Origin of the sequence: Homoserinibacter sp. GY 40078, from assembly GCF_008017545.1 — a bacterium.
In the GTDB taxonomy this organism is placed as follows: domain Bacteria; phylum Actinomycetota; class Actinomycetes; order Actinomycetales; family Microbacteriaceae; genus Homoserinibacter.
Genome location: NZ_VRTZ01000001.1, coordinates 751,299 through 807,814, shown reverse-complemented (window position 1 = coordinate 807,814; position 56,516 = coordinate 751,299). Strand labels below are relative to the sequence as shown.

The 56,516-nt window shown below is 70.1% G+C and carries 56 protein-coding genes and 3 tRNA genes (2 of these 59 cut by a window edge); 14 read left to right on the top strand and 45 right to left on the bottom strand.

Annotation, left to right across the window (positions count from 1 at the left end; all coding sequences use genetic code 11):
- On the bottom strand, positions 1-1,333 hold the 5' portion of the coding sequence (locus tag FVQ89_RS03925; RefSeq protein ID WP_147900587.1) for a DUF4041 domain-containing protein. Its footprint begins 164 nt before the window's first position; the window shows 1,333 of its 1,497 coding nt (coding positions 1-1,333); the start codon lies at positions 1,331-1,333; its stop codon lies off the left edge, out of view.
- Positions 1,334-1,512: 179 nt separating this feature from the next.
- A complete protein-coding gene (locus tag FVQ89_RS03920; RefSeq protein ID WP_255513411.1) occupies positions 1,513-2,424 on the bottom strand; it encodes a cytochrome b/b6 domain-containing protein in 912 nt (303 codons plus the stop codon).
- An 80-nt stretch (positions 2,425-2,504) separates the two neighbouring features.
- Between FVQ89_RS03920 and rlmC the strand changes: the two genes are divergently transcribed.
- Complete coding sequence (rlmC, locus tag FVQ89_RS03915) at positions 2,505-3,620, top strand: 23S rRNA (uracil(747)-C(5))-methyltransferase RlmC (RefSeq protein WP_147901480.1); 1,116 nt, start codon at positions 2,505-2,507, stop codon at positions 3,618-3,620.
- A 12-nt stretch (positions 3,621-3,632) separates the two neighbouring features.
- Here the strand turns inward: rlmC and FVQ89_RS03910 are convergent, their stop codons facing one another.
- From FVQ89_RS03910 to FVQ89_RS03890, 5 genes are all read right to left on the bottom strand, one after another.
- Positions 3,633-3,926 (bottom strand): DUF4287 domain-containing protein, encoded by a 294-nt coding sequence (locus FVQ89_RS03910; protein ID WP_147900585.1) that lies wholly within the window; start codon positions 3,924-3,926, stop codon positions 3,633-3,635.
- 67 nt (positions 3,927-3,993) lie between these two features.
- The gene (locus tag FVQ89_RS03905; RefSeq protein WP_187264884.1) at positions 3,994-5,829 is read right to left on the bottom strand and encodes an efflux RND transporter periplasmic adaptor subunit; all 1,836 of its coding nucleotides are present in this window, start codon (positions 5,827-5,829) and stop codon (positions 3,994-3,996) included.
- An 8-nt stretch (positions 5,830-5,837) separates the two neighbouring features.
- A complete protein-coding gene (locus FVQ89_RS03900) occupies positions 5,838-7,070 on the bottom strand; it encodes an ABC transporter permease (RefSeq protein WP_147900583.1) in 1,233 nt (410 codons plus the stop codon).
- Complete coding sequence (locus FVQ89_RS03895; protein ID WP_147900582.1) at positions 7,067-7,777, bottom strand: ABC transporter ATP-binding protein; 711 nt, start codon at positions 7,775-7,777, stop codon at positions 7,067-7,069. Before FVQ89_RS03895 ends, FVQ89_RS03900 begins: the two co-directional genes overlap by 4 nt.
- Positions 7,774-9,066: an efflux RND transporter periplasmic adaptor subunit gene (locus FVQ89_RS03890; protein WP_255513410.1), complete on the bottom strand. Its 1,293-nt coding sequence runs from the start codon at positions 9,064-9,066 to the stop codon at positions 7,774-7,776. The genes FVQ89_RS03895 and FVQ89_RS03890 overlap by 4 nt, the downstream gene beginning before the upstream one ends.
- Before the next feature lie 194 nt (positions 9,067-9,260).
- On the opposite strand from FVQ89_RS03890, the gene FVQ89_RS03885 reads away from it, so the two are divergent.
- Complete coding sequence (locus FVQ89_RS03885) at positions 9,261-9,614, top strand: hypothetical protein (RefSeq protein WP_147900581.1); 354 nt, start codon at positions 9,261-9,263, stop codon at positions 9,612-9,614.
- Positions 9,615-9,712: 98 nt separating this feature from the next.
- Here FVQ89_RS03885 and FVQ89_RS03880 read toward each other — a convergent pair whose 3' ends face one another.
- Complete coding sequence (locus tag FVQ89_RS03880) at positions 9,713-11,068, bottom strand: FAD-binding oxidoreductase (RefSeq protein ID WP_147900580.1); 1,356 nt, start codon at positions 11,066-11,068, stop codon at positions 9,713-9,715.
- Positions 11,069-11,203: 135 nt separating this feature from the next.
- On the opposite strand from FVQ89_RS03880, the gene FVQ89_RS03875 reads away from it, so the two are divergent.
- Both FVQ89_RS03875 and radA read left to right on the top strand, forming a co-directional pair.
- Positions 11,204-12,343 (top strand): LuxR C-terminal-related transcriptional regulator, encoded by a 1,140-nt coding sequence (locus FVQ89_RS03875; protein ID WP_222706032.1) that lies wholly within the window; start codon positions 11,204-11,206, stop codon positions 12,341-12,343.
- Positions 12,344-12,371: 28 nt separating this feature from the next.
- The gene (gene radA / locus FVQ89_RS03870; protein WP_147900579.1) at positions 12,372-13,721 is read left to right on the top strand and encodes a DNA repair protein RadA; all 1,350 of its coding nucleotides are present in this window, start codon (positions 12,372-12,374) and stop codon (positions 13,719-13,721) included.
- Between the two features lie 34 nt (positions 13,722-13,755).
- Here the strand turns inward: radA and FVQ89_RS03865 are convergent, their stop codons facing one another.
- Positions 13,756-14,361, bottom strand: a complete 606-nt coding sequence (locus FVQ89_RS03865; RefSeq protein ID WP_147900578.1) for a hypothetical protein — start codon at positions 14,359-14,361, stop codon at positions 13,756-13,758.
- Between the two features lie 132 nt (positions 14,362-14,493).
- On the opposite strand from FVQ89_RS03865, the gene FVQ89_RS03860 reads away from it, so the two are divergent.
- Positions 14,494-14,913: a hypothetical protein gene (locus FVQ89_RS03860; RefSeq protein ID WP_147900577.1), complete on the top strand. Its 420-nt coding sequence runs from the start codon at positions 14,494-14,496 to the stop codon at positions 14,911-14,913.
- 75 nt (positions 14,914-14,988) lie between these two features.
- Here FVQ89_RS03860 and FVQ89_RS03855 read toward each other — a convergent pair whose 3' ends face one another.
- Entirely contained in the window at positions 14,989-15,495 is a 507-nt protein-coding gene (locus FVQ89_RS03855) for an amino-acid N-acetyltransferase (protein WP_255513409.1), read from the bottom strand.
- Positions 15,496-15,632: 137 nt separating this feature from the next.
- Positions 15,633-18,149 (bottom strand): ATP-dependent Clp protease ATP-binding subunit, encoded by a 2,517-nt coding sequence (locus tag FVQ89_RS03845; RefSeq protein ID WP_147900576.1) that lies wholly within the window; start codon positions 18,147-18,149, stop codon positions 15,633-15,635.
- Positions 18,150-18,367: 218 nt separating this feature from the next.
- Here FVQ89_RS03845 and FVQ89_RS03840 point away from each other — a divergent pair, with 218 nt between their 5' ends.
- Positions 18,368-19,342: a pirin family protein gene (locus FVQ89_RS03840; RefSeq protein WP_147900575.1), complete on the top strand. Its 975-nt coding sequence runs from the start codon at positions 18,368-18,370 to the stop codon at positions 19,340-19,342.
- 46 nt (positions 19,343-19,388) lie between these two features.
- On the opposite strand, the gene FVQ89_RS03835 is transcribed toward FVQ89_RS03840, so the two are convergent.
- The 15 genes from FVQ89_RS03835 to tilS all read right to left on the bottom strand — a co-directional run bounded on the left by FVQ89_RS03835 (position 19,389) and on the right by tilS (position 31,455).
- Complete coding sequence (locus FVQ89_RS03835; RefSeq protein WP_147900574.1) at positions 19,389-19,571, bottom strand: hypothetical protein; 183 nt, start codon at positions 19,569-19,571, stop codon at positions 19,389-19,391.
- 115 nt (positions 19,572-19,686) lie between these two features.
- Complete coding sequence (locus FVQ89_RS14560; protein WP_255513408.1) at positions 19,687-19,821, bottom strand: hypothetical protein; 135 nt, start codon at positions 19,819-19,821, stop codon at positions 19,687-19,689.
- Positions 19,822-19,830: 9 nt separating this feature from the next.
- The gene (gene lysS, locus FVQ89_RS03830) at positions 19,831-21,336 is read right to left on the bottom strand and encodes a lysine--tRNA ligase (protein ID WP_147900573.1); all 1,506 of its coding nucleotides are present in this window, start codon (positions 21,334-21,336) and stop codon (positions 19,831-19,833) included.
- Between the two features lie 49 nt (positions 21,337-21,385).
- The gene (panC, locus tag FVQ89_RS03825) at positions 21,386-22,234 is read right to left on the bottom strand and encodes a pantoate--beta-alanine ligase (RefSeq protein WP_147900572.1); all 849 of its coding nucleotides are present in this window, start codon (positions 22,232-22,234) and stop codon (positions 21,386-21,388) included.
- A gap of 13 nt (positions 22,235-22,247) precedes the next feature.
- Positions 22,248-22,943 carry a DUF2520 domain-containing protein gene (locus FVQ89_RS03820; protein ID WP_147900571.1) on the bottom strand — a complete coding sequence of 232 codons (696 nt, stop codon included), beginning with the start codon at positions 22,941-22,943 and terminating at the stop codon, positions 22,248-22,250.
- The gene (locus tag FVQ89_RS03815; RefSeq protein WP_147900570.1) at positions 22,940-24,529 is read right to left on the bottom strand and encodes a PH domain-containing protein; all 1,590 of its coding nucleotides are present in this window, start codon (positions 24,527-24,529) and stop codon (positions 22,940-22,942) included. The genes FVQ89_RS03820 and FVQ89_RS03815 overlap by 4 nt, the downstream gene beginning before the upstream one ends.
- Positions 24,526-25,041 carry a PH domain-containing protein gene (locus tag FVQ89_RS03810; protein WP_255513407.1) on the bottom strand — a complete coding sequence of 172 codons (516 nt, stop codon included), beginning with the start codon at positions 25,039-25,041 and terminating at the stop codon, positions 24,526-24,528. Before FVQ89_RS03810 ends, FVQ89_RS03815 begins: the two co-directional genes overlap by 4 nt.
- A 30-nt stretch (positions 25,042-25,071) precedes the next feature.
- Positions 25,072-25,545, bottom strand: coding sequence for a DUF3180 family protein (locus tag FVQ89_RS03805; RefSeq protein ID WP_147900569.1), 474 nt, complete (start codon positions 25,543-25,545; stop codon positions 25,072-25,074).
- Positions 25,542-26,030 (bottom strand): 2-amino-4-hydroxy-6-hydroxymethyldihydropteridine diphosphokinase, encoded by a 489-nt coding sequence (gene folK / locus FVQ89_RS03800; protein ID WP_147900568.1) that lies wholly within the window; start codon positions 26,028-26,030, stop codon positions 25,542-25,544. Before folK ends, FVQ89_RS03805 begins: the two co-directional genes overlap by 4 nt.
- Complete coding sequence (folB, locus tag FVQ89_RS03795) at positions 26,027-26,395, bottom strand: dihydroneopterin aldolase (protein ID WP_255513406.1); 369 nt, start codon at positions 26,393-26,395, stop codon at positions 26,027-26,029. Before folB ends, folK begins: the two co-directional genes overlap by 4 nt.
- Positions 26,382-27,182 (bottom strand): dihydropteroate synthase, encoded by an 801-nt coding sequence (folP, locus tag FVQ89_RS14555; protein WP_255513405.1) that lies wholly within the window; start codon positions 27,180-27,182, stop codon positions 26,382-26,384. Before folP ends, folB begins: the two co-directional genes overlap by 14 nt.
- Positions 27,179-27,763 (bottom strand): GTP cyclohydrolase I FolE, encoded by a 585-nt coding sequence (folE, locus tag FVQ89_RS03785; RefSeq protein ID WP_147900565.1) that lies wholly within the window; start codon positions 27,761-27,763, stop codon positions 27,179-27,181. Before folE ends, folP begins: the two co-directional genes overlap by 4 nt.
- A gap of 6 nt (positions 27,764-27,769) precedes the next feature.
- Positions 27,770-29,788 carry an ATP-dependent zinc metalloprotease FtsH gene (gene ftsH / locus FVQ89_RS03780; protein ID WP_147900564.1) on the bottom strand — a complete coding sequence of 673 codons (2,019 nt, stop codon included), beginning with the start codon at positions 29,786-29,788 and terminating at the stop codon, positions 27,770-27,772.
- Positions 29,789-29,955: 167 nt separating this feature from the next.
- Positions 29,956-30,507 (bottom strand): hypoxanthine phosphoribosyltransferase, encoded by a 552-nt coding sequence (gene hpt / locus FVQ89_RS03775; protein ID WP_147900563.1) that lies wholly within the window; start codon positions 30,505-30,507, stop codon positions 29,956-29,958.
- A 9-nt stretch (positions 30,508-30,516) separates the two neighbouring features.
- Positions 30,517-31,455 (bottom strand): tRNA lysidine(34) synthetase TilS, encoded by a 939-nt coding sequence (gene tilS, locus FVQ89_RS03770; RefSeq protein ID WP_255513403.1) that lies wholly within the window; start codon positions 31,453-31,455, stop codon positions 30,517-30,519.
- Positions 31,456-31,817: 362 nt separating this feature from the next.
- Here tilS and ppa point away from each other — a divergent pair, with 362 nt between their 5' ends.
- Positions 31,818-32,360: an inorganic diphosphatase gene (gene ppa / locus FVQ89_RS03765; protein WP_147900562.1), complete on the top strand. Its 543-nt coding sequence runs from the start codon at positions 31,818-31,820 to the stop codon at positions 32,358-32,360.
- Between the two features lie 48 nt (positions 32,361-32,408).
- Here the strand turns inward: ppa and FVQ89_RS03760 are convergent, their stop codons facing one another.
- Both FVQ89_RS03760 and FVQ89_RS03755 read right to left on the bottom strand, forming a co-directional pair.
- Positions 32,409-33,779, bottom strand: a complete 1,371-nt coding sequence (locus tag FVQ89_RS03760) for a C40 family peptidase (protein ID WP_147900561.1) — start codon at positions 33,777-33,779, stop codon at positions 32,409-32,411.
- Positions 33,772-34,977 (bottom strand): peptidoglycan DD-metalloendopeptidase family protein, encoded by a 1,206-nt coding sequence (locus FVQ89_RS03755; RefSeq protein WP_147900560.1) that lies wholly within the window; start codon positions 34,975-34,977, stop codon positions 33,772-33,774. Before FVQ89_RS03755 ends, FVQ89_RS03760 begins: the two co-directional genes overlap by 8 nt.
- A 344-nt stretch (positions 34,978-35,321) precedes the next feature.
- On the opposite strand from FVQ89_RS03755, the gene FVQ89_RS03750 reads away from it, so the two are divergent.
- The 3 genes from FVQ89_RS03750 to FVQ89_RS03740 all read left to right on the top strand — a co-directional run bounded on the left by FVQ89_RS03750 (position 35,322) and on the right by FVQ89_RS03740 (position 35,625).
- A tRNA-Glu gene (locus tag FVQ89_RS03750) sits at positions 35,322-35,397 on the top strand.
- Between the two features lie 21 nt (positions 35,398-35,418).
- A tRNA-Asp gene (locus FVQ89_RS03745) sits at positions 35,419-35,492 on the top strand.
- A 60-nt stretch (positions 35,493-35,552) separates the two neighbouring features.
- Positions 35,553-35,625, top strand: a tRNA-Phe gene (locus tag FVQ89_RS03740).
- Positions 35,626-35,721: 96 nt separating this feature from the next.
- Here the strand turns inward: FVQ89_RS03740 and FVQ89_RS03735 are convergent.
- From FVQ89_RS03735 to FVQ89_RS03710, 6 genes are all read right to left on the bottom strand, one after another.
- On the bottom strand, positions 35,722-35,976 hold the full coding sequence (locus tag FVQ89_RS03735; RefSeq protein WP_147900559.1) for a hypothetical protein: 255 nt from the start codon (positions 35,974-35,976) through the stop codon (positions 35,722-35,724).
- A gap of 241 nt (positions 35,977-36,217) precedes the next feature.
- Positions 36,218-36,493, bottom strand: coding sequence for a hypothetical protein (locus tag FVQ89_RS03730; protein ID WP_147900558.1), 276 nt, complete (start codon positions 36,491-36,493; stop codon positions 36,218-36,220).
- 36 nt (positions 36,494-36,529) lie between these two features.
- Positions 36,530-39,064: a polynucleotide kinase-phosphatase gene (locus FVQ89_RS03725; RefSeq protein WP_147900557.1), complete on the bottom strand. Its 2,535-nt coding sequence runs from the start codon at positions 39,062-39,064 to the stop codon at positions 36,530-36,532.
- Positions 39,061-40,470, bottom strand: a complete 1,410-nt coding sequence (locus FVQ89_RS03720) for a 3' terminal RNA ribose 2'-O-methyltransferase Hen1 (protein WP_370454444.1) — start codon at positions 40,468-40,470, stop codon at positions 39,061-39,063. The genes FVQ89_RS03725 and FVQ89_RS03720 overlap by 4 nt, the downstream gene beginning before the upstream one ends.
- Before the next feature lie 38 nt (positions 40,471-40,508).
- Positions 40,509-41,204 (bottom strand): MIP/aquaporin family protein, encoded by a 696-nt coding sequence (locus FVQ89_RS03715; protein ID WP_147900556.1) that lies wholly within the window; start codon positions 41,202-41,204, stop codon positions 40,509-40,511.
- On the bottom strand, positions 41,201-41,551 hold the full coding sequence (locus tag FVQ89_RS03710) for a metalloregulator ArsR/SmtB family transcription factor (protein ID WP_147900555.1): 351 nt from the start codon (positions 41,549-41,551) through the stop codon (positions 41,201-41,203). The genes FVQ89_RS03715 and FVQ89_RS03710 overlap by 4 nt, the downstream gene beginning before the upstream one ends.
- An 82-nt stretch (positions 41,552-41,633) precedes the next feature.
- Between FVQ89_RS03710 and FVQ89_RS03705 the strand changes: the two genes are divergently transcribed.
- The 3 genes from FVQ89_RS03705 (at position 41,634) to FVQ89_RS03695 (ending at position 44,339) form a co-directional block, all read left to right on the top strand.
- On the top strand, positions 41,634-42,950 hold the full coding sequence (locus FVQ89_RS03705; RefSeq protein WP_147900554.1) for an NAD(P)-binding domain-containing protein: 1,317 nt from the start codon (positions 41,634-41,636) through the stop codon (positions 42,948-42,950).
- Between the two features lie 35 nt (positions 42,951-42,985).
- Positions 42,986-43,858: a metalloregulator ArsR/SmtB family transcription factor gene (locus FVQ89_RS03700; protein WP_147900553.1), complete on the top strand. Its 873-nt coding sequence runs from the start codon at positions 42,986-42,988 to the stop codon at positions 43,856-43,858.
- 130 nt (positions 43,859-43,988) lie between these two features.
- Entirely contained in the window at positions 43,989-44,339 is a 351-nt protein-coding gene (locus FVQ89_RS03695) for a heat-shock protein HtpX (RefSeq protein ID WP_370454456.1), read from the top strand.
- A gap of 17 nt (positions 44,340-44,356) precedes the next feature.
- On the opposite strand, the gene FVQ89_RS03690 is transcribed toward FVQ89_RS03695, so the two are convergent.
- Positions 44,357-45,736: a TrkH family potassium uptake protein gene (locus FVQ89_RS03690; RefSeq protein ID WP_147900551.1), complete on the bottom strand. Its 1,380-nt coding sequence runs from the start codon at positions 45,734-45,736 to the stop codon at positions 44,357-44,359.
- 3 nt (positions 45,737-45,739) lie between these two features.
- Positions 45,740-46,915 carry a Na+/H+ antiporter NhaA gene (gene nhaA, locus FVQ89_RS03685; RefSeq protein ID WP_147900550.1) on the bottom strand — a complete coding sequence of 392 codons (1,176 nt, stop codon included), beginning with the start codon at positions 46,913-46,915 and terminating at the stop codon, positions 45,740-45,742.
- A 199-nt stretch (positions 46,916-47,114) separates the two neighbouring features.
- Here nhaA and FVQ89_RS03680 point away from each other — a divergent pair, with 199 nt between their 5' ends.
- On the top strand, positions 47,115-47,612 hold the full coding sequence (locus FVQ89_RS03680; protein WP_147900549.1) for a hypothetical protein: 498 nt from the start codon (positions 47,115-47,117) through the stop codon (positions 47,610-47,612).
- 3 nt (positions 47,613-47,615) lie between these two features.
- Here the strand turns inward: FVQ89_RS03680 and FVQ89_RS03675 are convergent, their stop codons facing one another.
- The 9 genes from FVQ89_RS03675 to kdpA form a co-directional block, all read right to left on the bottom strand.
- Positions 47,616-48,068 (bottom strand): twin-arginine translocase TatA/TatE family subunit, encoded by a 453-nt coding sequence (locus FVQ89_RS03675; RefSeq protein ID WP_147900548.1) that lies wholly within the window; start codon positions 48,066-48,068, stop codon positions 47,616-47,618.
- 12 nt (positions 48,069-48,080) lie between these two features.
- Positions 48,081-48,887, bottom strand: a complete 807-nt coding sequence (tatC, locus tag FVQ89_RS03670; protein ID WP_255513401.1) for a twin-arginine translocase subunit TatC — start codon at positions 48,885-48,887, stop codon at positions 48,081-48,083.
- Positions 48,884-49,144 (bottom strand): twin-arginine translocase TatA/TatE family subunit, encoded by a 261-nt coding sequence (locus tag FVQ89_RS03665; RefSeq protein ID WP_147900547.1) that lies wholly within the window; start codon positions 49,142-49,144, stop codon positions 48,884-48,886. The genes tatC and FVQ89_RS03665 overlap by 4 nt, the downstream gene beginning before the upstream one ends.
- Before the next feature lie 21 nt (positions 49,145-49,165).
- A complete protein-coding gene (locus FVQ89_RS03660; RefSeq protein WP_147900546.1) occupies positions 49,166-50,161 on the bottom strand; it encodes an intradiol ring-cleavage dioxygenase in 996 nt (331 codons plus the stop codon).
- A 91-nt stretch (positions 50,162-50,252) separates the two neighbouring features.
- Positions 50,253-50,942 (bottom strand): response regulator, encoded by a 690-nt coding sequence (locus FVQ89_RS03655; RefSeq protein WP_147900545.1) that lies wholly within the window; start codon positions 50,940-50,942, stop codon positions 50,253-50,255.
- A complete protein-coding gene (locus FVQ89_RS03650; protein ID WP_147900544.1) occupies positions 50,939-53,440 on the bottom strand; it encodes a DUF4118 domain-containing protein in 2,502 nt (833 codons plus the stop codon). The genes FVQ89_RS03655 and FVQ89_RS03650 overlap by 4 nt, the downstream gene beginning before the upstream one ends.
- 5 nt (positions 53,441-53,445) lie before the next feature.
- The gene (gene kdpC, locus FVQ89_RS03645) at positions 53,446-54,060 is read right to left on the bottom strand and encodes a potassium-transporting ATPase subunit KdpC (protein ID WP_147900543.1); all 615 of its coding nucleotides are present in this window, start codon (positions 54,058-54,060) and stop codon (positions 53,446-53,448) included.
- 16 nt (positions 54,061-54,076) lie between these two features.
- Positions 54,077-56,227 (bottom strand): potassium-transporting ATPase subunit KdpB, encoded by a 2,151-nt coding sequence (gene kdpB, locus FVQ89_RS03640; protein ID WP_147900542.1) that lies wholly within the window; start codon positions 56,225-56,227, stop codon positions 54,077-54,079.
- 5 nt (positions 56,228-56,232) lie between these two features.
- On the bottom strand, positions 56,233-56,516 hold the 3' portion of the coding sequence (gene kdpA, locus FVQ89_RS03635) for a potassium-transporting ATPase subunit KdpA (RefSeq protein WP_147900541.1). The gene runs 1,387 nt beyond the window's last position; 284 of the gene's 1,671 nt are visible here — the last part of the coding sequence; the start codon falls outside the window, past its right edge; it ends in the stop codon at positions 56,233-56,235.

Genomic DNA, 56,516 nt, shown 5'->3' with positions numbered 1-56,516 from the left:
TGAGCCTTCGTGCCGCAAAGTGCTGGTGCAGGCGCGACTCGATCGCCACGGCGTCGTCCGCGAAGAACATGGCGTGTACATCGAACCGGAACGGAACGGAAGCGTCCCCGAGCTCGTTGACCCGGTCCATCGGCTCTAAGCGGCGCGTCATCCCGATCTTCACGACCTCAGGTCCGAACGACCCTACGTTGCTGATCACGTACACATACCCCGCTCGGATGTTCGCCGCCCTATAGTCAACGTCCGAGATCGCCTTCTCCACGTCTTCGAGCTGAGCGCGGATCCGCTCGGCGCCCTCGATGTCGCCCTTCTCGACCAACGCCGCCAGGACATTTGCGTAGTGCTTTCTCTCCTTCTCGAGTCGCTCCTTCTCTCGCGCAAGTTCCTGCTCAGCGAGCCTCTGCTGTCGCAACTCCTCGCGCCGCTCACGTTCCAGTTCCTTCTCCGCCTGAACTGCCTGGAGATGGCGTGCCGCCAACTCCAACTCGCGCAATCGGAGCCCATGGAAATATGGTGTGATTCTCAGGTCGATCATCGTTCCAAGCCGGGCGACTTGATCGACCGCAGTGCTGAGGCGCTTTTGTGCAGCCGGGAGGTTTCCCGCACGGACGGCCTTCACACAATTCTCGGCTTCGGCGTTGTAAGAGCGGAGCATCAGCTTCGACATATCTCGGACGAATTTGTCACCCTTCGATTTGCTGTTATTGAAGGTGAAGTTCGAGGTCGCAAAGGTCGCCCGACCTCCGCGAACGGCGTCCTTGATTTCTGACCTCAGTTTCTCCAGCTCGGTCGCAAGCGAAACGGAGGACTCTGCCGGATGTTCGAAGTCGTAGACTCCGAACTCCTGGATACCAACCGCCGCCCGCAGATCAACGACCTCGGCGCGGACCACGTCCAGGTCAGTTCTCGCCTGAGCTACCGACGCCTCGACCGAACTCAGCTCGACGCGAGCCAGTTCGACTTGGCCGAGAATGCTCTGCTTCAACGCGTCGAGTTCTGCTACCTCTCGGAGGCCATACTGATCGATCAGCCCCTGAAGGCGCTGGTTTTCCGCATGCGCGGCGGTGGCCGCCTTCCGCGCCCCAAAGAGGGGTACACGCGGAGCTGTCGGCTCGACCGCTCCCACATAGTTGGCAGGCTGCACGGCCGTGCCCGCGGGTGTGGCGGCGACCAACGGGTCGATGGACTGCACTCCCTGGGAGAAGACGTGATCGGTCCACGAACTCCCATTCCAGTAGCGCCGTTCATTCCGGCCAGTGGGGTCGGCGTACCAGTCGGCAGGGGTCTGCGGTCCAGAGTTCATCTTCGGGCTCTCCTCGGGTTTGGGCGTCATGGTAGACGCTCTTCCACGCGAATCGCATCCCGCGTTCGCCCCGCCTCAACTCCGTGAGAGTACGCACTTTTGCGTGCTCTCGACCGTGAGAGCACGCAAAAGTGCGTACTCTCACGGGGCTGAGACGGGGGCGCGGCACAGCTACGGGCTCGGAGGAGGAGCGGATGGAGCGGGGGCGCTCAGCGCTCGCGGACCTCGCCGAAGCGGCGGGCCACCACCGCCGCGAGCGTCGGACGCACGAGCGCCCACCCGGCGGCGATCACGAGCAGCGACACCACGAAGATCGCGAAGCCCACGGGATTGACCTCGTCGCTCGCGGTGTAGATGTGGTTGAGGTTTCTCAGCGCACCGGTCGTGAGCACGAGGCCCACGTGCACGATCACGAAGAGCACGAAGACGAGCATCACCGGGAAGTGGATCGCGCGCGCCAGATCGAACGGCACGATCCGGCTGAGGCGTTGGGCGTCGCGCGGCCAGAGGGCCGACATCCGGTATCCCGTCGCGATCGCGAGCGGCGACGCGATGAACACGATCGCGAAGTAGCTGAGCTGCTGGAGGCTGTTGTAGTTCACCCAGCCGTCGGTGGTGGGCCAGTCGAACGACACGTACTGCAGCAGCGCCGAGATGGCGTTCGGGATCACATCCCAGCTGGTCGGCACGATCCGCATCCACTGCCCGGTCGCGAACAGCAGCACGACGTAGACGACGCCGTTCACGATCCACAGCAGGTCGAGGGCGAGGTGCGTCCACACCGTGAGGCTCATCCGCCGCCGCCGGTTGCGGCGCGAGGTCCACAGCGCCCGGGGGTTCCGCTCCCGCCGCGACTGCCACCCCGTGCGCACCACGAGCACGAGCAGGAACGCGTTGAAGAAGTGCTGCCACCCGAGCCACGCGGGCAACCCGACGGGCGCGCCCTTCGGAAGCGGATACTCGCCCGGGTAGCGCTGCAGGAACTCCTGCACGGGCTCGAGCGTGCGCAGTCCGCGCGCCACCGCGACGGCGACAACCGCGAGCACCACGATCCCGATACCCACCGCGATCCAGAGCCGGATGCGACGACCGGCGGTCGGCGTTTCGGGCGGGGGTGTCACAGCTCTCGAGACTATCGGAGGCCTACCATGACGAGGGATCGACCGGGCAGGAGACCATGACGACCGCGACGAGCGCCGCCATGCACTGCGGCTACTTCGACGCCGGGGTGTGCCGCTCGTGCACCCTCATGGGCATCCCCTACGACCGCCAGTTGGCGGGCAAGGTCGCCGAGGCGGAGCAGCTGCTGGCGCCGTGGGCGGATGCGGTGTGGCTGCCGCCGGTCGCGAGCACCCCGGAGGCGTTCCGCAACAAGGCGAAGATGGTGGTCGGCGGCACCGTCGATGCGCCGACCCTCGGCATCCTCGACGCGGACCGGCGGGGCGTCGACCTGCAGGGGTGCGGTGTGCTCGCGGATGGGCTGCGCGACGCGTTCCCCGCGATCACAGCGTTCATCTCCCGTGCGCGGCTGGAGCCGTACGACGTGCCCGCGCGACGCGGCGAGCTCAAGAACGTCCTGCTCACGGAGTCGCCGGACGGGCGCCTCATGCTGCGGCTCGTGCTGCGCTCGACCGAGTCGCTCGCGCGCATCCGCAAGCACCTGCCGTCACTGCTTGAGGAGCTGCCGCGACTCGCCGTCGCGACCGTCAACCTGCTGCCCGAGCACAAGGCGGTGCTCGAAGGCGACGTGGAGCTGCCTCTCACCGCCGACGAAACGCTCGCGATGCGGCTCGACGACGTGGTGCTGCACCTGCGCCCGGGCGGCTTCTTCCAGACGAACACCGCGATCGCGGCGGGGCTGTACCGGCAGGCGCGCGAGTGGATCGACGAGGTCTCGCCCGCATCCGTGTGGGACCTCTACTGCGGGGTCGGCGGATTCGCGCTGAACGTCGCGGCACCGGGGCGGCAGGTGAGGGGCATCGAGGTGAGCGAGGCCGCGGTCGAGGGCGCGCGGATCTCGGCAGCGGATGCGGGACTCGACGTGATCTTCGAGGTGGGCGACGCGACAGCGCTCACCGCCGACGCCGCCCCGGATGCGGTGATCGTGAACCCGCCGCGCCGCGGTCTCGGGGCGGAGCTGTGCGCGACGCTCGACGGGTCGGGTGCACACACCATCGTCTACTCGAGCTGCAACGCGGAGTCGCTCGCACGCGACCTCGCCGCGATGCCGTCACTGCGGCCGGAGCGGGTGCGGGTGTTCGACATGTTCCCGCAGACCGGGCACTACGAGGTCATGGTGCTGCTGCGCCGACGGTGACGCGGTGCCGACTCAGCGGTTCGGGTTCGTCGCCTTGCCGTCGAGCCACAGCAGGTTCGACGGGTCGTCGTGCGCGGTGCCGGTGCCGACGTGCTTGTCGGAGATCTGCGGCCCCTTCGTGATCACGTGCACGAGCGCCATCGCGTGCCCGCGTCCCAGGTCGTAGTCCTCCTTCAGCCACTCGACGATCGCACCGGCCTTCACCCCCGGCTGATCGAGACCCCGCTCGTGGGCGAGCTCGACGAACTGCCGCGGGGTGAGACCCGTCTTCTCCTCGATGTTGTCGAGGTACGCCTGAAACGACATGTGCTCATTGTGCACGCACCGTCCGACGGCGTGGGGCCCCGACAGCTCGGGGCCCCGACGGCTCGGCTTACTGCCCCGGCGGGGTACCGCCGCTGAAGCCGCCTCCGCTGAATCCACCGCCGGAGAAGTCACCACCCGAGAAATCGCCCGAGAAGTCACCCCGCCCCGAGAAGCCGGTGGTCGTCGACGTGTCATCGCTCGTGATGTCGGCACCGAGGTCGGCGATCACCACTTCGTCACCCTCCGAGAGCCCCGACACGATCTCGGCGACATCCGTGCCGATCGCACCGACTTCCACCTCGACGCTCGAGACCTCGCCTCCGTCGAGCACCTGCACGGTCGTCGTGGTGCCGTCCACGTGAAGTGCGGACAGCGGCACCGTGAGCACATCGCTCGCAGCGGCGAGATCGACCGCAACCTCGACGGCCGCCCCGTTCAGGAGCGTGTCACCCGCGGGGTCCACGGCGATCTCCACCGTGAATGACGGGGTCGAGGTCTCGGACACGTTGATCACGCCGACCGACGAGACGGTCGCGGAGTAGCTTGCGCCGCTCGAGGTCACCACCGCGGTGCCGGTCTGGCCGGCCTCAACCTTCGCGATCTGGGCGAGCGTCACCGTGGATTCCACGGTGTACCCGTCGTCGCCGATGATCGTGATCACCTGCGTGGTCGAGCCCGCCGAGACGTCGTCTCCGACGGCGACACCCACGTACGCCACCGTGCCGGAGATGGGCGTGGTCAGCTCGGCCGCGGTCAGCTCGTGCTCGGCAATCGCCAGCTCGGCTTCGGCCAGCGAGATGGCGGCCTGGTCGGCGACGATATCCGCGGCGGATGCCGTGGAGGACTCACTGGAACCGCCTCCGCCGGAGGTGGAGCCGGCCGACGAACTCCCGCTCGAGGATCCGCTGGTCGACGATCCGGAGCTCCCCCCCGAGCTCGACGAGCTCGCCGCGATCGCCTCGCGGAGCTCGGTGAGCACGGAGTCGAGATCGGTGACGGCGGCCTGCACCGCATCCTGCGCGGATGCCACCACGGTCTGGGCGTCCCCAGTGCCGGCGATCGCCTCTTGGCAGGAGACAAGCAGCTCCTGCACGGCCTCGAGCGTCAGGGGCTCGTCCGCATCCGCTTCCGCCTCGGTATCGGTGTCCGCGTCCGTCTCGGTGTCGGTCTCCGCGTCCGCATCGGTTTCCGCGTCAGCGTCAGCATCCGCATCCGTCTCGGTGTCGTCCACGAGGGTCGCGTCGAGGAACGGCTGGCACACGGTCTGCGCGTTCGCGGACTCGTCGGTGGATGCCGCGAGCGCATCCGCCGCCGCCTGGGCGAGCGTGAGCAGGTTCTGCTGAGCCGCGACCACCTTCTGCACGGCCGCCTCCACGGCCGGGTCGGTGCCGCTCGACGAACCGCCCCCTGCGGAGGACGACGAGCCGCTCGACCCGGACGCAGCCGTCTCGGCCTGCGTGTCATCCCCCGCATCGGAGGAGGTCGAGGTCGAGCTCGAGCTCGTCGACGTCTGCGAGTCGAGGTCGTCGGCGAGCTGCTGCTCGGCATCCGCCACCGCCGACTCGGCCGCGTCGACCGCGTCCTCGAGGTCCGAGGGGTCGATGGTCGCGAGCACATCCCCCGCCTCGACCTCGTCGCCCACGGCGACGTTCACCGCATCCACCGTTCCGGATGCGGCGAAAGCGCGATCGCGCCGCGTGGCGGATGCGAGCGTGCCGCTGAGCGACAGCGTCTCGTCGACCGACCCGATCTCGGCGGTCGCGGTGCGGTACGCGGCAGCCGCGCTCCCGACGTTCGCCCACGCGATCCCGCCACCGGTGACGACGATCGCCCCGGCGACCACCCCCGCGCCGATCAAACGGCCCTTCGTGAACCAGGCGCGCAGGCCCTTCTTCCTCGTCATGTCCTGTGTCATTCCGTTCGCAGTGCGTCGATGGGGGCAAGTCGTGCGGCCCGGGTCGCCGGGTACACACCGAAGACGATGCCGATGGCGATCGAGACCCCGAGGGCTCCCGCCACCGCCGCGCCCGAGAGCACGACCGAGCTCCCGATGAGCGCCGGCAGCACCAGGGTGCCGAGCGCCCCGAGGAGCGCCCCGAGGATCCCGCCGCCGAGCCCGAGGATCGCGGCTTCGGTGAGGAACTGCCGTCGGATCGCCCACGGCGGCGCGCCGAGCGCCTTGCGCAGACCGATCTCGCGGGTGCGCTCAGTCACCGAGACCAGCATGATGTTCATCACGCCGATCCCGCCGACGAGCAGCGAGAGCGCGGCGATGCCCGTGAGCAGGATCGTCAGGGTCTGGTAGATCGACGTCGCCGTCTCGACGAGGGCCTCCTGGCTCGAGATCGAGAAGTCGGCCGAATCGGCGTCGGTGATGCCGTGCAGGTTCAGCAGCACCGCTTGCGCCTCCTGATAGGCGGCGGCGAGCTGGTCGGCCGAGGCCGCCTGCAGGTAGATGGTCGACACCGACGACGCCGAGGTGCCGCCGACGAGCACATTCGCGACCGTCGAGATGGGCGCGACGGCGATGTCGTCGAGGTTCGACGACGAGTCGGAGCCCGCAGAGGCGAGCACGCCGACCACCTCGAACGGCGTGCCGTCGATCTCGACGGTCTGCCCGACGACGTTCGTGCGCCCGAACAGCTCGGTGGCCGTCTCCGACCCGAGCACCACCACGCGGGCCGCGGAGGCGACGTCCTCCTCGTCGAAGAACGACCCCACCTCCAGTTCGCGGGCGCGCACGTCCACCCACGAGGCGGTGGTGCCGGTCACCGAGGTCGTCCAGTTGGTGTCGTTCGCCTCAAGGGCCAGCGACGTGGTCTTCTCGGGGGCGACGGCTGCGATGTCCGGCGCCGAGGTCTCGGAACCGAGAGCCTCTGCATCCGCGAGCGTCAGGGTCGTCGCGGTGCCGAAGCCGCCGCGCATCCCCGAGGAGTCGGTCGAGCTACCGGGCGAGACGATCAGCAGGTTGCTGCCGAGCGAGTCGATCTGCGAGGCGACGTCCTTCTGCGTGCCGAGGCCGAGGCCGACGGTGAGGATCACCGCGGCGATGCCGATCAGGATGCCGAGCACCGTCAGCAGCGAGCGCAAGGCGTGCGAACGCACCGCCGACCATGCCGTATGCAGGGTCTCCGTCCAGTTCACGCGGCCACCGCCTCGGAGGTCTGGATGAGTCCGTCACGCACCCGTACGACGCGCTCCGCGTGTTCGGCCACCTCCGACTCGTGGGTGATGAGCACGATCGTGCGGCCCGCGGCGTGGAGCTCCTCGAAGAGGTTCAGCACGTCGACGGTCGACACCGAGTCGAGGTTGCCGGTCGGTTCGTCGGCGAGGATCATCGTCGGCTCTCCGACGAGCGCCCGCGCCACCGCCACGCGCTGCTGCTGGCCACCCGAGAGCTCTCCCGGGCGATTGTCGAGCTTGTCGCCGAGACCCACCCGTTCGAGCGCGACGGCGGCGCGCTCCCGGCGCTCGTCCTTCGGAACGCCCGCGTAGATGAGGGGCAGCTCGACGTTGCGCCAGGCCGACAGCCCGGGCAGCAGATTGAAGCCCTGGAACACGAACCCGATCTCGCGATTGCGGATGCGCGCGAGCTCTGCCTCGTCGAGGTCGCCCACGTCCGAGCCCGCGAGCCGGTAGGTGCCGCTCGTCACGACATCCAGGCATCCGAGCACGTTCATGAGGGTCGACTTTCCAGAGCCCGACGGGCCCATGATCGCGACGTACTCGCCGCGGCGGATGTCGAGGTCCACACCCCGCAGCGCTTCGAACTCGATGGAGCCGGTGCGGTACACCTTGCGCACACCGGACAGCTCGATGACGACCTCGGCCGCCTCACGCGAGGGGCTCATCCGTTGCTCCCGGGCATCTGGCCGCCCTGGTCCCCGCTGGGGAAGTCGCCACCGCTCGGGAAGTCACCACCGCCGGGGAACTCCCCGTCCGAGGGGAACTCCCCGCCGCCCGGGAACTGACCGGTGTCACCGGTGTTGCCCTCGCCCGGCGTGAATGAGGCGACGAGCACCTCATCACCTTCCGAGAGGCCCGAGACGATCTCGGTGACCGTTCCGACGGTCTCGCCCACCTCGACCGTTGCGGTCGTGCGGGTCCCGTCGGATGCGACGAGCGTCACGGTGCTCGTGCCGTCGTCGGCCGTCGTGACGGCCGCACTCGGAACCGTGAGCACGCCGTCGCGCGATTCGTAGACGATCTCGAGGTCGACCGCGACGCCGTCGAAGAGGCCGTCGGCGGTGCCGTCGACAGAGACGGTCACCGGATACTCGGCGGCTCCGGAGGTCGTGGAGGGCAGCATGCCCACCTCGGTCACCTCGCCTTCGAGCTCGGTGCCGTCGTCGGTCGTGAGGTGCACGGCGTCGCCCACCGCGATGAGCGCGAGATCGGACTCTCCGACCGTGGCGTCGACGCTCCAGGAGTCCGTGCCGACGATCGTGAACGCGGCGGAAGAGGAGGAGCTGCTGCTGGTTGAGCTGGTCGAGCCGGTCGAGCCGCTCGAACCTCCCGTGCTCGACGAACCGACGCTGTCGCCCACCTCGATGCCCACCGAGGTGATCGTGCCGGCGACGGGAGCCTTCAGCGTCGCATCGTCGACGGCATCCTCCGCATCCTCGACGGCCGCCTCGGCGACCTCCACCTGGGCGGCAAGGGCGCTGATCTGCGCGAGATCCGCACTGCTGCCGCTCGACGACGACCGCGCGTCCGAGAGCTGAGCCGAGACTGAGGCGAGAGTCGACTTGGCCTGCAGCACCGCCGCATCCAGCGACAGCGTGTCGACAGTCGCGAGGGTGGCGCCCTTCTTCACTACGTCGCCCTCCGACACCTTCACAGAGGTGACGGTGCCGGAGACTGCGAAGTCGACATCCTCGTTCACGAGGGGCGTGAGCGTGCCGCTCGTCGCGACCGTCTGCTCGAGGGTCTGGACTTCCGCAGCCTGCGTGACCTCGAACGATCGCGCCTCGGCGCCCTGCTGGGCTCCCGGTATCGCGAATCCGAACACGTAGACGGCGACGCCGCCCAACACGAGGGCGACCGCGCCGCCCGTGATGATCCAGGTGCGCTTCCGTACGCGCGACAGGAACGATGCCACCGATTGCCTCCCCGTGCCCGCGACGGTTCGCGGGATCACAAGCGCGACGGTAGGGAGCCCGTTCGGGGGAATCGCTACGGAACGCTAAGGAGAAGCTGGGAAATAGCAGGTCGCCGCACAGCGCGCAAGCCCCCCAGCTCCGTTTCGACGGCGCGCACCCGGATCGGCAAGATGGATGCATCGGGTACAGACCCCTCGAATCCCGCTCCCTTCACGAGAGGAACGGCACCACCATGAGCACCACGATCGCACCCACCACTCGCGCCGCAGCCTCCGCCACGGAGCCGCTCGTCGCGGTCCGTTGGAACCGGGTCGCCGAGCGACTCTGGGCAGGAACCCACGACGGCGAGTTCTTCGGCACGATCGAGTTCACGGGTGGAGCGTTCGAGGTCTCCGACGACCGAGGCCTCTACCTCGGCCGCGCTCACAGCCTCGCCGCGGCCAAGCGCATCATCGACCAGCCGGACCAGCAGGAGCCCGCCGTGCTCGAGTGGCGCGATGGGCGTCGCGTGATGATGTTCGGCTGGATCGGATTCGTCAGCGCCGCGGTCGCGGCCGTGACGATCGCGACGCAGCTGTTCATCTAGACGAGCATCAGGCGGGAGTCGTTCGTCGACTCGACCGTCATGCGCCGGGCCCGACGACTTCTCGTCACCGGACCCGGCGATGGTTCACACGGTGTGATTCAGACAGTGTGGTTCCCGACGAACAGACCCGCCGGGTCAATCGCCGCCCGGATGCGCGCGAGTTCGTCGCTGTCCTCCGCACTGAAGAAGGTGCGACCGCGGCGCTCCGTGAACGTCGGCGCGTACCTGCCCGTCGCCCACGAGGCGAGTCGCGCGTCGAGCGCTTCTCCTGCCGCGAGTCCGGCTTCAGCCGCCTCAGGCGTGGGAGCGACCGCGACGGTGTGCAGCGCGTAGTCGCCCTCCACCCGCGAGAGGATCCCGCCGTCATCGGTAGACCGGGCGAACGCTCCACCCAGGTGCCGGACCTCGGCGACCATGAGGGGCGTCCTCGTTCCCGGCCCGACGAGCTCCAGGAATCCGGCCGCCGCCTCCTCGTCGAACTCGGCGAGCATGCTGTGCGTCGTGACAGCAGGCGTCGGCTGGGGCGGATCCATGTGCACCTCAAGCAACGCCGCGAGCGGAATGCGGCCGAAGGTGTCGACCTCCGGAGACAGCCGCCGCAGCTCCGCGAGCACCTCATCGGCGCGCTCGTCCTCCTCGAGCACCACGCCGTCGATGACCACGAGGTCGCGGCCAGAGAGGAACGGCGGAAGCTCCGGCAGGGGCGGGAAGCTCATGATCCTGAGGGACGTGGTGGCCGACTCGGGTGCGTCCCGGGTCCACCGCGCCCAGGCGGTGACCACCTCTGGCGCGCGCTCGCGGTCCCAGAGGAGCATGCCGGCGTAGACATCCGCGTAGGGGAGCAACTCGAGCTCGACGGCGACCACGATCCCAAGGCCGCTGCCGCCGCCACGTAGCGCCCAGAAGAGCTCAGGCGCATGGACGCCGTCGACGTGCCGCAGTTCGCCGTCCGCTGTCACGATCTCGATCGAACGGACGAGGTTGGCGCTCACGCCGTGGCGCCGGCCGTAGAACGACAACCCGCCGCCGAGCAGGAATCCGACAGCGGACACATCGCCCGCAGAGCCGTGCGGAACCGCAAGGCCGAATCCTGCCGCCGCGACGACGACGTCACGCCAGAGCGTGCCGCTCATGATGCGCGCGATACGCCGATCGGGGTCGATCGTGACCCCGGTGAGGTGGTCCGTCTTGACGATGAACACATCGGACAGGTCGACCCCGACGAAGGGGCCGACCCCATGCCCGGTGCGCATGGCGGCGAGACGCAGACCGGTCTCGGCGGCTGCGCGGACCAGCGCACAGACCTCCTCCGCGTCGCGGGGGAAGGCGACCCCGGCGGGCCGCAGCTCGACGGCGCGGTTCCACGGGGTGCGGGCGTCGTCGTAGCCGTCGTCGCCGGGAAGGTGGGTCTCGACATCTGCGAGACGCAGCTCGGTGTGAAGTGAAGTGATCATGCCGCCCAGCGTGGACGCGGCGGTGCGCCGCGACCATCCCAGACGGCCGCAGAGTCCGCGACCGGTGAATCGGGGGTGACGGTCCTCCAGATATCTGGGATATCCCTCCGCGACCGGAAGGAACATAATCATCGCGTGACCGCCCTCGACCTCACCCGCGAACGCGTGCGACGCGACGTGGATGCGCTCGCGCGCGCGGGGCTGGATCTCGACACCTTCTTCGAGGAGATGGTGCACTCGGTGCAGCGCGCGGTGCCGTGGGTGGCGGCGTGCCTCGGCACACAAGACCCGGCGACGCTGCTGCTCACCAGCGCACACAAATACGGCCACCTGCGTGGCGACAACAGTCACGACCTGGAGTTCGGGATCCTCGAGTACGGCACGGTCGAGACGACGGCGTTCACGGAGCTCGCCCGGGCGCCCGTGCCTGCGGCGGGGGTCCACCTGGTCACGAACGGCGACGTCGAGCGCTCGCACCGAATGCGCGACTTCATGACGCCGCACTACGGATTCGCAGACGAGATCCGCGTGATCTACCGCGAAGGTACCCGTGCGTGGGGAACCATGTCGTTGTTCCGCGGATCCGACGATGATCCGTTCGACGCCGACGATGTCGAGTTCCTGGCGTCCCTCTCGCCGATCTTGGCACTCGGAGTGCGTTCCGGGATCCTCTCGCGCCTCGCGGCACCGGCCGCCGCCCCTGACGCGGGTCCGGCGGTGCTCATTGTCGGCTCCGATGACCGGATCCAGCAGCTGACGCCCGGGGCGGAGGCGAGGCTTTCCGAGCTCGACTGGGGCAGGGCTGCAGTGGAGCCGATGAGCACCGTCTACTCACTCGTCGGAATGGCGCGCCGGTTCGGCGACGGCGAGTCGGTCAGCCCTCCACGGGGGCGGATCCGTACCGCCCGCGGCCAGTGGCTCATGCTTCACGCCGCTCCGCTGTCGAGCTCGAGCGAACGACGCGGCGACGTGGTCGTCACGATCGAGGAGGCCAGGCCTCCCGAGATCGTCGACCTCGTCGTGGCCGCGTTCGACCTCACCGCACGCGAGCGCGACGTCACCCGGCTCGTTCTCCAGGGGGTCGACACGAAGGAGATCGCGGCGGGCATGCACGTGTCGACGTACACGGTGCAGGATCACCTGAAGTCCATCTTCGACAAGGCCGGGGTGCGATCCCGGCGCGAGCTCGTCGGGCGCGTGTACTTCGACCAGTACGTGCCCCGGATGGGAACGCAACTCGACCCGTCGGGATGGTTCTCCTCCCCCACCTCGTGACGTCGGAGGGCGGGCCTAGGCTGACGGCATGGCACGCCCCACCTCCCCCGGCTTCTCCTGCACGGAATGCGGGTGGTCGGGCGCCAAGTGGTTCGGACGCTGCCCCGAGTGCCAGGCCTGGGGCACCGTGGTCGAACGCGGAGCCCCCACGACCTCCGTCGCCCCCGCGTCGGTTCCCGCGGCGCGGGCGGCGCGACCGATCACCCAGCACATCGCCGACGAGGCGGCACACCGGCCCACCGGCATCGGCGAGTTCGACCGCGTGCTCGGCGGCGGGCTCGTTCCGGGCGCGGCCGTGCTCATCTCGGGCGAGCCGGGGGTCGGCAAGTCCACCCTGCTGCTCGAGGTCGCGGCACGCACCGCACGGCGTGGAACGCGGGTGCTCTACGTCTCGGCCGAGGAGTCGGCGAGCCAGGTGCGGCTCCGCGCCGAGCGCACCGGCGCGCTCGACGACGAGCTCTATCTCGCATCCGAGACCGACCTCGCGACGGTCCTCGGGCACGTCGAGGCGGTCGCGCCTCAACTGCTCGTGGTCGACTCCGTGCAGACCGTGGCATCCGCCCAGTCGGATGGCGCCCCCGGCCAGCCGGCGCAGGTGCGGGAGGTCGCGGGCGCGCTCATCCGCGTCGCCAAGGAGCGCGGCATCCCGCTACTGCTCGTGGGGCACGTCACGAAAGACGGCACGATCGCCGGCCCCCGGCTGCTCGAGCACCTCGTCGACGTCGTGCTCTCGTTCGACGGCGACCGGGCAACGGCGCTGCGCTTCGTACGTGCCATGAAGAACCGCTTCGGGCCGACCGACGAGGCCGGCTGCTTCGAGATGTCGGGCGACGGGATCCTCGAGGTGCCGGATCCGTCGGGCCTGTTCCTCTCACGCTCGCGCACGCCCGTGCCCGGCACCTGCGTCACGGTCGCTCTCGAGGGGCGCCGGGCGCTCCCCGTCGAGGTGCAGGCGCTCGTCGTCGGCACGACGGCACCCAACCCGCGGCGGATCGTGAGCGGCGTCGACAGCGCCCGAGTCGCGATGCTCATCGCCGTGCTCGAGAAGCGGTGCCGCATCCGCCTCTCCGACAAAGAGGTGTACGTCTCGACGGTGGGCGGCATCCGCCTCTCCGAGCCGGGCGCCGACCTCGCGATCGCGCTCGCCATCGCGAGCGCCGCGAAAGACACGGCGCTCCCCCGCACCCTCGCCGCGATCGGCGAGATCAGCCTCGCCGGCGAGGTGCGACCCGTCGCCGGCGCCGCCCAGCGGATCTCGGAGGGCACCCGGCTCGGCTATCGCACCATCATCGATGCCGAGGTCGGGAGCCTGCAGACCGCGGAGTCGCTGGCATTCTCGGCGCGCGGCGCGGAGAAGGTCGACGTTCCGACGTTCTGATCCTGCGGCGCGCTGCCCCCGACGTCAGTCGACGTCAGTACAGCAGGAAGGGCACGTCCTCTTCGGACTTCGCCTGACCCAACGCGACCGAGAGGCGATAGGTGGCGCCCTCCGCGGTCACGAGCGGACGGTCATCCCCGCAGTTGTCGGTGCCGGACCGCACGCGCCCCCACTCGAAGGGTGTCGTATTCGTCTCGACACCCGGCTCGAGCACCATCTCCTGCGGCGCCGATTCGCTCTGGCAGTCGCGTGAGTTCCAGATCGGATCGGATCCCGACACGATCGAGTACAGCTGCGCGTCCGTGCCCACGTCGAAACTGCAGGCCTCCGTGCCCGAGTTCACGATCGTCATCGAGATCATCGGGAACTCGCCCTCCTGATACTCCGACTTATCCGTCACGGGAGTGAGGGTGATGTCTGCGGGGTCGCACGCGGCGGCATCCGCGGGCTCGGTCGACTCGGCACTCGGCGTGCCCGACCCGGACGGCGTGGTCGGGTCGGGGGTCGTCGGCTCGTCTCCACCGCGAGGAATCAGCAGCAGAACGATAATCGCGATCACCGCGAGCGCCGCCAGCCCCACGACGACGCGGCGTCGGCGGTACACCGAAGCGGGCAGGCGCCCGGGCTGCGGGGTCGACATGTCCACAGAGTAGGCCTGCCCGGGGCCGATGCCCGGGGAACGCGCCGCCGTCCACCGACCTCGATGGGATTCCCGGGTTCCTCTTAGGATGCGCCAGGAGTTCGCTCGGACCGCTCCCCGATTCTCTATGCCATGAACGACTCCACGACCCCACCGGCGGACGGCACTCCCGCCGCCGAAGAGGCCGCCCCGGCGGCCGTATCCTCGCCCGCAGGCACCGCATCCGCACCGGTTGCCGCCGATGCCGAACCCGCAGACGCGACGGTCAAGCAGCCACGCACGTGGCGGACTCGTGCCATCGCGCTCACCGGCATCGCGGCTCTCGTGCTCGGACTCGGCGCCGGAGGGGTGAGCGGATGGGCGATCGCCAACGCCCAGCGCCCGTCGTTCGGCCAGATGGGAGGCTTCCCGGGCGGCGACGGCGACTTCCAGCCGCCGGACGGCCAGATGCCCGGAGGCGACGGCGACATGCCGCAGCGCCCCGACGGTGGCGACTCCAGTGGCGACACCTCATCCGGGTCGACCGACTCGAGCTCCAGCTCGAGCTCCTAAGCCGCCCACCGCAGAGCGGGCATAAAAAGCGAGGGGCGCGACCGGCGTACACAACGGTCGCGCCCCTCGTCGTGTCTAGAGCTGCTTGAGCATCCGGGTGTTGCCGAGCGTGTTCTGCTTCACCCGCGCGAGGTCGAGGAACTCGGCCACGCCGTCATCCGGTGAGCGCACGAGCTCGGCGTAGACCTCCGGATCGACGACGCGCTCCCCGATCGGGGCGAAGCCGTGACCGCCGAAGAAGTCGGTCTCGAAGGTGAGACAGAACAGGCGCGTGAGCCCGAGTTCGCGGGCGTCGTCTTCCAGGTGCTCGAGGAGCGCATGCCCGACCCCGTGCCGCAACCAGCCGTCGGCGACGGCGATCGTGCGGATCTCGCCGAGGTCCTCCCAGATCACGTGCAGGGCTCCGCATCCGATGAGCGTGCCGTCGGCCGTCTCGGCCACGCGGAACTCCTGGATGTCCTCGAAGAGGGTCACGCGCTCCTTGCCCAGGAGGATGCGTCGCTCGACGTACGGTTCGATGAGCGCGAGCATTCCCCGGACGTCTGCGGTGCGCGCCCGGCGCACCTGGAACTCGGATACCACCCGATCACCCTAACGACGTGGCGGGCCTGCCGTCGCGGCGGGGGAACCCGCAGACGCGGGCGGAGATACGCGAACGGGGCGGGAGCACCAGCTCCCGCCCCGTCACAGCTTCTCCGCCCGCGAAGGCGGAACCTCGGCTACGCCTCGGCCGCCTCGACCTCGTCGACATCCGCGGCACCGGATGCGGCACCCACCGCCGCCGGCAGCTCACGGCCCGGCTGACGCCCGGTCGTGAAGATGAACTCGCCGTCCACGAAGTCGACGTGCACGTGGTCGCCCGCGTCGAGGCGGCCGTGCAGGATCTCCTCCGACAGCTTGTCCTCGATCTCGTGCTGTACGGCCCGGCGCAGCGGCCGCGCACCGAGGGTCGGCTCCCAGCCGATCTCGATGAGGCGGATCTTCGCCGGGTCCGACACCTCGATCGTCATGTCGCGGTCGAGCAGGCGCTCCGAGAGCCGCTTGATGAACAGGTCGACGATCTGGCGCAGCTCGTCCTGCGAGAGCTGCGGGAACACGATCGTCTCGTCCACACGGTTCAGGAACTCGGGCTTGAAGTGCTTCTTCAGCTCCTCCACGACCTTCGACCGCATGGCGCGGTAGGAGGTCTCGGAGTTGCCCTCGATCGTGAAGCCAACCGGACCGCCCGTGATGTCCTTCGTGCCCAGGTTGGTCGTCATGATGATGACGGTGTTCTTGAAGTCGACCAGGCGACCCTGACCATCCGTCAGACGACCCTCCTCGAGGATCTGCAGGAGCGAGTTGAAGATGTCCGGGTGGGCCTTCTCGATCTCGTCGAAGAGCACCACGCTGAACGGCTTGCGGCGCACCTTCTCGGTGAGCTGGCCGCCCTCTTCGAACCCGACGAACCCGGGAGGGGCTCCGAACAGGCGCGAGACGGTGTGCTTCTCGCCGTACTCCGACATGTCGAGCGAGATCAGCGCGTTCTCGTCATCGAAGAGGAACTCCGCGAGAGCCTTCGCGAGCTCCGTCTTTCCGACGCCGGTGGGGCCGGCGAAGATGAACGAGCCGGAGGGACGCTTCGGGTCCTTGAGGCCGGCGCGCGTGCGGCGGATGGTCTTCGCGAGGACCGAGATGGCCTCCTCCTGACCGATGACCCGCTGGTGCAGCGCCTTCTCCATGAAGATCAGGCGCGCCGACTCCTCTTCGGTGAGCTTGAACACCGGGATGCCGGTCGCGTTCGCGAGCACCTCGGCGATGACACCCTCGTCGACGGTGCCGGATGCGGCCACGTCACCCGCGCGCCACTGCTTCTCGAGACGCAGGCGCTCGCCGAGCAGGCGCTTCTCCTCGTCGCGCTTGGTGGCGGCGAGCTCGAAGTCCTGATCCTCGATCGCGCCCTCCTTCTCGGCGCGGACCGCGGCGATCTTCTCGTCGAATTCGCGCAGCTCCGGCGGGGCGGAGAGGATGCTGAGGCGCAGACGCGCGCCCGCCTCGTCGATCAGGTCGATCGCCTTGTCGGGCAGGAAGCGGTCCTGCACGTAACGGTCGGCGAGGTTCGCGGCCGCGACGATCGCGCCATCCGTGATCGACACCTTGTGGAAGGCCTCGTACTTGTCGCGCAGACCCTTCAGGATGTTGATCGTCATCGGCAGGGTCGGCTCGGCCACCTGCACCGGCTGGAAGCGGCGCTCGAGCGCGGCATCCTTCTCGAAGTGCTTGCGGTACTCGTCGAGCGTCGTCGCGCCGATCGTCTGCAGCTCACCCCGGGCGAGCAGCGGCTTCAGGATGTTGGCCGCGTCGATCGCGCCCTCGGCGGCACCCGCACCGACGAGGGTGTGGATCTCGTCGATGAAGGTGATGATGTCGCCGCGGGTGCGGATCTCCTTGGTGACCTTCTTGAGACGCTCCTCGAAGTCGCCGCGGTAACGCGACCCGGCGATGAGGCTGCCGAGGTCGAGCGTGTAGAGCTGCTTGTCCTTGAGCGTCTCGGGCACCTCGCCGCGCACGATCGCCTGGGCGAGGCCCTCGACGACGGCCGTCTTGCCGACGCCCGGCTCGCCGATCAGCACGGGGTTGTTCTTGGAGCGGCGGGAGAGGATCTGCATGACCCGCTCCATCTCCTTCTCGCGCCCGATCACCGGGTCGAGCTTGCCCTCTCGGGCGGCCTGGGTGAGGTTGCGGCCGAACTGGTCGAGGATCTGGCTGCCCTTGTCGGGCGCCGTCTCCTGGCTGCCGACGGCGACCTGCTCCTTGCCCTGGTATCCGCTGAGCAGCTGGATGACCTGCTGGCGCACGCGGTTGAGGTCCGCGCCGAGCTTGACGAGCACCTGGGCGGCGACGCCCTCGCCTTCGCGGATGAGGCCGAGCAGGATGTGCTCGGTGCCGATGTAGCTGTGGCCGAGCTGCAGCGCTTCCCGGAGGCTCAGCTCGAGCACCTTCTTGGCGCGCGGGGTGAACGGGATGTGGCCCGTCGGCTGCTGCTGGCCCTGGCCGATGATGTCCTGGACCTGCTCGCGGACGGCATCGAGCGAGATGCCGAGCGACTCGAGCGCCTTCGCGGCGACGCCCTCGCCCTCGTGGATGAGGCCGAGCAGGATGTGCTCGGTGCCGATGTAGTTGTGGTTGAGCATCTTGGCCTCTTCCTGGGCCAGGACGACCACCCGACGGGCTCGGTCGGTAAAGCGCTCGAACATGTCAACTCCCCTCGCCGCGCGGACACGGGTGGCGCGGCGATACATCGAGGGTAACGATCGGCCCCTCCCGCCGATGCCCCTGTTCGCCCTGGGCGCATCCCCTTCTCTGGGTGCGCGATAGACATGTCTGCGGCGCGTCTGACACCCGCGCGGCGGTGTCTGCGGGGCCATAGACATGTCTACGGCGGCACCCACACGAGCTGGCGTAGCGTACGGGGGTGAGCAACCTCGAGAAGGATCCGCAGGAGCTCGTGTGCGTGGTCGATCCGGATGCGGGCGAGGTCGAGGTGCTCGAGCCGCGGGAGGTGCCGCTCGGCGGGCCGCGTGCTCTCCACGTGCGCCGCACGCTCCCCCAGCGCAAGCGCTCGCTCATCGGAGCCTGGTGCTTCGTCGACTCCTACGGCCCCACCCCCGTCGCACGACAGGGCACGATGGACACCCCGCCGCATCCGCACACCGGGCTCCAGACGGTGAGCTGGCTCTACCAGGGCGAGATCGAGCACCGCGACTCGACCGGCGCACACCAGTTCGTGAACCCCGGTCAGGTGAACCTCATGACCGCCGGGCGCGGCATCCAGCATTCGGAGGTGTCGACCACCGCGGCAACGCAACTGCACGGTGTCCAGCTGTGGACCGCGCTCCCCGACGCCTCCCGCGGCGTCGCCCCCTTCTTCGAGCACCACCTCGCCGAGGCTGTGACGGTTGGCGAGGCGACGCTCCGGGTGTTCGTCGGATCCTGGGTGGGCGTCAGCTCACCCGTCACGACCTACACGCCGCTCGTCGCCGCCCAGCTCGACCTGCCCGCCGGAGGCTCGGTCGAGCTTCCTGCCGGCCCCGCCTTCGAGTACGGGCTCGTCGTGGATCACGAGCCGGCGCGACTGCAGGGCGTCGATGTGCCCGAGCATCACCTCGGCGTCGTGCCGCTCGGCAGCCGTGCGATCCGCATCGAGGCCCCCGCCGGTCCGCTGCGCGTGCTCGTCATCGGAGGCGAGCCGCTCGACGAGCCGATCGTCATGTGGTGGAACTTCGTCGGCCGCAGCCACGACGAGATCGTCGCGTGGCGCGGCGAATGGCAGGACGAGGTGATCGCGGACACCGACCGCACCGGCCGCTACGGGCACGTCGACGGATACGACGGATCCGCCCTGCCTGCCCCCGAGCTGCCGAATGTACGGCTCCGCCCGCGGGAGTGACTAGTGACTAGCCAGCTAGTGACTAGCCGGTTAGTGGACTAGTCGGTTAGTCAGCCGCCTCGCGCGCCGCCGCACGCCGTGCGCGCTCCTCGGCCTCCATGTCGGAGTACACCTTGCGCTCGGTGCGGTCGGCCCGCAGGATCGCGCGCAGGATGAACCAGAACACGAGACCCAGCGCGATCGTGGGGATCACGGAGAAGATCGCGTTTCCCCAGAAGTCGGTGGGCATGCGGAAAGCCTACGGCGCGCTGCTCAGCGTGGGCTGAAGACGACGACGAGCACGACGACCGCGAGGATCAAGACGAGGCCGCCGTACATGACGCGCCTCGAGGTGCGGCGGTCCATCAACTGCCCTTCGCGATGATGCCCGCGATGCCCGTTCCCACGAGCCACAGACCTACGCCCGCCACGACGATCCAGATGATGATCCGGTTCGTCGTGATCTTCGGGGGCGGATCCCCGGGCAGCCGGTCGGGCATGCGACGACCCTACTTCACCAGGGGGAAAAGGATGGTCTCGCGGATGCCGAGACCCGTGATCGCCATCAGCAGGCGGTCGATGCCCATCCCCATGCCGCCCATCGGAGGCATGCCGTGCTCCATCGCACGCAGGAAGTCCTCGTCGAGGCGCATCGCCTCGTCGTCCCCGCGGGCGGCGAGCTTCGCCTGCTCGATGAACCGCTCGCGCTGGATCACGGGGTCGACGAGCTCGGAGTATCCGGTGGCGAGCTCGAAGCCGCGCACGTAGAGGTCCCACTTCTCGACCATGCCGGGCTTATCCGGATGGTCGCGCACGAGCGGCGAGGTGTCGACCGGGAAGTCCATCACGAAGGTCGGCCGCTCGAGCCCGCCCTTCACGAAGTGCTCCCACAGCTCCTCCACGTACTTGCCATGGGTGGGGAGCTTCACCTCGACGCCCTCGCGCTCGGCGAGTGCCGCCAACTCGGCGAGCGGCGTCTCGGCCGTGATGGAGACGCCCGCCGCCTCCGACAGCGAGTCGTACATCGAGATGCGCGCCCACTCGCCTCCGAGGTCGAACTCGGTGCCGTCGGCCCAGGTGACCACGTGCGAACCCGAGACGGCCGCCGCGGCGTTCTGGATGAGCTCCTGGGTGAGGTCGGCGATCGTCGAATAGTCGCCGTACGCCTGGTACGCCTCGAGCATCGCGAACTCGGGGCTGTGGGTCGAGTCGGCGCCCTCGTTGCGGAAGTTGCGGTTGATCTCGAACACGCGGTCGATGCCGCCGACCGCCGCGCGCTTGAGGAAGAGCTCCGGCGCGATCCGCAGGAACAGCTCGGTGTCGAACGCGTTCGAGTGCGTCACGAACGGACGCGCAGCGGCGCCGCCGTGCATCGTCTGCAGCATCGGTGTCTCGACCTCGAGGAAGTCGTGCGAGGCGAACGTCGCCCGCAGCGACGCGACCGCCTTCGCCCTTGCCACGACGGTATTGCGGGCCTGCTCACGCACGATCAGGTCGAGGTAGCGCTCGCGCACGCGGCGCTCCTCCGAGAGCTCGGAGTGCAGGTTCGGGAGCGGAAGGATCGCCTTCGCCGCGATCCGCCACTCGCCGACCAGGATCGACAGCTCGCCTCGCCGCGACGAGATCACCTCGCCAGAGACGAACAGGTGGTCGCCGAGATCGACGAGCTCCTTCCAGCGCTGCAGCGACTCCTCGCCCACCTCGGCGAGCGACACCATCGCCTGGATGCGCGATCCGTCGCCCGACTGGAGCGCCGCGAAGCACAGCTTGCCGGTGTTGCGCAGGTGCACCACGCGCCCCGCGAGGCCGACGCGCTCACCCGTGGTGGCGTCCGCCTCCAGGTCGCCGAAGCGAGCCCGCACCTCGGGGATCGTCGTCGTGATCGGCAGCCGCACCGGATACGCCTCGTCGCCCTCCGCGATGAGCCGCGCCCGCTTCGCCAGGCGCACTGCCTTCTGCTCGGCGACCTCCTCCTCGGAGAGGGCCTCGGCGGGGTTCTCGGTGTGCTCGCTCACGGATGCTCAGTTCAGGTCGTCAGGTCGTCAGGCGGTCGGTCGGTGTCGGTCAGTTCAGGTACAAGGCGTCGTTGTCGATGAGTCGCGCGGGCCCCACCTGCGCGGCGATGAGGGCACGCGCGGGGCCGCGGTAGTCGTCGGGCACCGGCAAGAACGTGCGCGGCTCGACGACCTTAAGGTAGTCGACCTCGATGAGCTCCTCCCCCATGAGCACCGACTGGGCGGCGGCGAGCGCCGCGTCGATGCCCCGGTCGCCAGCAGATGCGGCGGCCTCCAGCGCCCGATGCAGCGCGGGCGCCGCGGCGCGCTCCTCGGGCGACAGGTAGCGGTTGCGGCTCGACAGGGCGAGGCCATCCGCCTCACGCACGGTCTCGACCGGCACGATCGTCGTCGCGACATCGAGGTCGGCCACCATCCGCTGCACGAGATGCAGCTGCTGGGCGTCCTTCTGGCCGAACATCGCGAACGCCGGGCGCGCGATGCCGAGCAGCTTCGCGACGACGGTCAGCATCCCGTCGAAGTGCCCCGGACGCGACCGGCCCTCGAGCGTCTCGCCCACGGATCCGGCGCGGACGGTCACCTGCGGGCGTCCGTCCGGGTACATCTCGGCGGCGCTCGGCGCGAAGACGCAGTCGACTCCGCGCCCCTCCAGGGCGGCGAGATCGCCGGCGAGATCGCGCGGGTAGCGGTCGAGATCCTCCTCCGGCCCGAACTGCAGGGGGTTCACGAAGATCGAGACGACGACCGTCTCGGCACGGCGCACCGCCTCGTCGACGAGGGCGAGATGACCCGCGTGCAGGGCCCCCATCGTCGGGGTGAGGGCGACGGTGCGCCCCTCGAGCCGGGCACGCAGGTCGGCGATCGTCGTCACGACGGCGGGCTGTGTCACGGTTGACAAGGCTATCCGGCTGTCAGGCAACCGGCTCGTCGCCGGCCGCCGTGAGCGCGTTCTCGATCTCCGACCGCATGAGCGAGCCGATCATCCGCCCCGGCTGGGGCACGCCCGCGGCCCGCAGCCGCGCGACCGCATCCGCCACGACACCGCCGGACAGCGCCCGCACCGCGGCGATGCCCGCACCGTACTCGGCGCGATCCGCTTCGGCGACGACCACGGGCTCCGCCCCCAGCTCGACGACAAGCGCCTGGGCGATCGGGAGCACCGGCGCGGGAGCGGTCACCGCGCACCAGCACTCGTGCAGGCGCGCGAGATCGAGGCTCGTGCCCGTGAACGCCATCGCCGGATGCACGGCGAGCGGGATCGCCCCCGCCGCGAGCGCCGGCTGCAGCACCTGCACCCCGAAGCCGGGCGCCGTGTGGAGCACGAGCTGGCCCGGCTGCCACGCGCCGACCGCGGCGAGCCCGGCGACGAGCGCCTCGAGCTCCGCATCCGGGACCGCGAGCACCACCAGCTCGGAGCGCTCCACGACCTCGGGCACCGTCAACACCGGCACTCCCGGCAACAGGGCCTCCACGCGGTCGCGCCCCGCGTCCGACACCGTCGCCACGCCCACGATGGCGTGTCCGGCGCCCCCGAGGGCCGCCCCCAACACCGGGCCGACGTGGCCACCTCCGACGATGCCGACGCCCAGCCGACCGTCGCGGGTCACGAACCGCCCCAGCGATGCGACTGATCGGCGCGGATCGCCGCGACGTCCGCCGCCGCGACCTCGCCGAAGAGAGTCTGCGCGTCGCGCGCGTCGAGAGCGCCGATCGCCGTCGTAACCGGGCCCTGCACGGTGTGGACGCGCACATTCGCGAGGCCCAGCGCTCGCTCGACGGGCCCCTGATGGACCGCGACGCTCTGACTGCGCGCCGTCGGGACGACGCTCAGCGACCGCCAGATCGCCCCACGCCGCAGGATCAGCGCCTCCGGATGCAGCACGAAGCCGTTGCGCCGCCAGGAGAACCAGCGCAGCACGGCGCCCCGGCGGGGTGATGTCGTGAAGCGGTCGTCGGGTCGGGGCCGCTCGAGGCCCGCTTCGACGAGCTCGCGGGTGTCGCCGCTCGCGAGGGCGGGCATGACGAGCTCGAGCACCTTGAGCACATCGGCGCGCGAACCGACGGGGAGGATGGTCGTGTTCTGCTGACCTGCCGCGCCGTTGCGGTTCGAATGCGAGGCGACGGTGATCCGCACCGACCACCAGTCGGCGGGCCGCCACAGCAGCTCCTGCGTGATCTCGATCGCGTGGATACGACCGGGCGGCAACGTCTCGTTGCTCGTCGAGAGCAGCCCGAACCCGACCCGCACGCCATCCGGCGTCGCCGCGATCGAGTACCGAAGCGAGCGCGTGATCCGCCGGACGAGGAAGGATCCGAACCCGAACAGGGTGGGGATGACCGCGAAGACGAGGAAGATGCCCGCGTCGCTCAGCGCGAGCACCGTGATGAGCCCGGCGAGAGCGACCAGGAAGAAGAACATGGTCGAGCTGAGCAGCGTCGACCCGACGAGGCGCCCGGGGTGCATCGTCACGACGGATGTGACGGGCGCGAGCGCGGGGTCGAGCTCCGGTGCGGCGAACTCGGCGAGCCGCTGGCGGGCGATGTCGCCGAGACCCCTCTGCACCTCGGGCGACGCGCCGACCGCGACGCCCTCGGCGCGCTCGACGCCCTCGGCGGCAGGAACGGCAGGACCGTTCGCGGCACCCGCTGCACCTGCAGCGCCCGCGCGGGCTCCCGACGCTCGCCGCAGGATCTCGCCCCGCAGCCCGTCGGCGTTCCCGCTGCCGAGATACGCGAGCTGCACGTTGGCGTCCGAACCGGCGGTGCTCACCTCGAGGCGCGCCGCCCCGAAGATTCGCGCGAACAGGGGACGCACGATGTTGATCCCCTGCACGCGATCGAGTCGCGCCTTGCGGTGCGAGCGGAACACGATGCCCGAGCGCACCTCGACCACCTCATCCGTCACCCGGAAGGTGTGCATGCGCCACGACCACCAGAACAGCGCGATGATCACGATGAGCAGACCGGCCGCGATGAGCAGGGCGGGCAGCAGATAGTGGTCGAGCACGATCGTCAGCGGGTCGCTGTCGCAGAAGCCCTCGGGGCACGCGAGCTGCGGCAGGAAGATCTCCACGAGCCGCTCGCGCAGGTTCGCGATCACGATGCCGAGGATCGCGATGAACGCGATGCCTCCGCGCAGCAGGGGCGTCGCCGGATGCAGCCGGTGCCACTCGCCGTCGGCGAGCTGCGTCACAGTCCGGCCCGCCGGGTCTCTGCGACGGCGACCAGGTGATCGCGCAGCCACTCCGCCTCTTCGAGGGGAAGCCCGGGGATCACGACCCCGGATGCCGCCGACGCCGTCACGAGCTTCAGCTCGGCGAGCCCAGCCGCGCGGGCGATCGGACCCCGGGTGATGTCGACGAGCTGCATCCGCCCGAACGGCACGGCGACGAAGCGCTGGAACATGATGCCGGTGCGGAACAGGAGGTCGTCATCGCGCAGCCGGTAGCCGATGGCGCGCACGCGACGCGGGACGAGCGCGAGGGTCACGATCGTGATGATCGCGAGCACCGCGGGCGCCACCCACCACCAGACGCCCCAGTCGAGCAGAACCGCCGGAAGCGCGGAGAGCGCGGTGAAGACCACGCCCCAGAACAGCGTCGAGATGAGGTCGACGACGAGGTACTTGCGCGACACCCGCTGCCACTCACCCGGCACAGGGTCGAGACCACGTGGGGAGGGGGCGGGGGTCGCGTCGTCGGTCACGCGTCCACGCTACCGGGCGGGCGGGCCGGGTCAACCGACGGCCGCACCGCCGGGAGGCTGCTTCTCGTCGTCGTCGGGAGGCACGATGCACAGCGTCTCGGCCACGAGGCCCGCGACGAGCAGCACGACACCGGCGACGAGCGTGGCCACGGTGCGCCATACGGCATCCGTTGCGCTCACCGGGCGGATGAGCAGTTCGACCAGCAGACCCAGCCCCGCACCGCCGACGAGCGCGCCGGCGACGGCGGAGGCCTTCGCGAGCAGCACGACGCGCGTCGCGTAGAACGGATCGACCGGGCGCCGCACTCGGCCTCGCGTCGCGCGGCGGATCGGGATCGCGAGCGCCACCACGATCACCGCGATGAGCAGCAGTGTGGCCGAGAGCGTCAGCTCGGGCAGCAGCTTCGAGAGCCCCAGGGCGCCGAGACCGATCTGCACCAGGAACCCGACCACCGCCCCGATGGCGGCGAGCAGCACGAGGAGCGAGCCACGCGTGCGGGTCACGAGGCGGTCCCGTCGATCTCGGCGAGCAGGGCATCCGCCCGACCGCGACCGGGGATCTCGGCGTGCGCGTCCACCGTGAGCCACGGCCGCAGCACGAAATCCCGCTCGTGGGCGCGCGGATGCGGGATCGTCAGCTCGGGGTCGTCCTGGAGGATGTCGCCGAAGATGATGAGGTCGAGGTCGAGGGTGCGGTCGCCCCAGCGCTCCGTGCGGACACGACCGTGCTCGTCCTCCAGCCGCCGGAGGACGGCGTGGAGCCCGGCGGGGTCGAGCGTGGTGCGCACGAGGGCGACCGTGTTGAGGTACGCGGGCGCGTCTCGGTCCACCCCGTAGGGGCGCACGGCGGGCGTCTCGATGACCGGCGCGACGGCGACGAGCTCCACGCCGTCCGCCTCCGCGAGACCCTCGGTCGCAGCCTGGATGGTCGCGGCTCGGTCGCCGAGGTTCGCGCCGATCGCGACGACCGCGGGCGTCCCGGCGCTCACGCGCGGCTCCGGCGGATGGTGACGCTGACGTCGGCGAACGGCACCGTGATCGGCGCGCTCGGCTTGTGCACGGTGACCGTCGTCTCCTCCACACGCGGCGACGAGAGCGCGATCGCGGCGACGCGCTCTGCGACCGTCTCGATCAGGTCGACCGGGTCGGACTCGACCGCGCGCACCACGCGAGCGGCGAGGTCGCCGTAGTCGACGGTCGCCGTGAGGTCGTCGCCGGCAGCCGCCTCCGCGAGCGAGAGCCGCAGCACCACGTCGACGACGAACAGCTGCCCTGCCACGCGCTCTTCGGCGAGCACGCCGTGGTACCCCATCGCACGCAGCCCGGTGAGGGCGATCTCGTCACGAGCGCTCACGGCCACCTCCCGAATCCCAATGCTCCCAGACGGAGAGCGCGAGACGGGTCGCCGCCACGTCGTGGACGCGAACGCCCCAGGCGCCTGATCGGGCGGCGAGCGCGCTGACGGTGGCCGTGGGTGCGTCGCGGTCGGCGACCGGCGCATCCGCGGGAAGTAGCGCCGCGAGGAACCGCTTACGGGAGGCGCCGATGAGCACGGGCCCCAGCTCGGTGAAGGTGTCGAGCCGGTCGAGCAGCTGCCAATTGTGCGCGGCGGTCTTTGCGAAGCCGAGCCCCGGATCCACGACGATCCGCTCGCTCGCGACGCCCGCATCGAGCGCCGCCTCCACCCGCGCCGCCAGCTCGGCGCGCACCTCGGAGACGACATCCGCGTAGACGGGTTCGGCGTCGGCGCCGCCGCGCCAGTGCATGATCACGAGCCGTGCCCCGGTCTGAGCGACCGTGTCGAACATCCCGGGGTCGTGGAGGCCGCCCGACACGTCGTTGACGATCGCCGCACCCGCCGCGACGGCCGCACGTGCGGTGGAAGCGTTCCGGGTGTCGATCGAGACGACGATGCCCTCGCGCGCAAGTGCCTCTACCACCGGCAGCACGCGATCCTGCTCCTCGCGCGGGTCGACGGCCTGGGCGCCCGGGCGCGTGGACTCGCCGCCGACATCGATCACGGCCGCACCCGCCGCGACGAGCTCCGCCGCGTGCCGCACAGCGTCGTCGAGCCGCTGCCACCGTCCGCCGTCGCTGAACGAGTCGGGGGTGACGTTGAGGATGCCGAGGATCGTCGTCACGGGGTCACCGCGCCGCGACCGAGCAGCGCGAGCACCCCCGCCTGAGCCGCCGGGTCGATGAGCGTGCCGCGGGCCGCGACCGTGACCGTGGTCGACTCGGCCTGGCGAACGCCACGGGCGGTCACGCATCCGTGGCGGGCGTCCATCACGACGAGCACACCGCGGGGCGCGAGGCCCACCTCGATCGCGTCGGCGATCTGCTCGGTGAGGCGCTCCTGCAGCTGCGGCCGGGCGCTCACCGTCTCGACGACGCGGGCGAGGCTGCCGAGGCCGACGATCCGCTCGCCCGGCACGTATGCCAGGTGCGCGACGCCCGTGAACGGGAGGAGGTGGTGCTCGCACGTGGAACGGAACGCGATGTCGCGCAGCAGCACGAGCTCGCCGGATGCGTCGTCGCCGGTGAAGTCAGCGGCGTCGGCAAGGTGCGTCAGAGGGTCCTCCCCGACGCCCGAGAACAGCTCCGCGTACGACTCGGCGACACGACGCGGGGTCGCCGAAAGACCCGGACGATCCGGGTCCTCGCCGATCGCGCGCAGCAGCTCGACGACGGCCGCCTCGATGCGCTCCGAGTCGATCGCCATAGCGGCCTACGCGGGTGCGATGCCGGGCGTCTGACGGCGACGCGGGGTGCGCGTCGGCTTCACGGGCGGCTCCGAGTCGACGCCCGCATCCACGGCTGCCGGGTCGACCGGCGCGGATGCGGCGATGTCGATCGGCGGCAGGTCGCTGATCGGGCGCGACTGGCTCGAGAGCCACTGCGGCCGCTCGGGGAGCTTCACGACATCGGCGAAGATCTCGGCGAGCTGCTTGTGGTCGAGGGTCTCCTTCTCGATCAGCTCGCGCGCGAGGCGGTCGAGGATGTCGCGGTTCTCGTTGAGCACGTGGTACGCCTCGTCGTGCGCCTGCTCGATGAGCGCGCGCACCTCGGCGTCGACCTGCTCCGCGATCTCCTCCGAGTAGTCGCGCTGGTGGCCCATGTCGCGACCGAGGAACACCTCGCCCTGCGACTGGCCGAGCTTCACGGCGCCGATGTTGGCGCTCATGCCGTACTCGGTGACCATCCGACGCGCGGTCGCGGTCGCCTTCTCGATGTCGTTCGACGCGCCCGTCGTGGGGTCGTGGAACACGATCTCCTCGGCCACACGACCACCCATCGCGTAGGTGAGCTGGTCGAGCAGCTCGTTGCGGGTGACCGAGTACTTGTCTTCCAGCGGCAGCACCATCGTGTAGCCGAGGGCGCGACCACGCGGGAGGATCGTGATCTTCGTGACCGGGTCGGTGTGTCTCATCGCCGCCGCCGCGAGCGCGTGACCGCCCTCGTGGTAGGCCGTGATGAGCTTCTCGCGGTCCTTCATCATGCGCGTGCGGCGCTGCGGACCGGCCATCACGCGGTCGACCGCCTCATCGAGAGCGCGGTCGTCGATCAGCTGCGCGTTGCTGCGCGCGGTGAGGAGGGCCGCCTCGTTGAGTACGTTCGCGAGATCCGCGCCCGTGAAGCCCGGCGTCTTGCGCGCGAGCACCTCGAGGTCGACGTTCTTCGAAAGCGGCTTGCCCTGCGAGTGCACCTCGAGGATCTTCTGGCGACCCTTGAGGTCGGGTGCGTCGACGCCGATCTGGCGGTCGAAGCGACCGGGGCGCAGCAGCGCCGGGTCGAGGATGTCGGGACGGTTCGTCGCCGCGATGAGGATGACGTTCGTCTTCACGTCGAAGCCATCCATCTCGACCAGCAGCTGGTTGAGGGTCTGCTCGCGCTCGTCGTGACCGCCGCCGAGGCCCGCGCCACGGTGCCGACCGACGGCGTCGATCTCGTCCACGAAGATGATCGCCGGGGAGTTCTGCTTCGCCTGCTCGAACAGATCGCGCACGCGGCTCGCGCCGACGCCCACGAACATCTCCACGAAGTCCGAACCGGAGATCGAGTAGAACGGCACGCCCGCCTCACCCGCTACGGCGCGAGCGAGGAGCGTCTTACCGGTTCCGGGAGGGCCGTACAGCAGCACGCCCTTCGGGATGCGCGCGCCCACCGCCTGGAACTTCGACGGGTCCTTGAGGAAGTCCTTGATCTCCTCGAGCTCCTCGACGGCCTCCTCGGAGCCCGCGACATCCGCGAAGGTGACCTTCGGGCTCTCCTTCGAGACGAGCTTCGCCCGCGACTTCCCGAACTGCATGACGCGGTTGCCGCCGCCCTGCATCGAGTTGAAGAGGAACCAGAAGATCACGCCGATCAGCAGGAACGGGATCAGGATGCCGAGCAGGCTCGTGAACCAGTTGGTCTGCGGCACCTCGTCGTCGAAAACAGCCTTCGAGTCGGTGATCGCGGTGATCACCTCTTCGCCACGCGGCTCGACGTAGTAGAACTGCACGGTCTCGCCCTTGTCGACGCCGTCCGCGTCGACGTACGCCTTCGAGAGAGTGAGGTCGACGCGCTGCTCGCCGTCGACGATCTTCACCTTCTCGACCGTCTTGCCCGAGAGCAGCTCGAGGCCCTCCTGGGTGGTCACCTGCCGGAATCCGGTTGCGGTGAAGAGGTTGAACGCGACCACGAGGAGGATCACGCCGAGCGCGACGTAGATGAGCGGGCCGCGGAAGATTCGCTTGAAGTCCATGTGAAACGGGGTGAGGCCCGCATCCTTCCTCTGACGGGATCAGATCAGGCTACCGCCCGGTCGCTTTGGCCGACCTGGATGTTCGCCGGAGGCTGACCGGGTGCCGGGCGTGTGCGGGGCCGGAGCGGAGCGTGAGCGAGCTCCGCGATCCGGGCCTCGGGGTGCGGCTACGAGTAGACGTGCGGGGCGAGCACGCCCACCGCGCGGAGGTTGCGGTACTTCTCCGCGAAGTCGAGGCCGTATCCGACCACGAACGCGTTCGGGATGTCGAAGCCGACGTAGCGCACGTCCACCTCGACCTTCGCCGCATCCGGCTTCCGCAGCAGCGCGCAGATCTCGACGGATGCCGCACCCCTGCTCGAAAGGTTCTCGCGCAGCCACGAGAGGGTGAGGCCGGAGTCGATGATGTCCTCGACGATCAGCACGTCGCGCCCGGTGAGGTCGGAGTCGAGATCCTTCAGGATGCGCACGACGCCGGAGGACTGCGTGCCGGTGCCGTAGGAGCTCACCGCCATCCAGTCCATCTCGATGTGGCGGCGCAGCTCGCGCGAGACGTCAGCCATGACCATCACGGCACCCTTCAGCACGCCCACGAGAAGCAGTTCGCGCCCCTCGTAGTCGCGCTCGATCTCGCGGCACAGCTCGGCGATCCGGTCATGGATCTCGGCCTCGCTGAGCAGCACCTCGGTCAGGTCACCCTGGATCTCGGCCGGCTCCATGGGTCAACCCTATGACGGCGAGGAGGCTGCCGGATCGGCCGTGCCGGGCGTGAGATCGGCGGCCGAGAACACGAGCCAGCGCCCCTCGCGGCGCGCGATGAGGCCCGGGAGGTGGGTGGGCGCCTGGCCGTGCCAGTCGGTGACGAGCCGCGCCACCTCAAGAGTGTGCGCGCGGGTGAGCGAAACCCCGAACTCGGCGAGCACGACGTAGCGGATCACGCGCTGCCGCAGGGCGGCAGGGTTCGCGGCGAGCGCGGACACCGACACCGCAATGCCCGCCTCGGCCGGCTCGCAGATGTCTTCCACGAGCTCCTCGATCTGGTGCTGGAACGCCTCGGCGTCCTCGCGGGCCTGCTCGGCGGTACGGGCGAGGGCCTCTGCCACCCCGGGGCCGAGTTCCGCCTCGAGCACGGGCAGCACCCGGTCGCGCACCCGGACGCGGGCGTACGCGGGGTCGGCGTTGTGCGGGTCGTCCCACGGCTCGAGGCCCTGGTCGAGGCAGGCCTGACGGGTGTCGGCGCGGCGGATGCCGAGAAGTGGGCGCCGGTATCGCCCGGCGACGGGCGCCATGCCCTGCAGGCTGCCCGCGCCGCTGCCGCGCGCGAGTCCGAGGAGCACCGTCTCGGCCTGGTCGTCGAGGGTGTGGGCGAGGAGCACGGCGGCGGCTGCGGCGTCGGATGCTGCGGCGTCGAGGGCCGAGTAGCGCGCGTCGCGGGCCGCCGCCTCCGGCCCGCCGGCCGTGCCCACCTCGGCGCGGACGACGCGCACGGGGTCGAGGCCGAGCTGCCGCGCCTGCTCGGCCGCGCGTTCGGCGACCTGCGCTGAGTCGGGCTGCAGGCCGTGGTCGACGATGACCGCGCCGGCGCGGAGTCCGGCGCGGGGCGCCTCGAACGCGGTGGCTGCGGCGAGCGCGAGCGAGTCGGCACCGCCCGAGAGCGCCACGAGCACGAGGGGCGCGCCTCCTGCGGGCTCCCCCGTTCTGCCCGATTCCCCCGGTCCCCCCGGTTCCCCCGGCCCCTCCGGTTCCCCCGGTGTCCCTGTCAGAAATGCAGGAGATTCGTCGGCGGCGGCCCGCGGCCCAGCTGATCCACGCGGGTCCTCCGCAGAATCTCCTGCATTTCTGACGGGAGGAGCGGCGGGAGGAGCGGCGGGAAGGGTGGCGGGGCGAAGAGCGGGGCCGGCCGCGGAGGCCAGGTCGGCGAGCGAGGCCCGCACCGCACGTCGGATGTCGGCCATCGGCGGGGTGAGACGGGGGCGCGGGGCGTCAGCAGGCATCGGCTAACGTTATTCCGCGCGCAGGAGCTCCGGGAATGCCCCTGCGAACCGGCACGGATGCCCGCGCACTACCGAGCACAGGAGAGACCATGGCCGACTACGCCGCCGTCATCGAGATCCCCAAGGGAAGCCGCAACAAGTACGAGGTCGACCACGAGACCGGCCGCGTCTTCCTCGACCGCGTGCTGTACACGACCTTCGTCTACCCGACCGACTACGGCTACTTCGAGAACACGCTGGGCCTCGACGGCGACCCGGTCGACGTCCTCGTGCTGCTCGACTACCCGCTCTTCCCGGGTGTGGGCGTGAAGGTGCGGCCCGTCGGGGTGTTCAACATGACCGACGATGGCGGGTCCGACGCGAAGGTCATCGCGGTGCCCGCGAAGGACCCGCGCTGGGCGCACATCCAGGACGTCGCGGACATCCCGGAGTACACCCGCAAGGAGATCGAGCACTTCTTCGAGCACTACAAGGACCTCGAGCCCGGCAAGTGGGTCAAGACCGAGGGCTGGGGTGACGCCGCCGAGGCGGAGAAGATCATCCAGGCCGGAATCGCGGCCTACGTCCCCGAGCACTGAGGCACCGGGGGCTCCGAGCGGGCGCGGATCGCGCTACGCCGCAGGGGCTCAGCCGGTGGGGCGTCCCGCGTAGGGCACGAGGTCGGACTGGCGCACGGTGACGATGCGCACCGGCGCGCTCGCGTTCGGCGCTTCGATCATCTTTCCGCCGCCGAGGTAGATGGTGACGTGGTACTTGCGGGCCACTGACGCCGATCCGCCGTCGGAGTAGAAGAGCAGGTCGCCGGGCTGCGCCTGGCTGTAGGGCACGAGGCGTCCCTGGCTCTTCATGTAGTTGTACTGGTCGGTGGAGCTGTGGGTGCCGATGTACACCCCGACGGATGCGTACGCCGCCTTGGTGAGGCCGGAGCAGTCCCACACATCCGGGCCCATGCCACCCCACTGGTAGCGCTCACCGAGTTGCGCCTTCGCGTAGGCGATCGCACCGTTGACCTGCGACGCCACGGGGGTCGGGGTGTCGTCGGATCCCGTGTCGCCGCCGGAGCCGCCGCTGCCGCCGGAGCCGGAATCGCCACCGCCCGAATCGCCGCCGGACCCCGAACCCGAGTCGCCGCCGCCGGAGTTGCCGCCAGAGTCGGATCCGCCGCTCCCGCCGGAACCGCTGTCGGACCCGCCGGTGTCGTCGTCTTGGTCGGCCTGACCTTCGGCGTATTCCTTCTCGAGCTCGGCGGTCGTTCCCTTGAGGGCCGCGAGCTGCGCGTACAGAACCGAGCGGCTGGATGCCTGCTCGGCGACCTGCGCTTCCACCTGGGCCGCGGCGGCATCCGCCTCGGCTTTCGCCTTCTCGGCGTCGTCAGCACGTGTGCGCCGCTCGGTCTCGGCGACCTCCGCCTCGGCCTGGAGGGACGAGACGGCGCGCTTGTCGAACAGCGCCTGCTGCACGAGGGCCGTCGACGATTCGGTGAGCTTCGACATGGTGCCGAGGCGCGAGAGGAGCCGGTCGGCATCCGCTTCGGATGAGAACGCGAGCAGCATGCTCGAGTCGCCGCCGTTGCGGGCGAGGCGTGCCACGAGGCTGGCGGCGAGGGTGGCGGACTGGTCGGCCCGACGTTGGGCTTCGTTCAGCTGCTCGGAGAGTCGGGCGGTTCGCGCCTCGGCGGCTTCGAGGTCGCTCTGCGCGAGGAGGGCGTCCTCCCCCTTCTGCATGGAGACTTTGGCGAGCTGGTCGGCGGTGGCTTGCAGTTGGCTGACGATGCCTTCGAGCTTCTCGATCTCGGCCTTCTTGGCTGCTTCGCTCTTCTTCGCCGCCTGCACCTCTTGCCAAGTGGGGTAGTCGGGGCGCTGTACGGCGGATGCCGAGACACCACCGGTGGCGGTCAGCGCGAAGGCCGCCGCGATCGACATCGCTGCGGTGGCCGCCTGTCCGGAGGGTCGCCGACGCGGGGTCTCGCGGTCGGCGGCGCCGGGGGCCTCAGCCAAGCGTGATCCCGCGCTGGCGCATGAACGGCACCGGGTCGGTGGTGTTGCCGTTGATACGCGTGATGAAGTGCAGGTGGCATCCGGTGGACATGCCGGTGGTTCCGACCTTCGCGATCAGCTGGCCGGGTCCGACCTCCTGACCCACGTGCACGCCGATGCCGCCCGGCTGGATGTGCGCGTAGCCGGTGTCGTAGCCGTCGCCGTGGTCGATCTTCACGTAGTAGCCCCACGTGCCGAACCATCCGGCGTAGGTGACGGTTCCGGCGTGTGCGGCGTAGATGGGGGCGCCGCAGCCCTGGCCGGCGAGGTCGACTCCGGTGTGCAGCATCCACACGCCCGTGACGGGGTTGCTGCGCATGCCGTAGTTGCTCGAGATGTAGCCGGATGCGGGTCGGGCCCAGCCCTGCGAGCTGACCTCGCCGCCAGCACCCGAGCCCCACTTCTCGCGGATACCCTTGAGGTAGTCGGCCTCGGTGACCTCGCGCTTGTCGGTCAGGTAGGCGACGAGCGCCTCGGCCTTGGCCTTCGCCGCCTGCAGCTCCTCGTAGCGGGTGGCCGCCTCTTCGGATGCCTGCTGGGCGACGAGCATCTTCTTCTCGGCGTCCTTCTTCAGCTCGTCGAGCTTGTCTTGGGCGACCTGCGCCTGCTCGGCGAGCGACTGCGCCGTGTTCTGCAACTGGGCCGCCTGCGCGTAGACGGCGTCGCTGCGCTCGGTGACCTTCTGCATGGCGCCGATGCGGTAGAGGTATCCGTCGGCGGCGCCGCTGTCGCCGAAGAGCCCCGAGGTGAGGTCGGTTCCGCCCTGCTTGGCGAGGCCTGCGATGAGCTGCGCGGACTCGCGCTTGGCCTTGTCGGCCTGCTTCTGTGCGGCCTTCTGCTGCTCGACGATGTTGCCGGTGACGATCACCTGCTCGTCGTACTTCTGCTGCGCCTCGGCGTATTCCGTGCCGCGCTGCTCGGCGATCTTCTGCGTGCGGTCGACCTCGGCCTGCGCGGAGGTGATGGAGGCGCGGATGCTCTTGAGCTGCGCCTTCGCCGCCTTCTCGTTCTTCTTGGCCTTCTGCACGTCGGACCAGCTGGGGAAGTCGGTGGGCGCGGCGAAGGAGGGGGTGGTGCCGAGAGTCGCGATGAGCACGCCGGACGCGATCGCGGCCACGACGGCTGCGATCGGGCGCCGGCTGCGGGCACCTGTGCGCACCCCAACCCCCCCGGTTGCGGACCTGCATCTACTCCCCCATCCCTGTGACAACCGCCTCGATCGGTTTTATGTCACATGGACAACATCATCAACATTAGCAACACAGGTGCTCGAGGCGAGGCTACCCGTGCCGCCCACAAGCCTCAACCATCGGTCGAACTTCGGGGGCGCGCCGCGCCGGGTCCGTGGGAAGCGACGGATGCCGTTCACCTGGGGAGGAACGGCCCCGCGGCGCCCGCGGATCGGCGGATGCGCGGAGCGTCGAGCCGACATCCGCTCCGATTAGCGTTAAGGGCGCGTGGCACGTATGCTTGATCCTCGGTTGCTATGCGGTTCGCCGTCATGGCCCCATCGTTTAGTGGCCTAGGACACCGCCCTTTCACGGCGGCAGCACGGGTTCGAATCCCGTTGGGGTCACCAACCGAAAAACTGAATATGCAAGGCCCTGTAGCGCAGTTGGTTAGCGTGCCGCCCTGTCACGGCGGAGGTCGCGGGTTCAAGTCCCGTCAGGGTCGCTCGTCGCGAGAGCCTTTCCGAAAGGGGAGGCTCTCCGACAATCGGCGGTCACCCGCCGAGGCTCTGTAGCTCAGTTGGTAGAGCGCACGACTGAAAATCGTGAGGTCACGGGATCGACGCCCGTCGGAGCCACCCTTAATGGCACTGCGTCCCGAGGCCGCTTCCGCCACTGTCTCGCCCCTCAGGTGAGTTCTTTCCTGGTACCGAGGAACGCCACTGGCCGAAGGATCAGGGAATCACTCCGACCAGGGCCAACACGAAGACGCCCAGCCCCGCGATCATAAAAACCACGCCGCCGATCCGAAACAACATGACGGTGAATTTTCGCGGGGCGACGCGCTCGCGCAGCGGTCTGATCCGCGCGAATCTATCCACGCGCGTCTCGTACCGAGCGGCAGGGATGTGCGGGCGAAAGGCGAAGAAGGAGCCGAGGCCGAGCGCGAATACGCCCCAGCACAGTAAGAAGACTTGTCCGCCACTCATTATCTCAATGTAGGGCGCGGGGACCCCATGCAGAGCCCCGGCACGACAGCTGGGGAAGCAAGGTGGGCACCGACTGCGCCCGAAGCGTCTGCGGGTCCCCGGGCCCGGCCCGGCTCGAACGGGACTGCCACCCTCGCCGACTTCGGGCAGGACGCACCCTTACCGGGTAGATGCGCCTTGGGCGGGTTCAATGCGCGAGTCTACGGGCCGGTCGAAAACACGTCGAGGGCTCCGTGCGCCCCTAATGCCAGTGCTCGATGACAAGTACGGCGATTCCGCCGCCGGAGTAGAGACGGGCCGCATGCCCCTCGAGCTCGGGATCCAGTTCGACTCCCGCGAGCAATGTGTGCACGCGCTTTGCGTCCGACGTGATGTCGGTTGTATGCGGGTAGCTGTGCAGAAGGACGCGCTTCACCGAGTTGAGCGAGGCGAGCGCGTCGGCGCTCGTCAGCCACGGCCCCGCATCCAGCACGGCAGCGTCGGTCTTCAAACGACCATCGGGCATGAAGCGGATCACGCCGTAAGGCTACGGGGCCGGCAGCGCAGCCACCCCTCACAACCGCGGGTCGACCGGCTCCGACTCCATCGCGAGCACCGCGAACACGGCCTGGTGCACGCGCCAGAGCGGCTCGCCCCGCGCGATGCGATCCAGCGCCTCGAGGCCGAGGGCGTATTCGCGCAGGGCCATCGAGCGCTTGTGGTTCACCGAACGGTCGCGCAGGCGATCGAGGTTGGCGGGGGCCGTGTAGTCGGGGCCGTAGATGATCCGCAGGTATTCGCGCCCGCGCACCTTGATGCCGGGCAGCGCGAGCCCGCGCGCGGTCCGCACGAGTCCCGCGGCGGGCTTCACCACGACTCCCTCACCACCGGATGCCGTCAGCTGCTCCCACCACGCGACGGCATCCGCAACCGCCTCCGCATCCGCGAGATCGACGAACCGCCGCTCCGTGCGCTTCACCCTCACCGGGTCCGCGGCCACCAGCCGGTCGATGCGGTCGAGATGCCACGCGTGCGGCTCGGTCGCGTGGTTGCGGCCTTCGCTCGCGAGCAGCTGGAACGGCGCGAGCTGGACACCGTCGAGCCCTGTCGCGGGAGCCGCGTACTGCCGGTACGCGGCGCGATAGGCGAGCGCGTTGTCCGACCTCTCCCGCGTGCGCGCGAGCAGCTCGCCCGCATCCACCCCGGATGCCACCGCGGCCTCCAGCACCGACACCGCGCGCGGCAAGGCGTCGGTCGCCGCCGCGCCGGTCGCGGCATAGAGGTCTCGGATCAGGTCATCCGCCTTGAGCGACCACGGCAGCAGCTCGGCGTCGAACAGCAGCCAGCTCGACTCGAGCTCATCGAAGAGACCTGCGCGTTCCGCCGCCCCGCTCAGCTCGGCGAGGAATCGGGTCGCGAGCTCCTGCTCGAAGAACGGGCGACCCGTGCGCGTGTGCACCACGCCGTTCCATCCGGCGGGGGCGTCGAAGCGCGACGGGTCGCGTGCGAGCAGCACTACGGCCCGCGAGCCCATGTGCTTCTCCTGCACCACCACCTCGGACACCCCGTCCGCACGGAAGGCGGCAAACGCCTCATCGGGGTGCTCCAGGAGCCCGGGGCGGCTGGACGTGGTCGGCGGGCTCATCGTCGGCGGCAGATACAGAAGGTGCCGCGGGTCGATCGCCCACCTCGCCATGACCTCCAGCGCGCCGGCCGCGTGTTCCTCGCGCACGCTGATCCGCCCGTGGGTCGACGTCTCGATGACGTGCTTGCCGAGAACGTCGTCGATCCGCAGCACACCCGGATCCCGCTCGTCACCCGGCTGGGTCGGCGCCGCGAGCGGACGAACCGGCTCGTACCAGACCCGCTCCGCCGGCACGGAGACGACCCCGCGCTCGGGGTAGCGCATGGCCGAGAGCGACCCGCCGAACACGGCCCCGGTGTCGACGCACGCGGTGTTGTTGACCCAGGTCACCTCGGGCGACGGTGTGTGCCCGTAGAGCACCACGGCGTCGCCTCGGTAGTCGTCCGCCCACGGCAGCCGCACAGGCAGGCCGTACTCGTCGGACTCGCCCGTCGTGTCGCCGTAGAGCGCGAAAGCACGCACCCGCCCCGACGCCCGGCCCTGGTACTTCTCGATCAGCCCCGCATGCGCCACCACGAGCTTGCCGTCGTCGAGCACCAGGTGAGAGACCAGATCGCGGCAGAAGCGCAGCACCTCCGCGCGGAATTCCTCGGTCTCATCCGAGAGCTGGGCGAGCGTCTCGGCGAGACCGTGGGTCGTCTTCGGGTTCTTGCCGTCGAGGGCCCGGATGAGCTTCTCCTCGTGGTTACCCGGGACGGCGAGCGCGTGACCGTTGCGCACCATGCCCATCGCCAGCCGAAGCACTCCGGGCGAATCCGGCCCGCGGTCGACCAGATCGCCCAGGAAGATCGCGCGGCGTCCCTCCGGGTGCACGGCGTCGACGGGCCGGCCGGACGCATCCGTCTCGATGACGTAACCGAGCTTCGTGAGAAGCGACTCGAGCTCCGACCGGCAGCCGTGCACGTCGCCGATCGCATCGAAGGGGCCGTGCTCGCCGCGGCGGTCGGTGAGCAGCGGCTCGCGCACGATCTCGGCCTCCGCGATCGCCTCCTCCGAGTCGAGGATGTGCACACGGCGGAAGCCCTCCCGCCCGAGGCCGCGCAGCGAGCGGCGCAGCTGATCGTGCTGCCGCCGGACGACGCCCGCCCCGAAGTCGCGCCCGACTCGGCCCTTGTTCCGAGCGATCGCGAGCTTCTCGGGAACGTCGAGAACGATCGCGACCGGAAGCATGTCGTGCGCGCGTGCGAGGTCGATGAACGCCTTCCGTGCGGCGGGCTGTACGTTGGTCGCATCGATCACGGTCAGCCGGTTCTGCTCCAGACGCTTCGACGCCACATAGCGCAGGGCATCGAACGCGGCGGCGGTCGCCGACTGGTCGTTCTCGTCATCGGCGACCATGCCGCGGAAGGCGTCGCTCGAGAGGGTCTCGTACGGCCCGAAGTGGGTCGCGGCGAACGTCGACTTGCCCGACCCGCTCACCCCGATGAGCAGGATCACGCACGACTCGGGCACGGAGAGCTTCATCGCGCCTCCCGGAGGAACAGGGCGAGTTGGGTCGGAGAGCCGAGGCGCTCGTCGACCTCACCCACCGTCCGGAACTCCACCGAATAGCCGTACTCCCCGGCGACCCGCGATGCCCAGCCCTGGAACTCGTCGCGGGTGAACTCGAAGCGGTGATCCGTGTGGCGCAGGTGCCCCGCCGGGAGTGCGGGGTAGAGCGCGTTGTAGTCGGCGTTCGGGGTCGTCACGACCACCGCCTCCGGCTGGGCGAGCCCCCAGACCGCGCGCTCCGCGGCGGGAAGCCGGTCGAGGTCGATGTGCTCGATGACCTCCATCAGTACGGCCGCATCCATGCCCGCGATCCGGTCGTCCTGGTACGTCACGCTCGACTGCAGCAGCCGCACCCGCTCACGCACACGGTCGGGCGCGCGGCGCAGGTCGAGCCGCCGCTCCGCGATCGTCAGCGAGCGGGACGAGACATCCGTGCCGACGATCTCGGTGAACGCGGAGTCGGCGAGCAGCCGGGCCAGCAGCGCACCCTCCCCGCACCCGAGATCGGCCACCCGATGCGCGCGCACGTCGTGGAGAGCCCGCATCACCGCATCGGCGCGCTGGTCGACCAGTCGCGGCGCCGCGCGGGGCTGGTTCTCGTCCTCCTCGACGGTGCCGTCCGCGTCGGGGTTCGCGAGGCGCGCTGCCGCGTCCGCGACGATCCGCTTCTCATGACGCAGGTAGCGGCGAGTGATGAGGTCCTTCTGCGGGTGGTCGGCGAGCCACCCTTCCCCGGCCCGCACGAGCTTCCCGACCTCGTCGTCGCTGACCCAGTAGTGCTTCGCGTCGTCGAGCACGGGCAGCAGAACGTAGAGCTGATTGAGCGCATCGGCGAGGCGGATGCTGCCCTCCAGCCGCAGGTCGACGAACCGGGAATCACCCCAGTCGGCGCGTTCGGGATCCAGCGGGATCGGATCCGCCGTGACCGACCACCCGAGCGGCTCGAAGAGCTCGCGAACGAGCTCCGCGCCACCCCGAGCGGGCACCGCTGCCACGGTGACGACCAGCGGGATGGTGCCCGCCGCGAGCTCCGGGTACGAGTCGCTGCGCCCCGTCATCGCCGTGCGGAAGACCTTGCCGAGCGCGACCGCCATCATGCTGCTCGACGCGTACGGGCGATCGTTGACGTAGTGCGCGAGCGCGAAGGCGTCGCCGGTGAAGCGTCTGCTGCGGGCCAACTCGACCGGATCGAGTTCGAGCATCAGGGCGACGGTGGTCCGTTCGGGCGTCGCCTCCGGGTAGAAGACATGCGCCTGTCCGACCGTCACATCGAACGACTGCAGCTTGGCTGGGTGCTTGAAAAGGAGGAACCCGAACGCCGTCGAGTCGTGGTCGGCGCCCTCGGGCGCGCTGTAGCTCAGCGTGATGAGCACGGGCACCCCCTGAAGTCGACGAAGCCTCTGATGCTATCCCGCCGCTACGGCCTCACGGGGTGCTTCGCCGCCTCCGTACGCCGGTCCACGACGAGCGCCCGCACCAGCAGCACCGCCAGCACGCAGCCGACGAGCTGCGCCCCCACGTACCAAGGCACGGATGCGGGGGCGATGCCGGCGAAGGTGTCGCTGAACATGCGGCCGATCGTGATGGCGGGGTTCGCGAAGCTTGTGGAGCTGGTGAAAAAGTAGGCGGCGCCGATGTAGGAGGCGACCGCCACGGGAATCACGGAGGCGCGGTCGAGGCGCAGGAGCGCGAAGATCACGAACACGAGACCCGACGCGGCCACCACCTCGGCGAGCAGGTGCGCGGGGGTCGCACGGTCGGCCGTGGCGAACTCGAGGGGCGGATGCTCGAACATCAGGTTCGCGAGGGCAGCGCCCGCCACGCATCCGACGATCTGCGCCGGCAGGTACACGAGCAGCCCGCGGGCCGGCCGCTCCCCCAGCACCACATCCGCGATCGTGACGATCGGGTTGAAGTGCGCGCCGCTGATCGGCGCGAACACCACGATGAGCACGCCGAGCCCCATCACGGTTGCGAGGGCGTTGATCAGCAGCGCTACACCCGCATCCGCGCTCAGCTGCTCGGCCGCCGCGCCGGATCCGACGACGACCGTGCACAGCAGCGCGCTGCCGACGAACTCCGCCGCGACGGGGCGGATGCCAGGCCCGTTCATGCCGTGACGAGCAGCCCGGCCACCGCGTCGAGCGAACCCGGCACGAGACGGTAGTACGACCAGGTGCCCCGCTTGCTGCGGGTGAGGTAGCCCGCGTCGACGAGGATCTTCAGATGGTGCGACACGGTCGGCTGGCTGAGGCCCACCGGCTCGGTCAGGTCGCACACGCACGCCTCCTGCCCCTCGGATGCGGCAACGATCGAGATGAGCCGCAGCCGCGTCGGATCGGCGAGCGCCTTCAGGCTGTGCGCGAGCGAGGACGCCTGCTCCGCGGGGATCGTCTCGCGGGTGAGTGGAGCGCAGCACGCGGCCGCGTCGATCACAGGCAGCAGTTCGATGGTCGTCACGCGCCCAGCATATCTCTTCATTGACAAACTTCAATGAACTGGCATACTCGCTCCATCGACAGACATCGATGCAGGAGGACCCATGACGCTCACCGCACCCCCCACCACCGACCTCGCGAGCACCGCCGCGAGCACCGAGCGGCGCGCCGCACTGCCCGTCGCGATCATCGGAGCCGGCCCGATCGGCCTGGCCGCCGCCGCCCACCTGCTCGAGCGCGGCATCGAGCCGATCGTGTACGAGAAGGGTGCGGGCGTCGCATCCGCGATCGCCGCCTGGGGCCACACCCGCCTCTTCTCGCCCTGGTCGCTGCTCGTCGACTCCGCCGCGGAGCGCCTGCTCGAACCGACCGGATGGCAGGCGCCTCCCGCCGATGAGCTGCCGACCGGCTCCGAACTCATCGACGCGTATCTCGCGCCGCTCGCCGCAACCCCGCAGCTCGCCGGCCGCATCCGCTACGGCGTCGAGGTGCTGCAGGTGAGCCGCGCGGGCATGGACCGCACCCGCTCCGCGGACCGCGACTGGGCACCGTTCGTGCTGCGCATCCGCACCGCGGACGGCCTCGACGAGGTGCACGCGCGCGCCGTGATCGACGCATCCGGCACCGCGAGCAGCCCGAACCGTCTCGCCTCATCCGGCCTCGACCCGCTCGGCCTCGACGAGGTACGCGACCTCGTCGATCCGGCTCTCCCCGACGTGCTCGGCCGCGATCGCCACCGCTACGCCGGGCGCCACACGCTCGTGGTCGGAGCGGGACACTCCGCCGCGAACACACTGCTCGCGCTCGCGCGACTTGCCGAGACCGACCCCGGCACGCGGATCACGTGGGCGATCCGCACGGCTACGACCGCCCGCATCAGCGCCGACGCCGAAGATCAGCTCCCGGCACGCGGGGCACTCGGCGGCTCCCTCGACGCACTCGTCGCGCGCGGGGTCGTCACGAGGGTCGAGCGTTTCGAGATCCAGACCCTCGCCTCCCACGCGGGCGGGGTGCGGGTGCGGGGCTTGCGTGCCGGGGAACCCCACACGATCGACGTCGACCGCATCGTCAACGCCACGGGGTTCCGGCCCGACCTCGACATGCTGCGCGAGATCCGGCTCGAGCTCGACGAGGTCGTAGAGGCGCCACGACGCCTCGCCCCGATGATCGACCCCAATGTGCACTCCTGCGGGACCGTGCCCGTTCACGGCGTCGACGAGCTCCGCCACCCCGAACGCGACTTCTTCATCGTCGGCATGAAGAGCTACGGCCGGGCACCGACCTTCCTGCTCGCCACCGGCTACGAGCAGGTGCGCTCGATCGTCGCGTGGCTCGCGGGAGACCTCGCGGGGGCGCGGCGGATCGAGCTCACCCTGCCCGCGACCGGGGTGTGCCGCACGGATGCGGGCGGGTGCTGCTGAGCTGAGCCTCGCGACTCCGGCATAGACTCGCGTCTATGGTTCGCGCCGCCTCGGGACCGCTCAGCGGATTGGCCGATCCGACGCGCGCACGCATCGTCTCGATCATCCGTTCCGATCCGGACGGCCGTGCCCGCGTGGGCGACCTCGCCACCGCGATCGGCGTCACGCAGCCGACCATCTCGCACCACGTGAAGGCGCTCGTCGATGACGAGCTGCTCACCCGCGACCCGCACGGACGGAACGTCTGGTACTCGATCCGCCCCGAGCGGCTCGCGTCGGTCGACGAGTTCCTCGCACTCGCGCCGCGCGAGCATCCGGACGCCCGGGCGCGGATCGCGGTCGACCTCTCGCTCAGGTTCGCCGGGCGGATCGAGCCGGCGACGGTCGCGCACTACGTCACCGACAGCTTCGCGCTGCTCGGTGCAGACGGCCGGGAGGTGCGACCTTCCCGTGCGGCCCGGTTCGCCGCGGAGCGGCTCGAGGCACTCGCCCGCGCCGACGAGCGCCCCACGAACGGCGCCCCCGAGGTGCTCTTCGTCTGCGTGCAGAACGCGGGGCGCTCGCAGCTCGCGGCGGCACTGCTGCGCCAGCTCGCGGGCGACCGGGTGCGCGTGCGCACGGCGGGGTCCGAACCGGCCGATAGCGTCAGGTCGAGCATCGTCACCGTGCTCGACGAGGTCGGCGTCTCGATCGACGACGAGTTCCCGAAGCCGCTCACCGACGAGATGGTGCGCGCGGCGGATGTCGTGGTGACGATGGGCTGCGGCGACGCGTGCCCCGTACTGCCCGGTCGCCGCTACCTCGACTGGGAGCTCGACGATCCGGTGGGCCGGCCCCTGCACGAGGTGCGGGCCATCCGCGACGACATCGACGCGCGCGTGCGGCACCTGCTCGCCGAGCTCACATGAACATCCGGTGAATCGCTCGCTCAACCCATAGATGTTGGTCTATGGTTCTCGTGTGACCGACACGACGACCGACACCGCCCACCGCCCCACCGTCCTCTTCGTCTGCGTGCACAACGCCGGCCGCTCGCAGATGGCCGCCGGCTACCTCGCGGCCCTCGCGGGCGACCGCGTCGAGGTGCTCTCGGCGGGCTCCGAGCCGAAGGACATGATCAACCCCGTCGCCGTGGAGGCGATGGCCGAGGAGGGCATCGACATCGCCGGCAACGTGCCGAAGGTGCTCACCGTCGACGCGGTCCGCGAGTCGGATGTGGTGATCACGATGGGCTGCGGCGACACCTGCCCGATCTTCCCCGGCAAGCGCTACGAGGACTGGGAACTCGACGACCCGGCCGGCCAGGGCATCGAGGCCGTGCGACCCATCCGCGACGAGATCCGGCGACGGATCGACGTGCTGCTCGCGGAGATCCTGCCCGCGAGCTGACCCGGGCTCGGCCGCGATCAGCCGATGATCGGGCGCTCCTCCGGGAGCGAGTACATGAGATTGCGCTGCCGCAGGGCGAGCGCTGCGGCCAGGCCCGCGGGCCCGATGCGCCCCGCGAGCATGAGGAACCCGAGCACGTATTTGCCGAATGGCACGAGCTCCTCGCTCAACCCCACCGACAGGCCGCAGGTCGCGAACGCCGAGATCACCTCGAACAGGATGCGGTCGAGCGGCGCCTCAGTCACCAGCATCAGCAGCCCGGTCGCCACGAGCACGAGCGTCGCCCCGAGGAAGGTGACGCTGATCGCCAGGCGGAAGGTGCCCTCCGGAATCGTGCGCCCCCACACGATCACATGCTTGTCACCACGCGCCTCGGCGATGATCGCGAGGAACAGCACGGCGAGCGTCACGACCTTGATGCCGCCCGCGGTGGAGGCCGAGCCGCCGCCCACGAACATGAGCGCGTCGGTCGCGAGCAGCGTGATCGGATGCGAGTCGTCGGTGGGGATCAGCGCGAAGCCGCCCGAGCGCATCATCGTCGAGGCGAAGAACGCGTGGAAGATCTTCTCGCCGATGCCCATCGATCCGACCGTGTCGGAGTTGGCCCACTCGAACACGCCCCAGGCGAGCGTTCCCGCGATGAGCAGCGTCACGCTCGTGACGATCGTGAGCTTCGCATGCAGCCCGACGCGGCGCAGATTGCCGCGGCTGCTGATCACCGCGAGGAAGACCGGGAACCCGAAGCTGCCGATGAACACACCCAGCATGATCGGCACGAGGATCCAGAAGTCGCCCTCGTAGCGGCCGAGGCCCGCGTCGTCGATCACGAATCCGGCGTTGTTGAACGACGAGACCGCGTAGAACAGGCCGTGCCAGAACGCGCGACCGACCGAGTCCTCGATCATGAGGAACCGCGGCAGCAGGATCACGAAGAGGGCACCCTCGATCGTGAGCGTCGTGAGGATGACCGTTCGCAGCAGCGACTTCACCTCTCCGAGCTGCGAGGTGCCGATGCTCTGCTGCGCGAACACCTTGCTGCGCACCCCGAGCTGTCGCGTGACCGCACGCGCGAGCAGCAGGGCGAGGGTCACGATGCCGAGCCCGCCGGTCTGGATGCCGGCGAGGATCACGATCTGCCCGAACAGCGACCAGTGGGTGCCGGTGTCAACCGTGACGAGCCCCGTGACCGTGACCGCCGAGACCGCCGTGAAGAAGGTGTCGTGGAAGGGCGTGGGCCGCCCGTCAGCCGATGCGATCGGTAGCGACAGCAGTCCGGTGAACACGACAGCGGCCAGCAGGAACGCCCCCGCGGCGGCCCGGGCGGGAGATCGCTTGATGAGCTCCTGCCCGGTGCGGATGAGCCCCGCACGCCGCGGTGTCGCGTTCGGCCGCGCCATCGCTCAGTACCGGGCTTCCCGGATGCGGGCACGCAGTCGGCGCATGCCGCGATAGGAAGCGCCGAGCCGCAGCACCATGAGGCTCGCGACCACGATGCTAATGCCCGAGCCGAGCAGCACGGCGAGGGTGCCCTCGTCGGCGACCTCGGGAGTGCTCGCGAAGGCGAGTTCGTTCATGAGCAGCGACACCGTGAACCCAATGCCGCCGAGCGCGCCCGCGGTGAGCAACCCCCACAAGGTGATGTTGGGCCGCGCCTCACGCGGGCCGATGCGCGAGGCGATCCACGCGCCGAAGCCGATTCCGACCATCTTGCCGACCGGGAGTGCGATGGCGATGCCCCAGAACGGTGCCGCGAGCTCGTCGATTCCGACATCCGGGATCACGACGAGCGCTGCCGCGAACGCGAACACCGGCAGGATGAAGCCGTTGGTCACCGGTTCGAGCGCGTGCCGCACGCGCAGGCCCGGCACACGGCGCATCGCGAGGCCGAGCGCCACGCCGGCGATCGTCGCGTGGACGCCGGATGCGTAGACGAGCCACCACGTCACGAGCGCCAGGATGACCATCGCGATCGCGACGGGGACGCGCCATCGTCCATCGAGGAACCGGCTCGCGAGCCCGAACAGCGCCACCCCGACGGCCGCGAGCAGCATGAGGGGGATGCTCGGATCGCTCGTGAAGAACACGGCGATGATGACGATCGCGATGATGTCGTCGAGGATCGCGAGCGCCAGGATGAAGATGCGCAGTCGCGAGGGGATGCCCGATCCGAACACGGCGAGGATGCCGAGCGCGAAGGCGATGTCGGTGGCGGTAGGGATGGGCCAGCCGCGCTCGTAGCCCGAGCCCGCCGTGACGGCGAGGTAGATGAGCGCCGGCGCGATCACACCGCCCACGGCCGCGATCGCCGGGCGCACGGCCTTGGCGACGCTGTTGAGCTGCCCCACGGTGAGCTCGTTCTTCAGCTCGACCGCGGCGAGGAAGAAGAAGACAGCCAGGAGCCCGTCGCTCACCCAGTGGCCGATCGAGAGATCGACCGGCGTCCCGGGGATGCCGAGGTGCACGTCGCGCAGCTCGAGGAGTCCAGGGCCCACGGGAGAGTTCGCGAGGACGAGGGCGAGGACCGCGGCGGTGAGGAGGAACGCGGCTGCAGCGCGTTCCGATCTGAGTAGTGACACGAGGCTCCTGTCGATCGGGTGGGGTACTCGACCCTCGGTCGAGGCCGACCAGACTTCCCGGCTCTCCGGCGTCCAGCCTAGGACACGCCCGCGGGCCGACGTCAGGGCGAACCGCTACTCTGAAACGTCTCCGCCCAGCCTGTGGAGAGGACGAACCATTCCCCGCCGAACCCGCTTCGCCGACATCCTTTCGGATGCGATGCTCGTCGCTGTCGCCGCGGTCCGGCAGGACGTGAAGAACCTCATCATCGTGCGCGCTTTGCGCGACGGCGCGGATTTCGACGCCGACTGGTACGCAGAGGCGACGCGCCTCGAGTTCGAGTCGCTCGCGCTCCAGCTCGAAGCGGATGCCGACCGCCTCGAGCGCACGGCGGCCGCGACGAATCGCAAGCGCGGCAAGGCACAGCACGTGGCCGATTACCGCGCGAAGGACGCCCGCCCGCTCGCCCTGCGCCGCAAGGTGCTGCGCGCTCAGGCGGAGCAGCTGCGCCAGATCGCGAGATCGGACGACCAGGTGATGGCGATCATCGTGGAGGCACGCACCAACGCACTCGACGAGATCGCTGCAGCCGCGGCCGACGTGCGCCGCGCTACCCGCGGCAAGCGGATGTCGCCGAGCGAGCGCCGGATCGCGATGGCCGACGTGGGCGACGACCTGCGCGACCTGCAGCGCGAGCTCGAGCAGAACGAGCGCTGACCGTCACTCCGGATCGGGCTGCACGAGCACCCGGCGCGGATGGCCGGAGGATCCGGTGATGACGTACCGCGGGGGCGGTGCAGGCGCCGCGGATTCCATGGGCTCGGCGCCATCGGGCTCCGCCGTTTCCGCGCGCTCTGGATCCGCGACATCCGGACGTTCCTCGGGCTCGGCAGTCACCGTGGTCGCGCCTTCGGCAACACCCGCCGACTCCCCCGCGAGCGCCTCGCGCACGATGCGACGCGGGTCGTAGCGCCGCGGGTCGAGCGCCTCCCAGTCGGCGGCCGACACCCCCATCTCGGTCTCGGCGCGCGTCCGGGCGGTGTCGAGGGTCTGCCGCACGGCACGCACGAGCTCGGCCAACCTCCGCGTGTACTCCGGAATCCGCTCGGGGCCGAGGATGAACGCTGCGACGACCATCACGATCACGAGCTTCTCGATCGAGAGTCCGAACATGTCCGTCTCCTCTCAGGCGGCAGGGGTCGTGGGGGTGGCGAGTTCGGGCGCGGCGAGTTCCTGCTCCTCGGGCGCGCGGCGACGCATCCGCCGCTCGCGCACGAGCACGACGAGCACGGCCGCGAGGTACAGCAGCGCCATCGGCACGGCGACGAGGAACATCGAGAAGACGTCCGCGGCGGGCGTGACGAGTGCGCTGAACAGCACGATCCCGACGAGCGCGAGCCGCCATCCGCGCAGGATGGTTCGCGCCGACAGCACCCCGAGCAGGTTCAGCACCACCACGAAGACCGGAAGCACGAACGCGATGCCAGTGGCCAGTACCACCTTCAGCACGAAGTCGATGTAGGTCGAGGCCTGGAGCACCGTCGAGTCGTCGTCGGATGCGAACCCCGCCAGCAGCTCGACCATGTGGGGGAAGATCGCGAGCCCCATCGCGCATCCGGCCGCGAAGAGCGGGACGGCGGCCGCGACGAAGCCGAGCGTGAAGCGGCGTTCGCGGCGCGTGAGGCCCGGCGACAGGAACGCGAGAATCTCGTACAGCCACACCGGGCTCGACAGCACGATGCCGGCGACGAGTGCGACCCGCAGGCGCAGGTCGAACGCCGAGGTGACAGTGTCGAAGTTGAGGCTCGCGTCGCGCGAGGCGGCGAGCTGCTCGATCGGCTCGCGCAGGACGTCGAAGATCGCGTCCGAGAGCAGGTAGCCGGCGACGGCGCCCACGAGGAGCGCCGCCGCGGCGCGGACCGCGCGCACGCGCGCCTCCCGCAGGTGCTGCGCGAGCGGCATCCGTGCGGTCGGCGCGGTGCGCCCGGTCATCGGGTCACGACCTCGCGGTCGGATGCGGCGTCGGATGCGGGCGTCGATGCGACCCGCGCGTCAGCCGCGGCAGGCTCGGTCGGTGCAGCCGACGCGGGCTCTGCCGCCTGCGGGTCGGACGACGCCGACTCGCTGCGCAGGATCCGCACCGACTCCCCGACGCTCCGCGCGAGAGCGGGCAGCTTCGCCGCCCCGAACACGAGGAGGATGACGGCGAGCACGATGAGGGCGTGCCAGCCCGTGAGGTTCTGGAACATGATGATCTTCCTTTCCGTGAATCAGCGGCTCGGGGCGTCACCGGGCGGGGTGTCGCCCTGCCCGCCGCCCTGGCCGCCGCCGGACGGCGCGTCGCCGCTCGAGGGGGTGGTCGTGGTGTCGACGCGGGCGACGAGCGAGGCGGTGTAGCCGGAGTCGACATCACCCGAGACGGTCGCCAGCTGGAGGGCTCCGCCGTCCTCGCCGAACACATTGTCGGTATCGAGGCTCACCTGCGAAAGGTTGCTGCTGGATCCGTCGTATGCCGACAGCGCATACACCGTGTTGCAGACGTCCTCCGGCATCGCGATCTGCGAGGTGGCGATGGCGTTCGTGGAGTCGCTGATCGAATCGAGGTCGGGGTAGACCTCGAAATGGATGTGCGGCCAGCGACCCGTGTAACAGGCGGGGAAGATCGACGTGAAGGTGACCACGCCGTTCTCGTCCGCCACCTGCACCCCGCGCAGGTACGTTTCATCCTCGACGCCCTCCGAGTACATGGAGTAGCGGCCCTGCGCGTCGCAGTGCCACGCGTAGACGGCCACCCCCTCGAAGGGCGCGTCGTCATTCGCCATGTCGGTGATCGTGAGGCTGAACTCGAGCGGCACGCCCTCCGCAGTCGCACCGCCGTCGATGCTCGAGCGGATGTCGCTGCGCACGATGCCGGACTGCTCCAGCACATCCGGACCGTTCGATCCGTCGCCGGGGTAGGGGCCTGCCGTCTCGTCCGGGATCTCGCCCGAGGGCAGACCCGACGCATCCGTCGTGCCGGTCGAACCGCTGCTGGTCGAACCGCTGGAGCTGCTCGACGTGCTTGAGTCGGAGGTGGGGGCGCATGCGACGAGCGTCGCCGCGCCCACGCCGAGGATGCCGAGCCCCAGCACGTTGCGCCGGGTCAGCAGGGTGCGGATGTCGAAGGATGCGCCCTGATCGACGACCTCCTCGTCCGCCCGGTCGAGCAGTCGGCCCTCGTAGGCGGGGCCTTCCGGGGTCATCTCCGGTTCGGGTACACGTGCCATGATCGGCTCCTTCCATCGTGTGGAGCCCAGGATCACGAGCGCGCCCGGAAGGCGACTTGGCCTTTCCTATGAGGTGGCCTAGAGAGCCCGATCAGTCCGGCAGCTGCAGCCGGTAGCCCATCCCCGCCTCGGTCAGCAGGAAGCGCGGCTCCCCGGGATGCGGCTCGAGCTTCTTGCGCAGCTGCGACATGTAGAGGCGCAGATACCCGGTGTCGGTCACGTGCGAGGTTCCCCAGATACTCGACAGGAGGGTCTGACGCGTGACGAGACGCCCGGGATTGCGGATCAGCAGCTCGAGCACCTGCCACTCGGTGGGCGTCAGTCGCACGCTCTCGCTGCGCTCGTCGCGCTCGCGGAGCACGGTACGCGCGGCGAGATCCACGGTGACGTCACCGAAGCGCACCACCGGATCCTCCGCTTCGCGCGGCACCCGGCGAGTGAGCGCCCGGATGCGCGCGAGCAGCTCGTCGATCGCGAACGGCTTCGTGACGTAGTCGTCCGCTCCCGCGTCGAGTGCCTCGACCTTGTCGGCCGCGCCCGTGCGGCCCGAGACGACGAGGATCGGCGCTGCCGACCATCCGCGAATGGCCTCGATCACTTGAACGCCGTCGAGGTGCGGCATGCCGAGGTCCAGCATCACGAGGTCGGGGCGGTGGTCGACCGCGGCGCTGATCGCGGCCGGTCCGTCCGACGCGGTCACGACGTCATAGCCTTTCGCCGCGAGCGTGATGCGCAGGGCCCGCAGGATCTGCGGGTCGTCGTCGGCGATGAGGATCCTCATCTGCCCTCGACCTCCTGCCGCCCTCCGGCGACCGGCAGCGAGACCACCATCGTGAGACCGCCGCCCGGGGTGTCCTCGGGAATGAGCGTGCCGTTCATGCCCTCCGCGAATCCCTTGGCGAGCGCGAGCCCGAGTCCGAGGCCCGCGGAGTTGTCGGTGTCGCCGAGTCGCTGGAAGGGGACGAAGACGTCGTCGCGACGGTCGGCGGGGATGCCAGGGCCGTGATCGACGACCCGGATCTCGATGCGATCCGCCAGGCCGCTCGTGGAGACGCGAACCCGCGTGCCGTCGGGGGCGTGGCGCGTCGCGTTGGCCAGCAGGTTAACGACCACGCGCTGCAGAAGCACCGGATCGGCGAGCACCGGAGGCAGCTGGGTGTCGAGATCGACCTCCACACGATCGGGGCCGAGATCGAGCTCGTCGAGCGCGGGAACGATCACATCCGCCGGATCGACGGGGCTCGTCGAGACGCCGAGCACCCCCGCCTGCAGGCGGCTGACGTCGAGGAGGTCGGTGAGGAGCTGGGCGAGGGTTCCGAGGCTCTCATCGGCGGTCTCGAGGAGCTCCTCGCGGTCCGCGTCGCTGAGACTCGCGCCTGCTGTGCGCAGCCCGCCGACCGCCGCTGCCGCCGCTGCCAAGGGCCGACGGACATCGTGGCTCAGCGCCGACAGCAGGGCGCTACGCACGCGGTCGGATGCGGCGAGCGGCTCGATCCCCTCCGCCGCCTCCGCGAGGTCGCGGTGTTCCAGCGCCGCAGCCAGCTGAGCGGTGAGCACGCCCAGCAGGCGCCGCTCGGAGGCGGCCAGGTCGGGGCCGTGCAGTTCCAGTTCGCCACGCGCACCGACCGGGAAGCGGGCGAAGCGCCCATCCGGGAGCGGCTCACCCGACGCGGCGACCAGCTCCGAGCCGACGAGGAGACGCACCCCGGCGAGCCCGAACGCCTCGCGCGTGCGGTCGACGAGCGCCTGCACGGCCCCCTGTCCCCGCAGGACGCTGCCCGCGACGGTCTGGATGAGCTCCGACTCGGTCGCCGCTCGCCGCGCCGCACGGGCGGTGCGCGCTGCGCTGTCCACCACGACGCTCACGAGGACCGCGATCACGACGTACAGGATGAGGGCGAGCAGGTGCAGCGGCTCGGCGACGGTGATCGTGTAGAACGGCTCGACGAAGAAGAAGTCGAGGGTGAGCCCCGACATCACCGCGGCGAACAGCGCCGGCCAGATCCCGCCCACGAGCGCGACGAGCACCACGAGGAGCTGATAGCTGAGCACGTCGCTCGTCAGCGTCTCCTCGTTGCGCCCGCTCACGAGCAGCCAGGTGAGGAGCGGGCCGCCGACGGTCGCGATCGCGAAGCCCGCGATGCGGCGGCGCCAGGTGAGCGATCCGCCCACCCGCGGTAGCACCATCCGGCCGCCGGCCGCGGCGTGGTTGACGATGTGCACATCGATGTTGCCCGCGAGGCGCACGAGAGTCGCGCCGATGCCGGGACCGGTGAGCGCCGCCTGCACCCGCCCGCGCCTGCTGACCCCGATCACCAGCTGGGTCGCGTTCACCGAGCGGGCGAATTCGACGAGCGCCGTGGGCACATCCTCGCCGACCACCTGGTGGTAGCTGCCGCCGAGCTGCTCCACGAGCGAGCGCTGGCGGGCGAGGGCCTCCGGGTCGACCACGCGCAGGCCGTCCTGCGAGGTGACGTGCACCGCGAGCAGCTCGCCGCCTGCCGAACGCGCGGCGATGCGGGCCCCGCGGCGCAGCAGCGTCTCGCCCTCCGCGCCCCCGGTGAGGGTCACGACGACCCGCTCGCGCGCCTCCCAGGTGCTCTCGATGCCGTGCTCGTCGCGGTAGTCCTGCAACGCCTGGTCGACCTCGTCGGCGAGCCACAGCAGCGCCAGCTCCCGCAGCGCCGTCAGGTTGCCGAGCCGGAAGTAGTTCGACAGCGCCGCGTCGATCCGTTCCGCCGGATACACGAGTCCGCCCGAGAGCCGGTCGCGGAGCGCCTGCGGAGTGAGATCGACGACCTCCACCTGGTCCGCCGAGCGCAGCACCTCGTCGGGGATGGTCTCGCGCTGCGGCACTCCCGTGATCCGCTCGACGACATCGTTGAGCGACTCGATGTGCTGGATGTTGACGGTGGAGATGACGTCGATCCCGGCGTCGAGGAGCTCGGTGACGTCCTGCCAGCGCTTCTCGTTGCGCGACCCCGGCGCGTTGGTGTGCGCGAGCTCGTCCACGAGCGCGACCTGCGGATGCCGGGCGAGCACCCGGTCGATGTCGAGCTCGGCGAGCTCCACGCCGCGGTGCACGAGCGATGCCCGCGGCACGATCTCGAACCCGGCGGTCATCGCGGCGGTGCCGGAGCGCCCGTGCGTCTCGACGAGGGCGACGACGACGTCCCGACCCTCCGCCGCGAGACGCCGCCCCTCTTCGAGCATCGCGAACGTCTTGCCGACACCGGGTGCGGCCCCGAGGAGCACCCGGAGTCGTCCCCGTGCGGCCATGAGAGTCAGCCTTCCCGCTCGTCCAGCGCCTGGTTGAGTTCTAGCACGTTCACACGCGGCTCCCCGAGGTAGCCGAGGTCACGGCCGACGGTGAAGCGGGCCACGAGCTCCCGCACCTCGTCCTCGCCGATCCCTCGCTCGCGCGCGACCCGAGCCACCTGGAGCTCGGCGCACGCCGGGCTGATGTGCGGATCGAGACCCGAGGCCGACGCGGTGAGCGCGTCGGCGGGAACCAGCTCCGGGTCGACACCCTCGAACGCCGCGATCTGCGCACGACGCTCGGCGATCGCGGCGATGAGGTCCGGGTTCTCAGGGCCCAGGTTCGAGCCCGACGAGGCGCCGCCGTCGTAGCCCTCCCCCGCGGCCGACGGGCGCGGCTGGAAGTACTGAGGCGCCGGCTGCCCGTCGGCGTCGAGGTAGCTCTGGCCGATGAGCGACGAGCCGACGACGACGCCCTCCTCGTCGCGGACGAGCGACCCGGCCGCCTGGGCCGGCATCAGCAACTGCCCGAGCGAGGTGACGACGAGCGTGTAGCCGACGCCCAGCACGATCGTCGCGAGCAGGAGCGTGCGCACGGCCGTCCCGAGGGAGCGTCCCGTCGTGCGGATGGAGGTGTTCATGGTTCTCTCCGAGATCTCAGAAGCCGGGGATGAGGCGCACGACGAGGTCGATGAGCCAGATCCCGATGAAGGGGGTGACGACGCCGCCGAGTCCGTAGACGAGCAAGTTGCGGCCGAGGATGCTCGAGGCTCCGCCCGCGCGGTAACGCACGCCGCGCAGCGCGAGCGGGATGAGCACGACGATGACGATCGCGTTGAAGATCACCGCGGACAGCACGGCCGACGACGGCGAATGCAGACCCATGACGTTGAGCGTCGCGAGACCGGGATAGACCCCCATGAACATCGCTGGGATGATCGCGAAGTACTTCGCGATGTCGTTCGCGATGGAGAAGGTCGTGAGCGCGCCACGCGTGATGAGCAGCTGCTTGCCGATCCGCACGATGTCGATGAGCTTCGTCGGGTCGGAGTCGAGGTCGACCATGTTGCCGGCCTCCTTGGCCGCCGACGTGCCGGAGTTCATGGCGACCCCGACATCCGCCTGGGCGAGCGCGGGGGCGTCGTTGGTGCCGTCGCCGGTCATCGCGACGAGGTTGCCGCCCTCCTGCTCGCGGCGGATGAGCGCGAGCTTGTCCTCCGGGGTCGCCTCCGCCAGCACGTCATCGACTCCCGCCTCACGCGCGATCGCGGCCGCCGTGCGCGGGTTGTCGCCGGTGACCATCACGGTGCGGATGCCCATCGCCCGCAGCTCGGCGAACCTCTCGACGAGCCCCTCCTTCACGACATCCGTCAGCTGCACGACGCCGAGAACATCGCCGGAGCCCGGGGCCGTGACACGCGCGACCACGAGGGGCGTGCCGCCGCCCGCCGCGATCCGATCCGTGTGCCCCTCGACCTCCGCGGAGACCTCCGCCGCAAGTCGGACCCCCTCCTGGTCGAGCCACGCGAGCACCGCCGATCCGGCACCCTTGCGGATGCGCGTGCCGTCCGGCAGGTCGACCCCCGACATCCGGGTCTGCGCGGTGAACGGGACGACCTCCCGCGCCTGGCCCTCGTCCGGCTCGATGCCGCGGCTGCGGGCGAGCTCGACGATCGAGCTGCCCTCGGGGGTCGGGTCGGCGAGCGAGGACGCGGCCGCCGCCTCCGTGAGCTGCGGTTCGGTGATCCGCCCCACGGGGATGAACGCCGTCGCGCGACGGTTGCCGTAGGTGATCGTCCCGGTCTTGTCGAGCAGGAGCGTCGTCACGTCGCCCGCCGCCTCCACCGCGCGGCCCGACATCGCCAGCACGTTGCGCTGCACGAGGCGATCCATACCCGCGATGCCGATCGCCGAGAGCAGGGCGCCGATCGTCGTGGGGATGAGGCAGACCAGCAGTGCGACGAGCACGGCGATGCTCACCGGGCTGGCGGCGAACGAGGCGATCGGGTTGAGCGTGAGCGCGACGACGACGAACACGATCGACAGGCTCGCGAGCAGGATGCCGAGAGCGATCTCGTTGGGCGTCTTCTGCCGCGACGCCCCCTCGACGAGCGCGATCATCCGATCGACGAAGGTCTCGCCCGGCTTCGAGGTGATGCGCACCACGATCCGATCGGAGAGCACCCGCGTACCGCCCGTGACGGCACTGCGGTCACCTCCGGACTCCCGCACGACCGGGGCGGACTCGCCGGTGATGGCGGACTCGTCGACCGAGGCGATGCCCCACACGATGTCTCCGTCGCCGGGGATGAGCTCACCCGCCGACACCTCGACGATGTCGCCGAGCGTGAGATCCGATGACGCGGCATCGCGGGATCCGGCTGCCGTGCCGGCCGGATCGGACTCCGCGTCGTATCCGTCGAGGATGTGGGCGATGGTCGACGTGCGGGTCGCTCGCAGCGAATCCGCCTGCGCCTTCCCGCGCCCCTCGGCCACCGACTCCGCGAGGTTCGCGAACAGCACGGTCAGCCACAGCCAGCCCGCGATGACCGCGGTGAAGGGACCCGGCACGGCGGTGCCGCCGGAGTCCGCGGGGCCGCCCAAGAACGGCTCGGCGACCGCGATGAGGGTCGTCAGTGCCGCACCCACCCACACCAGGAACATGACCGGATTGCGCCACTGGGTGCGCGGGTCGAGCTTGCGAACCGCCCCAGGGAGCGCCGCGAGCAGTTGTGAGAGGCCGAGCGCGGTGCGCGGCCGGTCACCGCCCGTGCGGGACGGACGAGCGGATGAGACGAGTGAGGACATGGGGATCAGAGCCCTTCCGCCAGGGAACCCAGCGCGAGAACGGGGAAGAAGGTGAGAGCCGCGACGATGACGACGACGCCGACGAGGAGCCCGACGAACATCGGCCGGTGGGTGGGGAGCGTCCCCGCGGTGGCGGGCACGACATCCTGACGGGCGAGCGAACCCGCGAGCGCGAGGACGAGCACGATCGGCACGAAGCGCCCGAGCAGCATCGCGACACCGAGAGCCGTGTTCAGCCACGGGGTGTTCGCGGTCAGTCCCGCGAAGGCGGAGCCGTTGTTGTTCGCCG

Coding starts and splice junctions, on each gene's coding strand:
- rlmC (WP_147901480.1), top strand. CDS start 2,505: ATGCACTGCGGCTACTTCGACGCCGGGGTGTGCCGCTCGTGCACCCTC.
- FVQ89_RS03910 (WP_147900585.1), bottom strand. CDS start 3,926: ATGTCGTTTCAGGCGTACCTCGACAACATCGAGGAGAAGACGGGTCTC.
- FVQ89_RS03905 (WP_187264884.1), bottom strand. CDS start 5,829: ATGACGAGGAAGAAGGGCCTGCGCGCCTGGTTCACGAAGGGCCGTTTG.
- FVQ89_RS03895 (WP_147900582.1), bottom strand. CDS start 7,777: ATGAGCCCCTCGCGTGAGGCGGCCGAGGTCGTCATCGAGCTGTCCGGT.
- FVQ89_RS03885 (WP_147900581.1), top strand. CDS start 9,261: ATGAGCACCACGATCGCACCCACCACTCGCGCCGCAGCCTCCGCCACG.
- FVQ89_RS03880 (WP_147900580.1), bottom strand. CDS start 11,068: ATGATCACTTCACTTCACACCGAGCTGCGTCTCGCAGATGTCGAGACC.
- radA (WP_147900579.1), top strand. CDS start 12,372: ATGGCACGCCCCACCTCCCCCGGCTTCTCCTGCACGGAATGCGGGTGG.
- FVQ89_RS03865 (WP_147900578.1), bottom strand. CDS start 14,361: ATGTCGACCCCGCAGCCCGGGCGCCTGCCCGCTTCGGTGTACCGCCGA.
- FVQ89_RS03860 (WP_147900577.1), top strand. CDS start 14,494: ATGAACGACTCCACGACCCCACCGGCGGACGGCACTCCCGCCGCCGAA.
- FVQ89_RS03845 (WP_147900576.1), bottom strand. CDS start 18,149: ATGTTCGAGCGCTTTACCGACCGAGCCCGTCGGGTGGTCGTCCTGGCC.
- FVQ89_RS03835 (WP_147900574.1), bottom strand. CDS start 19,571: ATGCCCACCGACTTCTGGGGAAACGCGATCTTCTCCGTGATCCCCACG.
- FVQ89_RS14560 (WP_255513408.1), bottom strand. CDS start 19,821: ATGCCCGACCGGCTGCCCGGGGATCCGCCCCCGAAGATCACGACGAAC.
- folE (WP_147900565.1), bottom strand. CDS start 27,763: ATGGCGATCGACTCGGAGCGCATCGAGGCGGCCGTCGTCGAGCTGCTG.
- ftsH (WP_147900564.1), bottom strand. CDS start 29,788: ATGGACTTCAAGCGAATCTTCCGCGGCCCGCTCATCTACGTCGCGCTC.
- hpt (WP_147900563.1), bottom strand. CDS start 30,507: ATGGAGCCGGCCGAGATCCAGGGTGACCTGACCGAGGTGCTGCTCAGC.
- ppa (WP_147900562.1), top strand. CDS start 31,818: ATGCCCCTGCGAACCGGCACGGATGCCCGCGCACTACCGAGCACAGGA.
- FVQ89_RS03735 (WP_147900559.1), bottom strand. CDS start 35,976: ATGAGTGGCGGACAAGTCTTCTTACTGTGCTGGGGCGTATTCGCGCTC.
- FVQ89_RS03725 (WP_147900557.1), bottom strand. CDS start 39,064: ATGAAGCTCTCCGTGCCCGAGTCGTGCGTGATCCTGCTCATCGGGGTG.
- FVQ89_RS03715 (WP_147900556.1), bottom strand. CDS start 41,204: ATGAACGGGCCTGGCATCCGCCCCGTCGCGGCGGAGTTCGTCGGCAGC.
- FVQ89_RS03705 (WP_147900554.1), top strand. CDS start 41,634: ATGACGCTCACCGCACCCCCCACCACCGACCTCGCGAGCACCGCCGCG.
- FVQ89_RS03700 (WP_147900553.1), top strand. CDS start 42,986: ATGGTTCGCGCCGCCTCGGGACCGCTCAGCGGATTGGCCGATCCGACG.
- FVQ89_RS03695 (WP_370454456.1), top strand. CDS start 43,989: ATGGCCGCCGGCTACCTCGCGGCCCTCGCGGGCGACCGCGTCGAGGTG.
- FVQ89_RS03690 (WP_147900551.1), bottom strand. CDS start 45,736: ATGGCGCGGCCGAACGCGACACCGCGGCGTGCGGGGCTCATCCGCACC.
- FVQ89_RS03680 (WP_147900549.1), top strand. CDS start 47,115: ATGCTCGTCGCTGTCGCCGCGGTCCGGCAGGACGTGAAGAACCTCATC.
- FVQ89_RS03675 (WP_147900548.1), bottom strand. CDS start 48,068: ATGTTCGGACTCTCGATCGAGAAGCTCGTGATCGTGATGGTCGTCGCA.
- tatC (WP_255513401.1), bottom strand. CDS start 48,887: ATGACCGGGCGCACCGCGCCGACCGCACGGATGCCGCTCGCGCAGCAC.
- FVQ89_RS03665 (WP_147900547.1), bottom strand. CDS start 49,144: ATGTTCCAGAACCTCACGGGCTGGCACGCCCTCATCGTGCTCGCCGTC.
- FVQ89_RS03660 (WP_147900546.1), bottom strand. CDS start 50,161: ATGGCACGTGTACCCGAACCGGAGATGACCCCGGAAGGCCCCGCCTAC.
- FVQ89_RS03655 (WP_147900545.1), bottom strand. CDS start 50,942: ATGAGGATCCTCATCGCCGACGACGACCCGCAGATCCTGCGGGCCCTG.
- FVQ89_RS03650 (WP_147900544.1), bottom strand. CDS start 53,440: ATGGCCGCACGGGGACGACTCCGGGTGCTCCTCGGGGCCGCACCCGGT.
- kdpC (WP_147900543.1), bottom strand. CDS start 54,060: ATGAACACCTCCATCCGCACGACGGGACGCTCCCTCGGGACGGCCGTG.
- kdpB (WP_147900542.1), bottom strand. CDS start 56,227: ATGTCCTCACTCGTCTCATCCGCTCGTCCGTCCCGCACGGGCGGTGAC.